We start from the raw sequence: 54,863 nt of genomic DNA, 5'->3' as shown, positions 1-54,863 counted from the left end.
GATGTCATCCTGTCCCGCTCCGACGCCCCTTCAAGCTATCATCTTTCCGTCGTGGTCGACGATGCACTGCAGGGCATTACCCACGTCGTGCGCGGCCTCGACCTCTATCACGCGACCTCGGTGCATCGGCTGCTGCAGGAACTGCTCGGCCTTACCGAACCAGTCTATCACCATCACCGCCTGATCCTTGGAGCGGATGGGCGCAAGCTCTCCAAGAGCGAGCAATCGACGGGGCTGGCAGCCCTGAGGCAGGCCGGCGCCTCACCCGCCGACATTCGCCGACGGATCGGGCTCTGAAGCATCCTTGATACGACCGCCATTGCGTACTCTGCGTGCTCTGGCGACCACGGAATAGACCCGGTATTTCATCAGCGCTGCGTTAATCTCAGCGCCCAGCATAAAGATCACGCCGACCATGTAGAGGAAAACGAGGACGATCATCACCGAAGCCAGCCCGGCATAGGTCGCCGCATAGTTGGCAAAAGTGGAGAGATAGGAGGCGAAGATAAGCGCTCCGATCGTCCAGAAAATGAGAGTGATCGCCACGCCCGGCAGCACGTCGATGATCCGCCGGCGACCGTCGGGCAACCATTTGTGCGACAGGATCAAACCTGCGATCAGCACCAGCACGGTGCCGTAGACACCCCATTCGGAGGCCGTCCTGAGGAGATCCTGCAGCCAGGGCAGGAAGCGCTCCGCATAACGGAGCGCCACTGGAACGGCGACGAGCAATGTGCTGATGACGGCGAAGATGATTACCGCCACGATCACATAGCCCAGACTTGCGAGGCGGGTTACGTACCAGGCGCGTGTTTCGGTGACGCGGTAGGCGCGGTTGAGCGAAATCCGCAATGCCTCGACGCCGTTGGAAGCAAAATAGGCAGCCGCCAGCACCGACACGGTAAGCAGCCCGCCGCGCGGGATGGTCAGTACCTGTCGGATCTCGGCTGCCAGCGGCGCGGCGATCTCCTCCGGCCATGTGTCGAAAAAGAGGTGGACGGCGGTTTCAGAAAAGCTGTCAGCGCCGAGGAAGCCGGCAAGCGCGGTTCCGAAGATCAGGAACGGGAAGAGCGCCAGCAGACCGGACAGCGCGACATGGCTCGCCATTGCCCAGCCGTCATCCTCGTTGAAATGGCAGTAGGCATCCCAGGCCACCTTGTAGGCGAGCCCTAGCCCGCGGATCCTGCTGAATTTATCGGCCAATATAGGCTCCGTTGTCACTGCCACCGAAATATGGGATGGACGGGCACCTTGTACAGGGACCATTGATGTCGCATCCGAAATCCATCATCGTCACAGGCTGTTCTTCCGGTATCGGCGCCCATTGCGCCCGAGCGCTGCAACGCGAAGGCTGGCGCGTCTTCGCGACCGTGCGCAAGCCTGCGGATATGGTTGCACTAGAAGCGGACGGAATCGAAGCACTGCTGATGGACTACACCAGGCCGGAGACGATTTCCGAACTGGTTGAAGCCGTGAAGGCGCGCACCGGCAACCGCATAGATGCACTGTTCAACAACGGCGCCTACGGGCAACCGGGTGCCGTGGAAGACATCACCACGGACGTGCTGCGCGAGCAGTTCGAGACGAACCTGTTCGGCTGGCACGAACTGACGCGCCAGATCATCCCGATCATGCGCGCGCAGGGCCACGGGCGGATCGTCAACTGCTCGTCGATCCTCGGACTGCTCCCCTATCGCTACCGGGGTGCCTACACCGCATCGAAATACGCGCTTGAAGGATTGACGCTCACACTGCGGATGGAACTGGAGGGTAGCGGCATCCATGTGAGCCTCATCGAGCCCGGTCCGATCGCCTCCCGCTTCACGGCCAATGCGCTGGCCAAGATCAACCAGCATATCGATCTTGAAAATTCGGCCCATGCCGAGGAGTACAAGCGGCAGCTTGCACGCCTTACCGGCACAGGGCGCGAGAACCGCCACAAGCTAGGCCCTGAAGCAGTCCATCATGTCCTGACCCATGCCTTGACCGCGGCACGGCCCAAACCCCATTATCTGGTTACGACACCCGCCAAGCAGGGGGCCTTCCTCAAGAGGCTCCTTCCGGCCGATCTCTTCTACCGATTGATGCGTCGGCTCGACTGACGAGACAAAGGCAAACACCCGAATGTCCACTTTCACTACCGTTCTCACCATGATCGTGATGGGCCTCGTGGTCCTCGTGCTGATCCGCGGCCTATTCAACATGATGAAGGGGACGGATGCGAACAAGTCGAACAAGCTGATGCAACTGCGTCTGGTGCTGCAGGCGGTCGCAATCGCGCTCATCATGCTCACGCTGTGGATAACTGGCGGGGGACGCTGAGATGGTCAGGCTCAACAAAATCTACACCCGCACGGGCGACGCCGGCACCACCGCACTGGTGAGCGGCCCGAGGCGCGACAAGCACGACTTGCGCGTCGAGGCCTACGGCACTGTCGACGAGACGAATTCGACCATCGGCATGGTGCGCCTGCATACGGCGGACATGCCGGAACTCGATGCCATGCTCGCCCGCATCCAGAACGACCTCTTCGACCTTGGCGCAGACCTCGCCAACCCGGAGGTGGTGGAAAACCCGGAGTATGAACCGCTTCGGATTGTCGAAGCGCAGGTTACCCGCCTCGAAAGCGAGATCGACGCGCTGAATGCAACGATCGAACCGCTGCGCTCCTTCGTGCTGCCAGGCGGTTCGCCGGCGGCTGCCGCGCTTCATCTTGGCCGTACCATTTCGCGACGTGCAGAACGCCTGATGGTCCAGCTGTCGCGCCAGGAAGACGTCGGGGCGCCGGCGCTCAAATATATAAACCGGCTTTCGGACTTCCTGTTCGTCGCGGCACGCCACACCAACGACGACGGAAAAACGGACGTTCTGTGGGTTCCCGGCAAGAACCGATGATTGGAAGCGGAAAAGAGTTGCATGTTCATCCCGCTCCATGATGCCAATGCGCTAAAATACATTCGCGTCCAGTACGTCACGATCGGGCTTATCGCTATAAACGTCGCTGTTTGGGCCTTTGCAGCCGTTGCTCCCGAGATGGTCGGCGAACTTGCCGCGCTCGGCCTCGGCTACATCCCGGCTGTCATTTCCGACCACGCTTATCTCGATCCCGACCTTGTGCTGGTTCCCGAGAGCGCCACCTACGTGACCTATTCCTTCGTTCACCTCGACGTCTGGCACTTGGCTTCGAACATGGTCTTCCTTTGGGTTTTCGGCGACAACGTCGAGGATGCGCTCGGCCACTTCCGCTTTCTGATCTTCTATTTGCTGTGTGCGGCAGCCGGCGCAGTCCTGCACGGCGTCATAGCACCCGGCTCGGAAGGACCGCTGATCGGCGCATCCGGCGCGATCTCGGGGATCGTCGCCGCATATTTCCTGCTGCATCCTCGCGTCCGCCTTTGGGTTCTCGTACTCTTCCGCATCCCCTTGCCCCTGCCGGCGTTCATTCCCCTCGCCCTGTGGCTGGTGCAGCAATTCGCAATGCTGGCCCTCGACCTGGACGGCATGATATCCTGGGGCGCTCATGTCGGCGGCATCATGGCTGGTGCCATTCTGGTGATTTTCATGCGCCGGAAAGGGGTCCCGCTTTTCGACCGCAAGGTCATCCTGCCGAAGGCGGTGGAGACGCGAACGGGCGTTCCGCAGATCATGCCGGCAAAGTCATAGATATATGACGAAACGGCCGCACATCCGGCTCAATACCACGTTGTGTTCGCGGAAAAAATGGGTATCCATGTCGCCCACTGACAACTAACGAACGGGAAAGGCCGCATCTTTCGGCCAGTAGAATCCCAAGGAAGGACCCCATGAAGATCCTGGTGCCTGTCAAGCGCGTGGTCGATTACAACGTGAAGATCCGCGTGAAGCCGGATGGTTCCGGCGTCGAGCTGGCCAACGTGAAGATGTCGATGAACCCGTTCGACGAGATCTCCGTGGAAGAGGCTCTGCGGCTGAAGGAAGCCGGCAAGGCGGAAGAGGTGGTCGTGGTGTCGATCGGCCCTGCAAAGGCGGAAGAGACGCTGCGCACCGCGCTGGCCATGGGTGCCGATCGTGCGATCCTCGTCGAGACCGAAGAGGCGCTCGAGCCGCTCACTGTGGCCAAGATCCTCAAGGGTGTCGCTGAAGCCGAAGCCCCGGGTCTGGTGATCCTCGGCAAGCAGGCGATCGACGACGACAGCAACCAGACCGGCCAGATGCTTGCCGCACTCCTGAAGTGGGGCCAGGCGACGTTCGCCTCCAAGGTGGAGATCGGCGACGGCTCTGCAACGGTAACCCGCGAAGTCGATGGCGGATTGCAGACCGTCGAGGTCAAGCTGCCGGCCATCGTCACCACCGACCTTCGCCTCAACGAGCCGCGCTACGCATCGCTGCCCAACATCATGAAGGCGAAGAAGAAGCCGCTCGACAAGACGTCGCCGGCCGATTTCGGCGTTGATACCGCGCCGCGCCTCAAGGTGCTGAAGACCGAGGAGCCGGGCGGCCGCAAGGCCGGCATCAAGGTCAAGACCGTTGCCGAGCTGGTCGAGAAGCTCAAGACCGAAGCCGGCGTGCTTTAAGTCGGAAGAACAGGGAGATTACGATATGGCCATTCTTCTTCTGGCAGAACACGACAACACCACCCTTTCCGATCAGACCGCCAAGGCGCTGACTGCGGCGAAGGCAATTGGCGACGATATCCACGTGCTGGTCGCCGGCTCGGGCGCCAAGGGTGCCGCCGATGCCGCCGCCAGGCTCGACGGTGTCTCCAAGGTCTTGGCTGCCGATAGCGCAGAGCTTGCCAACAACCTCGCCGAGCCGCTCGCCGACCTGGTCGTTTCGATCGCCGGCAGCTACGACACGATCATCGCGGCGGCCACGGCATCGGCCAAGAACGTCATGCCGCGCGTGGCGGCCCTGCTCGACGTCGCGCAGGTCTCGGAAATCATCGAGGTCTTGAGCCCCGATACGTTCAAGCGGCCGATCTATGCCGGCAATGCCATCCAGACGGTGCAGTCGACCGATGCGAAGAAGGTCATCACCGTTCGCACCGCCGCATTTGCTGCGGCAGGCGACGGTGGTTCGGCTTCGGTCGAGACTGTTTCGGCACCGGCAGGTTCCGGCCTGTCCAGCTTTGTTTCCGATGCGATCGCTTCGTCCGAGCGTCCGGAACTGACGTCGGCCAGGATCATCATCTCCGGTGGCCGTGCGCTGGGCTCGGCGGAGAAGTTCAACGCGGTGATCCTGCCGGTGGCCGACAAGCTGGGTGCCGCCGTCGGTGCAAGCCGTGCCGCCGTCGATGCGGGCTATGCGCCGAACGACTGGCAGGTCGGCCAGACCGGCAAGGTCGTCGCGCCTGCGCTCTACATCGCGGTCGGCATTTCCGGTGCCATCCAGCATCTCGCCGGCATGAAGGATTCCAAGGTCATCGTCGCGATCAACAAGGACGAGGAAGCGCCGATCTTCCAGGTCGCCGACTACGGCCTCGTCGGCGACCTCTTCGAGATCCTGCCCGAGCTCGAGAAGGCGCTTTAAGCGTTGCTTCGCACCTGCGAAAGACGCTAGAACTAAGCCAACTGGCTACGCAGCCGGCCCCAGCGAGGGGCCGGCGTACAATACGGGCGGCAAGACGCCCGCAGGGAGCTACCCATGAGTCTGGCGACAATTCAGAACATCGGCATCATCGGCGCCGGACAAATGGGATGCGGCATTGCCCATGTCAGCGCGATCGCTGGCTACAAGGTGCATATTTACGACCTGTCTCCCGACAGAGTCGAAGCAGGGCTCGCCACGATCAACGGCAATCTCGCCCGCCAAGCCAGTCACGGCAAGCTCTCGGATGACGACCGCAAGGCAGCGCTTTCGCGCATTTCCGCTTCGGCGGATCTCAACGACCTTGCGTCGATGGATCTTGTCATCGAAGCAGCAACGGAAGACGAGAGTGTCAAGCGCAAGATTTACGCGGCAGTCTGCCCGGTCCTGAAACCCGAAGCACTGCTTGCCACCAACACCTCGTCGCTTTCCATCACCCGTCTCGCCTCGGCAACGGATCGCCCCGAGCGGTTCATGGGCATCCATTTCATGAACCCCGTCCCGGTGATGAAACTCGTGGAACTGGTCCGCGGGATTGCCACCGGAGAAGCCACGTTCACCACGGCGAAGGAGTTCGTTGCAAGCCTCGACAAGACGATCACCGTTGCCGAGGACTTCCCCGCCTTCATCGTCAACCGCATCCTGCTGCCGATGATCAACGAGGCGATCTACACGCTCTACGAAGGCGTGGGCTCCGTCGATGCGATCGACACGGCGATGAAGCTTGGTGCGAACCACCCGATGGGCCCGCTGCAGCTCGCCGATTTCATCGGACTCGATACCTGTCTCTCGATCATGCAGGTCCTGCATGACGGGCTGGCGGACAGCAAGTACCGCCCGTGCCCGCTGCTGGTGAAGTATGTCGAAGCCGGTTGGCTTGGTCGCAAGTCCGGCCGCGGCTTCTACGATTATCGCGGCGAGACGCCGGTTCCGACCCGTTAAGGTCCTTTCGCCGCGGCGATCATCGCCTTGGCATCGGCACTGTCCCAGACCGCCGGGCCGTTCATGGCTGAGACGAGGCAACCCTGCTTGTCGAGGATGAGCGTCACCGGCAGGCCGAAGGCCAGCCCCTCCTTCTTCATGGTGTTGAACACACCCATGGTGCTGTCGCGATAGTAGCGAAGCGCATCGACCCCGGTCTCCGCCAAGAATTCCTTCGGCTTCTCGTCCGAACCCGTGTCGATGTTGACGGCGACGACCTCGAAATCCTCTCCGCCCATCTCCTTCTGCAGATTGTTGAGCGCCGGCATTTCCTCCCGGCACGGCCCGCACCAGGTCGCCCAGAGGTTCAGCAGAACCGTCTTGCCGGCAAAATCCGATGTCTCGAGGGCCTGACCTTCGGGTCCCTTGAACGCCAGGCTGATCGGCCGCGCCGTCGTGGCGGCCGCCATGGCGGCGACCTCGCCCCTGGCGAACTCGTCGACCTTCTTCGCCAGTTCCACCGTTCCTTCGCAGCTGCCGGCCACGGCGGCGACCTCGGCCGCCATGTCGGCATTGCCAGACCCCGTGTTCGTCACGTATACCGCGACGGCGCCGGCAAGCAGCCCGGCGACGCCAGCAATCACAATCAGTTTGGCGGACGGAAGGCCAAGCGGTCTTTTATTCGTCATCAGGAACTCCAGGACAGGCATCATGGCTGACGGCACGAAGGACGCGGTATCCTCCAACCAGATGTGGGGCGGTCGCTTTGCCTCAGGGCCGGATGCTATCATGGAGGAGATAAATGCCTCCATCGGGTTCGACAAGAAGCTTTTCGCCCAGGACATCCGCGGCTCAATGGCGCATGCGACCATGCTGGCGGAGAAAGGCATCATTTCCCACGAAGATAAAGACAAGATTGTCGAGGGACTGAACACGATCCTGTCAGAGATCGAGAGCGGCACATTCGAGTTCTCGCGCAAGCTTGAAGACATCCACATGAACATTGAAGCGCGCCTTGCTGCGCTGATCGGCCCTGCTGCCGGCCGTCTGCACACCGCCCGCTCGCGCAACGACCAGGTGGCGCTCGACTTCCGTCTCTGGGTCAAGGAAGAATTGGCCAAGACAGAGACGATGCTCACCGGCCTGATCGCAGCCTTCCTGGATCGGGCGGAAGAGCACGCCGACACTGTCATGCCAGGCTTCACACATCTTCAGACCGCACAGCCGGTGACGTTCGGCCATCACTGCATGGCCTATGTGGAAATGTTCGGCCGCGACCGACAGCGCGTGCGCCATGCGATCGATCACCTCGACGAATCTCCGATCGGCGCTGCGGCCCTTGCCGGTACCGGCTTTCCAATCGACCGCCACATGACCGCCAAGGCTCTCGGCTTCCGCGAGCCCACCCGCAACTCGATCGATACGGTGTCGGACCGGGATTTTGCGCTGGAATTCCTGTCGGTGGCCGCGATCTGCTCCATGCATCTTTCGCGCCTGGCGGAAGAGATCGTCATCTGGTCGACGCCGCAATTCGGCTTCATCCGGCTTTCTGATGCCTTCTCGACCGGTTCCTCCATCATGCCGCAGAAGAAGAACCCGGATGCAGCCGAACTGGTGCGCGCAAAGACCGGCCGCATCAACGGCTCGCTGATCGCGCTCCTGACCGTGATGAAGGGCCTGCCGCTGGCCTATTCGAAGGACATGCAGGAAGACAAGGAACAGGTTTTCGACGCCGCCGAAAGCCTGGAACTGGCAATCGCCGCCATGACCGGCATGGTACGCGACATGACTATACGCACCGACCGGATGCGCGCCGCCGCCGGCTCGGGCTATTCCACCGCGACAGACCTTGCCGACTGGCTGGTACGCGAGGCAGGACTACCGTTCCGCGATGCGCACCATGTGACCGGTCGCGCCGTCGCGCTCGCCGAGCAGAAGAGTTGCGACCTGGCCGAGCTTTCGCTCCAGGACCTCCAGGGCATTCACGCGGATATCACGGACAAGGTCTTCGACGTCCTTTCCGTTGACGCCTCGGTCGCCAGCCGCACGAGCTTCGGCGGAACGGCCCCATCGGAGGTGCGCAAGCAGATCGCCTGGTGGCGCGAACGCAACTAGTCTGTTCAAAAGCTCCGCCGTCATTGCACAAGCGGCGGAAACTTCGCTATGAACACAGTCGCTACCAGTCAATGAAGGAAGTGAAATGTCGATGCGCTCGCAGAAATTCGGCACCGCGGTCCTGATGCTCGCCGCAGCGGGGATAGTCCTTGCGGGATGCGGCCGAAAGGGTGATCTCGATCGTCCGAGCACACCGGTCGAGCAGCAGAACGTTCGCACGACGGGGGAAAGCCGGCAGGCACAACCGGTCGCCGAGAAGCCGTTTCTCCTCGACCCCCTCCTCTAAGCGGAATTTGACGTGAATCACTTTCATTATATCGACGGCGTGCTCCACGCCGAGAACGTGCCGATCCCGGAAATCGCCAAGGCGGTCGGCACTCCCTTCTACTGCTATTCGACGGCAACGCTGGAGCGGCACTACAAGGTGTTCTCCCAGGCCTTCGCGGACGTCGACGCCATGGTCTGCTACGCCATGAAGGCCAATTCCAACCAGGCGGTCCTGAAGACGCTCGGACGCCTCGGCGCCGGAGTGGACGTCGTGTCCGGCGGAGAACTGCGCCGTGCGCTCGCTGCCGGCATCCCGGCAAACCGCATCATGTTCTCGGGCGTCGGCAAGACGGCTTCCGAGATGGACCTCGCGCTCGAGACCGGAATCTACTGCTTCAACGTCGAATCCGAGCCCGAACTGGAAGTGCTGAACCAGCGCGCCCAGCGGATGGGCAAGCGCGCGCATGTCTCATTCCGCATCAATCCGGACGTGGACGCCCGGACGCATGCGAAGATCTCGACCGGCAAGAAGGAAAACAAGTTCGGCATTTCCTACGAGCGCGCCGAGGCCGTCTACGCCCATGCGGCTCAATTGCCCGGCATCGAGGTGACCGGCATCGATATGCATATCGGCAGCCAGATCACCGAACTGCAACCTTTCGAAGACGCCTTCCGCCTGCTTCGTGAGCTGGTGGACACCCTGCGTGCCAACGGCCATCGCATCGACCACGTGGATATCGGCGGAGGCCTCGGCATCCCCTACAAGGACGACAACAATCCGCCCCCGCTTCCCGATGCCTACGCGGAGACTGTCAAGCGCCAGCTGCGCTCACTCGATTGCAAGATCATCACCGAGCCGGGCCGGCTGATTGTCGGCAATGCCGGCATCATGGTGACCGAAGTCGTCTACGTGAAGGACGGTGGCGAAAAGGCCTTCGTGATCGTCGATGGCGCGATGAACGATCTCATCCGCCCGACGCTCTACGAGGCCTACCACGAGATCCGCCCGGTGGTCGCTGCCGCCGCCAGTACGCCACGCATCCGGGGGGACATTGTCGGCCCGGTCTGCGAAACAGGCGACTATCTGGCGCTCGACCGCGAAATGGCCGCACCGAAGCCCGGCGACCTGATCGCGGTAGGATCGGCCGGCGCCTACGGCGCAGTGCAGGCCGGGACCTACAACTCCCGCCTGCTGGTTCCCGAAGTGCTGGTCAAGGGCAGTGATTTTCACGTCGTCCGCCCGCGCGGCACCTACGAGGACCTGATCGCGCTGGACTCTCTTCCCGACTGGCTTGCGTAACAGCGCCTGCAAACGCGTTCACTTTTGCTGGAACTACGCCGGAAATATGAGGGCGGCCGGACAACCGCCCTCGTCTTCGCCATAAAGATTGCTATCTTGAAACTGGGGCTAAGCCGCCCGAGGCGTGGCTGGCATTTGCGCCGCCACAGGAGACGGTCCGCATGAGCATCACACGCAAAGGCGCCTTCCATGCCCTTCCAGCACTCGCACGTCGCGTGGCGCTGAAGCGTTCGCTGGCCCGTTGCGTGCTGTTTTTCGAGCGCCTTACACCGCGACTGTTACCTCTGCTCTGCATCACTGCGCTGTTTCTCGCCTTTACCTGGTTCGGGCTTTTCCGCATCGTCCCGGATATCGTTCGGTGGATTGTCCTCGCGGTATTTGGCCTCGGCTTTCTTGCTACCCTGATGCCGATCGCGAGAATTCGCTGGCCTGCGGCAGGCGAGGCCGACCGGCTTCTCGAAGAACGCAACAATCTCCAGCACCAGCCCGTGGCAGTGCAGGAAGACGTACCCGCATTCGAAACCCCGTTCGCGCGCGCACTCTGGACGGAGCACCAGATCCGCATGGCAGAGCGCATCGCCGGGCTTGATACGGGCCTCCCCCGGCCCGACATCGCACGCCACGACCGTTTCGCCCTGCGCGCAGTGCCGGCACTTCTGGTCGCCGCCGCCTTCGGTTTTTCCTTCTCGAACGGCGCAGGATCGATCGGCGACGCCTTCCGTCCCGCAGCCTTGCCCGTCAGCACAAACCCGGATCTTCGGATCGACGCCTGGCTGACGCCGCCATCCTATACCGGCCGTGCGCCGATTTTCCTGACTGGCCGCGATGCACAGGCCGCCAACACCATCTCGATCCCGCAAAATTCCGAACTTACGGTCCGCGTCACGGGTGGCGAGGGCGGCGAGGCCGTGACCTTTGCTTCGGCGACCAATGGGGATCCGACTCCGCTAGTCAGCGACGAGAGTGCTTATCAGCAGCAGCCCGGCCCGGAAGCAGCGACGACGCCAGCCCAACCGCCGTCAGTCGCGGCACAGGATCTGCCGCCTCCACCGCGCAGCTACCTGATGAAGATTGCCGAAAGCGGCGAGCTGAACGTGAATGGCGAAAGCTGGACCTTCGACGTCATCCCGGATCGGCCACCGGAAATCGCCTTCGACAACCAGCCGAAGCGGGCGGTGAACGGCGCCCTTGAGATCGGCTACACCGGCAAGGACGACTACGGCATCCGGGACGCTCACGCCATCATCGAAGCGGTCGAACCGCAGGAACCGGGCGCTACGCCGCTGTACCCCTTGCCGGAATACCGGCTCGATCTGCCCCGCCGGAACACGCGCGAGATCAAGGCTGTTTCCAGCCGCAACCTCACGGAGCATCCGCTGGCGGGCAAACGCGTTCGCATCACGCTGGTCGCGACAGACGGCGCCGGGCAGACCGCGCGGAGCCCTTCGCATGAGATGGTGCTGCCTGGGCGACCGTTCTCCGAACCTCTCGCCGCCGCGGTCGCTGAACAGCGACAGGTCTTCTCCCTCGACACCCGCCAGATGCCGCATGCGATCGAACTGAACGAAGTTCTGGCGCTGCGGCCGGACGAGACGATCCCGAACCTCAGCCACTTTCTGCTGATCCGTTCCGCGCTCGGACGCATGGAACTGGCGCGCGACAATGAACAGTTGAAGCAGACGGCCGACTATCTTTGGGAAATCGCGCTCGGCATTGAGGATGGTGACCTGTCGGCTGCCGAACGGCGCCTCCGGGATGCCCAGAACGCCTTGCAGGAGGCGCTGGAGAATGACGCCAGCGATGAGGAGATCGCCAAGCTGATGGATGAGCTTCGCGAGGCCATGCAGGAGTTCATGTCGGAGCTAGCACAGCGCCTGCAGAACAGCCCCCGAATGCAGCAGGACATGCAGGCCGAGAACTTCATCCGACAGCGCGACCTGCAGAACATGATGGACCAGATCGAAAACCTGGCCCGCTCCGGCAACCGCGATGCCGCCCAGCAGATGCTCTCCGAACTACAGCGGATGATGAACAATCTGCAGGCCGGGCGCATGCCTCAGGGTCAGCAGGGACAGCAGCAGAACAGCCCGATGCGCCAGCAGATCGACAAGCTCGGCGAGATCATGCAGGAACAGCAGCGGTTGATGGACGAAACCTTCCAGCTCGACCAGGCTCTGCGCGATCGCATGCAGCGCGGTGACCCAGGTCAGGAAGGCGAACAACCTTATGAGCAGGGACAGCGGCAACCCGGTGAGCAGGAGCAACAAGATCAGCAGGGACAGCAAGGCTCGCCCACCGACCAGATGACCGCGGAGCAGTTGCGCGAGGCGCTGAAGAACCTGCGCGCACAGCAGGAAGGGCTAGGCAAGCAGCTTCAGGAGCTTCAGCAGGGCCTGAAGGACCTCGGCATGCAGCCCGGCGAAGGCTTCGGCGAAGCAGAGAGCGAGATGGGCAAGGCCGGCAAGGCTCTCGGTGAAGGCGAAGGCGAGCAGGCCGTCCAGGGACAGGGCAATGCGCTCAATGCGCTGCGCAAGGGGGCGCAGGACATGATGCAGCAGATGATGCAGGCCATGCAGCAAGGTCAGGGCCAAGGCCAGGGTGAAGGCCCCGGCCAGCTTTCTCAAGGTAACCAGAATGGCCGCGACCCGCTAGGTCGGCCCCGTTCGACGGCAGGCCCGGATTTCGGTGACCAGGTCAAGGTTCCCGACGAGATCGACGTCCAGCGCGCCCGAGAGATTTTGGAAGCCATCCGCGAGCGGCTTGGCAATGCCTTGTCAGGGGAGTCCGAGCGCCGCTATCTGGAGCGGCTGCTCGAGATCCGCTAGGTCACGCGGCACGCGGGCTTTCGGCCAGAGCGCGGGCTACTGCCTTGCGGATATCGGGAAGCGCAAAAGGCTTCTCCACCACGTCGATGATCTTCTCAGCGAGATCGTCGGCGCGTTCGCGCTGATCGGCATAGCCGGTCATCAGCAGTATCTTGAGGCTGGGATGACGTGCCGCAGCCTGATGCGCCAGCTCGATACCATCCATTACCGGCATTCGAATATCCGACAGCAGCAGGTCGAACTGCGATTCATCGAGCTTCTCCAGCCCTTCCGCACCATCGCCCGCTTCATGGGTTTCGTGACCGTCGAGACGAAGTGCACGGGCAACGAACATGCGCAGGGAGTCTTCGTCCTCGGTTATCAGGATCTTGGCCATGACGATCGCTTTCTCCCTTTTGTGTTTCAGTTTGGGAGCAAATCACCAGACTTTCCTTGTCGAGGAGTAAACATGGAACCCCTAGCCGCCAGAGATGGTTAACGAGTTGCCGACGCCGGAGCGCTAGCTTTCGCTATCCGCATCTCCGGTGACAACACCCACGAACGGCAATTCGCGAAACGCATAGGCGACGTCCATGCCGTAGCCGACGACGAAGTAGTCGGGGCATTCGAAGCCGACGAAATCCGCCTCCAGCTCTTCCTTGCGCTTGACGCTCTTGTCCAGGAGGACGGCGATGGACACGTTGCGCGCGCCGCGCTCGTAGAGCAATTCTTTGGCAAACTTCAGTGTCCGGCCGGATTCCAGAATATCATCGATCAGGAGTACATCACGGCCATGCACGTCGCTGTCGATATCCTTGACGATACGTACGCCCTGGGAAACGGTGCCGGTGCCATAGCTGGAAAGCGTGATGAACTCCACTTCGGGCGCCAGGCCAACGTCGTGGAGCGCGCGGATGAGATCCGCAGCGAAAATGAACGAGCCCTTGAGGATGGCGATGACGAGCAGGTCCTGCGTCGGGCCTTTCGCGATCTCTGTAGCGATAGTGCGGTTTCGCTCCGCGATAGCCTCTGCGGTATAAAGCGGCTCAATATTCTTGCCGCGGACAACGGGCATGGGGCTCTCCTGGATGGTTCGGAAGGCCCGCCGATAGCACAATCAACGACCGGAAGCATCCTGCGACGCAAAGGAAAGCTTGAGCTCCGGGTTTTTTCCACCGGGATGCGGAATCCGAGCGGCAAAACCATGGCTTTGCCCGCCTTCGATTCCGGTAACCGGCGGATCGATGAACGTACTGGCGACAATGCTGCCATCCGACACCAGATGCGCCTGAATGCCTGGCAGTTCGAGACGATTCTCGCCGTTGTTCTCGACGATCCCGTTGATCATCAGAACACGCATGCCGTCAGCATCCTGGGCGGTAAGGTTGACATGCGTGAGGTCGAGACCGGGCTTCTCCCCGATACCGTCTGAATTGCCAAGAAGCAGCGTGAAACCGCCGCACATGCCGAATACAGCGATGAAGACGAGAGCAACCATGGCCGCAAAGAAATCCGCCGACAGGCGCATGAGTGCCTGCTCTGCTTTTCCGGCCAAAACCCGGACCGTGGAGGCCAAAGGACTGTCAGGTGTCGTGACCTGCCGCCTGCGGCTTTCAAAGCTGCCGTTACTACCGGCCGTTGCCCCTGGCCTGCGGGCTGCCGTTCGCCTGACAGTCACGAACGTGGCATCCACGACGTTTCCTGCGGCTTTGTGAATTGCCCGTCCACGGGCCGAAGCAGGCTCGGGAGGAAGGATGTCGATGGCGGTCATCGTTTCCCTTTCCGGGTCCCAAGCATGTCTCGAGACCCTTGTCTGCCGCGTTTTCGAACAACCGAAAATCTTGGCATTGAATCGAATCCTACCCAGTCGTAAATTCAACTGGTTAATGCTTCGGAAATGCGGCCCTTAAAACGACCTAATCCGGTAGCGATAGAAATCGCCGGCCCTTGGTTGGTTGGGCGGCACCAACATCGGGATTTGGGTTCTCCATTGATACATTTCGAGAATGTCGGCCTCCGCTATGGAATGGGACCGGAGATCCTCCGGGACATGACGTTCGACATTCCGAAGCGCTCGTTTCAGTTCCTGACGGGGCCATCGGGTGCGGGCAAGACGACACTGCTGCGTCTCCTGTTCATGTCGCTGCAGCCGACCCGTGGCCTGATTCGCATGTTCGGGCGCGACCTCTCGCAGATTCCGCGCGGCGAACTCCCGATGCTGCGACGGCGTGTGGGTATCGTCTTCCAGGACTTCCGCCTGCTCGACCACCTGACGACCTACGAGAACGTGGCGCTGCCCCTACGGGTACGCGGCAAGGAGGAAGGGACCTATCGCAACGACGTGATCGAGCTATTGAAGTGGGTGGGCCTGGGCGAGCGGATCAACGTTCTGCCGGCCGTGCTTTCGGGCGGCGAAAAGCAGCGCGCAGCCATCGCCCGCGCACTCATAGACCGCCCGGAAATCCTGCTGGCGGACGAACCCACCGGCAACGTCGACCCTCCCATGGCCCAGCGCCTGCTCAATCTCTTTCTCGAACTCAACCGCCTTGGCACGGCGGTGGTAATTGCCACACACGACCTGGGTCTGATGGACAAGATCGACGCGCGGCGGATGATCCTCACGGAAGGACGGCTCGATATCTATGAATGAGATGTCCCGGCCAGCGCAGGCACATGAAACGCAACAACGGCGGACCGAGATGCGTGTCCGGCCGACCGGGCCGATCTTGCCGCCCTCCAATATCCAGGGCAATGCGCTGATCGTCGTCATTGCCATCATGGCCTTCCTCGCCTGCTTGACGCTTGGCGCCGTCAGCATGGTGCGGGCGACCGCGGCCGGCTGGCAGAGCCAGATTTCGCGCGAGATCACCATCCAGATCAAGCCGGCCGAAGGCCTGGACATGGATAGGGCACTTCAGCAGGCGAAGGATCTCGCCCTCGGCTTCGTCGGCACCAAGGATGGCACCATCATGGACGATGGCGCCACGGCCCGCCTCCTCGAGCCGTGGCTCGGTACCGGACTGAATCTCGAGGACTTGCCGATTCCCCGCCTGGTAATCATCACCATCGACGAGCAGAACCCTCCGGACTTTGCCGCCATGCGAGATCTCCTGGCGCTGGAACTTCCCCAGGCATTCCTCGACGATCACCGCACATGGGTGGACAGGCTCATTTCCATGGCGAGCACGACCGTGATGATCGGGACCGGTGTTCTGGTCCTCGTCTTTATCGCCATGGTCCTGACTGTGGTCTTCGCCACCCGCGGCGTGATCTCCGGAAACAGGCATATCGTGGAGGTGCTGCATTTCGTCGGAGCCGAAAGCTCTTTCGTTGCCAGGGAATTCCAAAAGCATTTCCTGAAGATCAGCCTGAAGGGTTCGGCAGCCGGAAGCGCGGTGGCGGCAGTCCTGTTCGCGCTCCTGGGGGTATGGCAGGCCAATTCACGCGCCACCCCGGAAAGCGATCAGGCAACAGCGCTGTTCGGGACATTTTCCCTGGGGTTCGGAGGATATCTCGGTATCCTCACAACCATGATCATCATTGCCTTGCTGACCACTTTGACGGCACGCATCACTGTCATGCGCACGATTGACGAGATTGACCTGATCCGCTCCGACCCGGCAAAATCCGATGGCTTGCCCGCGTCGTGAGATGCAGCACCATGACGCAATATAAAGCCCTGTTCTCTACCTGTATCTCGGTCTATTGACGGACTCATGAGCACGACTCGGTCAACGAAGGGAAACGGATCGCCCAGCCCGCCGCGACGGCGCGTGTCACGCCAGCTGTTTTCTCGTCACAGCAGGTTGAGGCGCACGGCGCGCTGGCTCATCACCGGCGTGTTCGTGATGCTCGCAGCGATCTTTGGAGGGTTTCTGTGGTTCGCCGATTCCGTCGCCTCGATGCGACCGCCTGAGGGTGTCAAGGCCGATGCAATCGTCGTACTGACCGGCGGCTACCAGCGCATTGATCAGGCGATGGGCCTGTTGCGCGACGGCGCTGGAAAGCGATTGCTGATCTCGGGCGCCCATCCGTCGACCACGCCGGCGCAGATCCGCAAGATGACGCAGACGCCATCGGATCTGTTCACGTGCTGCGTGGACGTCGGCTATGACGCGCTCGACACGATCGGCAATGCCAGCGAGATTTCGACCTGGATCCACGACAACGGCTTCACCGTGGTGCTCGTCGTCACCCAGAACTATCACATGCCGCGCAGTCTGCATGAATTGCGGCGGGTCGATCCCGTCACCGAGTTCATCCCCTACCCTGTTGTCAATTCCGACCTGACCCGCAAGGCATGGTTCACCGAGCCGGACGTGGTGCGAATAATGATCCTGGAATATGCAAAGGTCGTCGTGGCAATCGCCCGCGACTGGATGGGACTGGGGCACACGAATGGCCTCAGACCTCGCGAGAAAACCGAGGCTGCCGGTTTCAGGCAGCTACTTTGACACATCCGGAGTTTTTCAAGCCAGCTTTCGTTACAGGCAGATCTCGTGTAGGCAGCCCTTGATTCAAAGGGGAAGTCCTACATGCTGATGGTGCGGTCCATCCTGTTCAACCTGGCGTTTTACGCCAACCTCATCCTCACGATGGTCGTGTTCACACCGATCTACTTCATCTTGCCACGCAAGAAGGCGTATCTCGTCCCGAAGAACTGGGCACGCTCCAGCCATTGGCTGATGGAGAAGATGGTCGGCACGACCTTCGAGATCGAGGGGCTCGAGAACATTCCGCAGGGCGGCTGCATATTCGCGCCGAAGCACCAGTCCTTCTGGGACACCTACGCGCTCCTGCCCTGGCAGGACGACCCGGTTTACATCCTGAAGCGCGAATTGCTGTGGATCCCGCTGTTCGGCTGGTACGCGATGAAGCAGCGGATGATCCCCGTCAACCGCGGCGCGCGCGGCAAGGCCATGGTCGCCGTCATGCAGCGTACAAAGCAGGAGATGGAGAGCGGCCGTCAGCTGGTCATCTACCCGGAAGGCACCCGCAGGCCGCCGGGTGCGGAGCCAGCCTATCGCTACGGAATCGCGCGGATTTATCGCGACGTTCAGGTGCCGGTCGTACCAATCGCGATGCACCCGGGACTTTTCTGGCCTCGCCGCAAATCGATCCGCTATCCGGGCCATTTCAAGGTCCGCATTCTGCCGCCGATCATGCCGGGCCTCGACCCGGACGAATTCTTTCAGACGCTGATGACTACACTGGAGAAGGCAAGCGACGATCTTCTGATTGAAACGGTGGAATCGAACCCGCACCTGCGCCTGCCGCCGACAGCAGTGACGCGGCTCGCAGAACTGCGCGCTGAGCGGAGCGAGATCTAGTCCTCGCCGATAAGGCGGCTCACCCCTTCCAGCCAGTGATCGCGGATACCCATCTCGCGCAGATGTGCGACGGTGTTGATCACATAGGCCGGATTGGGTCCGGATTGGCCGATGGCGCTGCGGACGATCTCCGCTGCATCGCGGGCTTCCAGTGCGCCGGCATACTGCAAATGTTCACGATCCACCACGTAACCCACCGCATGGACCTGTCGGCGGTCGTTCAACAGGACCGACAGCAACCGCTCCTTGTAGACATGCGTTACAAGCTCTCTCTCGCGAAGATAGGCGAGGACATCCGGCCCGTTCTCGGCGCTGACCCGGAAGGCGATGCCTCGGCAGGAACCACCTCGATCAAGACCTAGAACAAGCCCCGGCCGCTCCGGCGTGCCGCGATGCACGTGCGAGCGGACGCAGAGGGAACGACGATACCCGTACACATGTGCGCAAGCCTTTTCCTGGTACGGGAACCCAGGATTCCACATTAGCGACCCGTAGCCAAACACCCAAAAATCGTCCATATCCCGAGCCATTCGTTCCCGGCAGCCTGAGTTGCGCTGCATCACAGCCACCATTGGAGATCATCATGGCAGCGTCAAGCCGCTCCGGCGTCACCAGGAAAGTTTGGCTTCTCGCACTCGCCGTCGTGCTTGCCGTCGCCATCTATACCGGCGGCTGGTTCTATGCCGCTTCCGCACTCAAGGAAAAGACGCTCGCCTTGCTCGGCGGCCAGGAAGCCAACGGCATTTCCGTCGAATGCACCGATGCAGAATACCGCGGCTATCCTTTCCGGATAGGGCTGTTTTGCTCGAGAGTTGCCGTCGATGACAGCAAAAACGGGATCTCTGCAACCCTGGGCGCTCTGCGCTCAGCCGCGCAGGTTTATAATCCCGGTCACATCGTCTGGGAGGTCGATGCTCCGATCGAGGTGCGGACCAGCCACGGGCTGACCGTGTCGAGCACGTGGGACAGCCTGCAATCCAGCCTTATCGCCAAGCAAGCCGGCATCGAGCGAACCTCAACCGTGATCCAGGGTTCCACGACCAGCATCGTCTCCTCTGCTGCCGGCCAATCATTTTCCCTGGCCGCCGACAGGACAGAAATGCACCTGCGCCAGAACGGCCAGGACCTCGACGCTGCATTGAACCTGCAGAATGCCCGCATTAAAGCGGAAGGGTTGGCGGAACTGCTCCCATCGATAACGACGACCATGGACGTCACCTTGCTCGGCCGAGCCGGGATGATCGACGGGACGGATCCGGGCGGCCTGGCCCTCTACGGCACCGAAGGCGAAATGCGCAGGTTATCCGCCGACCTCGGCGAAGGACGGGTGGTGACCGTGACTGGCCCCTTCTCCATCGATCAGGACGGTTACCTTTCCGGCCGGTTGAAACTGCAGATCGAACAGATCGATGCCTGGCGCAACAGCCTGGCCCAGGCCTTCCCGGATATGGCACCCGTGCTAAAAACGGTTGCCGGCATGCTTTCTGCGCTGACCGGCGGCGGGCAGAGTGCGTCCATCGACCTCACCATCAACCGCGGTAAGGTATTTGCCGGCGGCTTCATCCAGATCGGCGAGATCCCGCCGATCTGACGAAGTTCTTCCCAGCCTATTTTTTCGCGTCGAGCGCGTGACGCCCGAAGTCGGGCGCATCGACGTCCTGGCCGGCTTCGATGATGGAGCGACGCACGGCACGGGTACGGGTGAAGAGTTCGAACAGCTTGTCGCCTTCACCCCAGCGGATCGCCCGCTGGAGATACGCAAGATCCTCGGAAAACCGAGCCAGCATCTCAAGGATCGCATCCCTGTTGTGGAGGCAGACGTCGCGCCACATCGTGGGGTCGGAAGCCGCCAGACGTGTGAAATCGCGGAAACCGGAGGCGGAGTACTTAATCACTTCCGATTCCGTCACCGTTTCCAGATCGTCTGCCGTGCCGACAATGTTGTAGGCGATGATGTGCGGCAGGTGAGAGACAATCGCCAGCACCTTGTCGTGATGCTCCGGGTCCATCTCATCGATACGTGAACCGAGCGCGGTCCAGAATGCCTTGAGCTTCGCAAGCGCATGGGGAGCCGTATCCGGCAGCGGCGTAAAGATGCACCAGCGTTCGCGGAACAGTCCAGCAAAGCCGGCGTCGGGACCTGACTTCTCCGTTCCGGCCAACGGGTGGCCGGGAATGAAATGGACGCCCGGCGGAATGTGGGGTGCCATCTGTGCGATCACAGAAGCCTTGGTGGAACCGACATCGGTTACGATGGCGCCTGGCTTGAGGGTCGATGCGATCTGTTTCGCCACCTCCTCCGAGGCCCCGACGGGGACGGAAACGATGACGAGATCGGCGTCCTTCACCGCATCCGCCGCAGACGCGACATAGTGCGTTCCCAACCCAAGCTCTTCAGCCCGGCGAAGGGTATCCGCGCTGCGCGTCGAGATCACCACCTCCTTGGCAAGCCCGAGTTCCTTGAGATCGCGGGCGATCGAGGAGCCGATGAGGCCTATGCCGATGAGGGCGATGCGGTCGAAGTGGCCGTCCGTCATGCGTCCCGGCCCATGAATTCGCCAAGCGTCTCGATCACGCCCCGGTTGGCTTCTTCCGAGCCCACGGTCATCCGCAGCGAATTCGGGAACCCATACCCCTTCACGGCGCGCAGGATATAGCCGCGGCTGGTGAGGAAGTTATCCGCGTCCTCGGCCCGCTTGCCATCCACATCGGGGAAGTGGATCAGCAGGAAGTTCGTGACAGAAGGCGTGACCTTCAGGCCGAGCGCATTGAATGCGTGCGTCAGCTTGTCGAGCCAGAGGTTGTTGTGCTCCACCGCCTTCTCGATGAAGGCCTGGTCGCGGATCGCGGCTGCACCCGCGGCGATCGCCGGCGCATTCATGTTGAACGGTCCACGGACACGGTTGAGCGCGTCGATGATGGCAGCCGGCGCATACATCCAGCCGATACGAAGAGCAGCAAGGCCGTAAGCCTTGGAGAAGGTGCGCGTCATCACGACATTGCGGTTGGCGGACACCAGCTCCAGCCCCGCCTCGTAATCGTTGCGACGGACATACTCCGCATAGGCCGCGTCAAGGACGAGGATGACATTCTTCGGCAGGCTCGCCTGCAGGCGGCGGATTTCCGGGACCGGAACAAAGGTCCCTGTCGGATTGCCGGGATTGGCGATGAAGACGAGTTTCGTCTTCTCGGTGACGGCTGCCAGGATGGCATCGACGTCAACCGTGCAGTCCTTTTCCTTGACCACAACCGGCTTGGCACCGGCGCCCATGATCTGGATCTTGTAGACGAGGAAGCCGTGCTCCGTGATGATGCCCTCGTCGCCAGTGCCGAGATATACATGGCAGAGAAGGCCGAGAAGTTCGTCGGACCCGTTGCCGCACATGATGTTGGCGGGGTTCAGCCCATGCACGGAGGCGATCGCCTCGCGCAGAGCGGTCGCCTGTCCATCCGGGTAGATCTCGAGATTGTCGACGGACTGCTTGAAGGCTTCCATCGCCTTCGGGCTTGCTCCAAGCGGCGTCTCATTGGAAGACAGCTTGAAGACGCGCGCGACGCCGGGCGCATGTTCCTTGCCGGGCACATAGGCGGCGATGTCCAGGATACCGGGACGCGGAACAGGCTCATTAACGACGATGCTCATGGGATCGACCTTCTGGAAGAATACCGGTAACGGCGGTTAATCCTGTGGCATTAATGCCGAAAACGGCCTTTGTCGAGGGCCGTGGAGTGATGGCTGGCATTCCCTTTTTTGAACCTGCCTGTCGGAACTGCAAGGCGTCAGACGTCTTTCAGATGATCTCAACGACGAGGAACAAACGCATGAGCACCGGAGACTTCGACGACATTCGCGACGTGCTGGAAACCTGGACAAAGGCTTTGCGGGCGAAAGATGCCGGCGGCATCATCGCCTGCCAGTCGGAAACCATCCGGAATTTCTCTCTTGCCCCGCCGCTGGAGCAGATCGGCAACGACAGGGCGGGTTTGCAAGCCTGGCTGGACACATGGGACGGCGGGCTGGAGTTCGAGATCCGCAACACGGACCTGCGGGTCGGCGGCGACACCGGCTGGTGCAGCGCGCTCGCCTTTCTCGCCGGCAGCAAAATCGGCAAGGAGAAAATCGGCTTCTGGTTTCGCCTCACCGTCGCCTTCGCCAGAGAGGGCGGGCGATGGGTGATCGTTCACGTCCATGAGTCCGTTCCGTTCGCGATGGAAGGTCAGCCGCTGGCAATTTTCGACCTTCAACCCTGATTGCTGCTGCGCGTCGTGGGCACGCCCCGCGGCGCCAGAACTGGAACGAAGACGCGGCGGGAGGCCCGCGCGGCAACCGGCAAGCCCTGGTAGAGGCGCTTCTGGGCTTCGACGACGATGACGCCGGAGAAAACCGGCCAGAAGCGGCGCCCCATCCGCTCGAACACGTTCCGGAACCTCAGAACCGTGCGGATGCGAGACGGCGGGAAAAACAATGCCTCAGCACTTGCTGCCGGAGTGAAGTTCGTCTCCCGCAGGAGCGACGTCAGCTGCCCGCGCGAATAGGGCCGTCCGGAACCGAAAGGCGTATGCTCCATCCGCGCCCAGACGCCGCGCCGGTTCGGAACGACGAGCACCAGCCGCCCACCCGGCGCCAGCACCCGCCACAGCTCTTTCAGAGTCTCGCGTGGATTTTCTGCGAACTCCAGCGAATGGACCATGAGTATCCGATCCACCGAAGCATCGGGCAGCGGCAATTCCTCGTCGAACACCAGCGCCGTCGCCGACAATTCTCCGACAGGCCAATTCACCGCCCCCTGCCCCGCCGGCATGAACGCGAAGGTGCGTTCCGTATCAGCCTTGAAGCGTTCGAGATAGGGAACGGTATATCCTATCCCGACCAGACGCTCGTCCGGCAGCCTGGCCCAAAGCGACGAAAGTGCCAACGTGATCGAGCGCTCAGCCAGAGCGCCCAGCGGAGAGTGATAGAACTCACGAAGATCGACAATATCAGTGTGCATCACAAAAATGCTAGCAGAGAGCGGTTGGACATCAAAGCGGGAGTCTCTACATTGCATTTCGATCCAATGTTGCAACGGGACAGCATATGAAAACTTTGGAAATTGAAGTCTTTCAATGCCGTAGTGATAATTATGGCGTGCTGGTCCATGATCCCGAGACGGGGCTGACGGCATCGATCGATGCTCCAGAGGAACAGCCGATCATTGATGCTGCCGCAAGGCGGGGCTGGAAACTCACTCACATTCTGACGACACACCACCATACGGACCATGTCGAAGCAAACCTTCCACTCAAGGAACGCTTCGGCCTAGAGATTATCGGCCCCATCAATGAGGCCGTCGCCATTCCCGGCCTGGACAAGTCGGTCGCCGACGGAGACGAGTTCCAGTTCGGCGAACACACAGTCTGCGTGATCGAGACGCCCGGCCACACGGCAGGGCACATCTGCTACCACTTCCTCGACGACAAGATCCTGTTTGCAGCCGACACGCTTTTCGCGCTCGGCTGCGGCCGACTGTTCGAACGCCCCGCAGCCGACATGTGGCACTCGCTCCAGAAGCTCGCCGTCCTTCCGGATGAGACGGCAGTCTATTTCGGCCATGAATATACCCTGTCCAATGCCCGCTTCGCGCTAAGCGTCGATCCCGACAATGGGCGGCTGCAGGATAGGGTGCAGGAGGTCGAGACTGCCCGGAAAGCCGGTAAGTTCACCATTCCCACCACAATCGGGCTGGAGAAGGAAACAAATCCCTTCCTGCGCGCAACCGATCCCGCGATCCGTCGCAACTTGCTGATGGAAAGCAGGACAAACGAGGAAGTCTTTGCTGAGATCCGCAAGCGCAAGGACAACTTCTGACATGACCGCGGCCGAAATCATCCGGACGTTCGGGATGCAGCGCCACCCCGAAGGCGGGTGGTACGTGGAGACTTTCCGCGACACCAACGGCAGTGCGCGCGGCCACTCGACAGCAATTTATTACCTGCTCGAGGCTGGGAGCCGCTCCCACTGGCACCGCGTCCGCGACGCGGTCGAGATCTGGCATTTCCATTCCGGATCACCTCTGCGACTGAGCATCTCCGATGACGGAAAGACCGCGACACACGTGACGCTTGGAACTGATCTTGAAAGAGGCGAGCGCCCGCAAGCGATTGTCCCGGCAAATGCCTGGCAAGCAGCCGAACCGCTGGGCGACTACACTCTGGTCGGCTGCACCGTCGCTCCGGGCTTCGAGTTTGCCGCATTCGAAATGGCTCCGCCTGAATGGGAGCCGGGGCAGGACTAACTTCGTTTATTCCGCAGGCGTGGGCTCTGGCGAAGCGCGGGGCTTCAGCATGTCACGAGCAGCGAGCAGCGCACCGCCGGCGATGAGAAGGCAGGCCAGCAGAATGCGCCAGTCAGGCTCGGCGAAGCCACTGAGAACAAGGATCAACGTCGAGAGAAGCGGTGCCGCGTAGCTTGCTGCGCCAATGATCTGGATATCACCGTTTTTGACGCCATAGTCCCAGGCATAGAAGGCAGCGCCGACCGGCAACAGTCCGAGACCGACCACCGCAATCCACTCACCCGCATTTTCGGGCCAGACAGTCGTTTCCAGAAAAAGATGACAGACGAGAGACAGCAGGGAGGTGGCCATGCAGAAGCCGGTCACGACATCCGTCGAGACGCGGTCGAAGCGGCGGGTCAGCAGCGAGTAACCGGACCAGGTGAAGGCACACAGGAAAGCGGCGCCATAGCCGAGCGCATAGCGGTCGTCGAACGAAATGCCGTTGCGTGAAACGATCGCAACGGTGCCCGCCAGACCGGCAAGCGCACCCGCGACGTGATACCAGCGCAGCCTTTCGCCCGGCAGAAGCGCCGATCCGACCACGATGAACAGAGGCCAGAGATAGGCGATCAGCCCCGCCTCGACGGCCGGCGCATTGCGCAATGCGGTGAAGTAAAGAAAATGGTAGCCGAACAGGCCGGCAATGCCGACGATCCAGACCTTCGGCGACTGCCTGAGGAACTTCAGGCGTTCGGGCTTCACCGCGAAAAGCAGGAGGCCGGGAAGACTGCCGATTGCAAACGCCACCGCTGAGAGCTGGAAAGGCGGCATCTTGCCCGATGCTGCCGTCATCAACGCGAGCAGCGACCACATCAGGATCGCCGTAAAGCCGATCAGCGTACCGCGAACTTTCACAATGCTCCCTCTATGGGCCCCTGCCCCTTACAGCGCGCGCCAAGAGCGCTGTAGTCCTTTGAACCTGCGCTAGCCGCCGTACCGTGCAGCCTTCACATAGACCTGCCCCATCCTGGTGGGAATGCGGGCGTAGACCGGAGCATATACATTGACCGATCGGGCCTTGGCAAACCAGACCTCCATCGGCGTTTTCCTGAGGTACTCGATATCGCTTCGGCCCCGGCGGAAACCGGACTTGGGTTCATAGCGGATCTCGCAGACGATGGCCTCGCCTTCGAAACCATCCGTGGAGAACGCCTTCGTTCCCTTTGGTGTCAGCACCAGATCCAACCGGGATTCGCCGTCATAGATCGGCACCCGCCGAGGGCATACCCTGGCATCGCCATCGAAGACGAGACCGCTGAGCGGATCAAGAACCGCGCGCAGATCTCCTTCGGTCACAGGTACCCAACTCTCCGGTCGCTGCTTCGGCTCCGGCCTCATGACCGTCCGCGTGACGTTTCCGTTACGGTAGGTAACGTCATAGACACGTGTACGTTTGCCGGTCTTGTAGACGAGGCTGTAGCGGTCAGCCTGAAGCTTGTCGCCCCGCTTGCGGCCGCTGACGGTCGTTTCGGCAGAGATCTTGGTGATGATCTCCGCAATACCCCAGGACCGGAAGCTGCCGCTGATGCGATAGCCGTTACCACCGAACTCGCTGGAGAACGACGCCTTGGCGATAGGGAGCACGCCGAGGGAGATGTCGTACTCGCTCACATGCTGCAAACCGGCGGTGCCGGCCGGGCTGGCCAGAAGCGCGATTGACAGTGCAAAGGCAAGGCGGGACAGACGACGCCCAATCATGAAAAGCCTCAAAAAGGAGAGATGGCTTCATACCATCCCGGTAACCTGATATAAGGCCCGCACTGTGGCAAGAAAATAGCCGCTTGAACGCTGTTCGAACGGAATCACGGTGGAAGGCCAAGGTTTGGCTTGACGTCCGCGGCCCCACTGACTATAGAACCGCAACTTTCCAATCAGACCAGTTGGATCGGCGCGCCGAGCATTGCCCGGAAGTACCATTCAATTGCATAAGAACAAAGGTGTACCATGTCCCGTATGTGCGAATTGACCGGCAAGGGCGTCCAGTCGGGCAACAATGTCAGCCACGCCAACAACAAGACGCGTCGCCGGTTCCTGCCGAACCTGTGCCACGTCACGCTGATCTCCGACGCTCTCGGCCAGCGCTTCCGTCTTCGTGTAACGGCTCACGCGCTTCGCTCTGTCGAGCATCGCGGCGGCCTCGACGCCTTCCTTCTGAAGGCTGACGAGAAGGAACTGTCGATGCGCGCCCGCCTTCTGCGTCGCCAGATCGCCAAGAAGACTGCCGCAGCCGCTTAAAGCGCTCGCAGTTACATCACCGGTTCCTGGAAGGGCTTGACGGAAATCCGGCAAGCCCTTTCTGTTGAACCAATCCCCAACTGGTGGCATCACCCAGGATAAAAAAATGCTAGCGATACGCTCTACCCTTATCTATTCCACACCGATGGCGGCCATCGTGGTCGCATCCAACATTCTCGTGCAGTTCCATCTGACTGGAACGCTGTGGGGCATCGCGCTTGGCGATCTCCTCACCTGGGGTGCCTTCACCTATCCGGTTGCATTCCTGGTCACCGATCTCACCAACCGCCAGTTCGGCCCCGCGATCGCACGCCGCGTGGTTTACGTCGGCTTCGTGGTCGGCGTGGCATTGTCCTTCTGGCTTTCCGAGCCGCGCATCGCGATTGCCTCCGGGACAGCCTTTCTGATAGGCCAGTTACTCGACATCTCCGTATTCAACGAACTTCGCCGCAAGACCTGGTGGAAAGCCCCGCTGGCTGCATCGATGGTCGGAACGGTGATCGATACGGCGCTGTTTTTCTCGCTGGCCTTCGCCCCCTTCTTCGCCTTCATCGGTCCGAACGTGGATTTTGCGGTCGCACCTGCACCGATCCTGGGTGTCCTTGCCACAGAGGCACCGCGCTGGATCTCGTGGGCGCTTGGCGACCTCGTCGTGAAAGTGATGGCCGGCGTTGTCCTGCTGCTGCCCTATGGCGCGCTGATGAACGTGCTGAAGCCGATGCCGACGGTAAAATCTGCCTGATTTTCAATCCGGCCGGTGGTCACTCCGTCAGCCGGAATTCCAGCATCAGGTTACGCTGAAGAAAGGATCGGTTGTCGTCGGAAACGACGATGATCCGGGGGACGCCATCGGGGCCTCGAACCACATCAAGTCCTTCCATATTGTCGATCTCGGCACCCATGTCAGCCTCGATCAGCACCTCGCCATCGATCAAAGCGCCCGGGCGGATCACGCCAGCCTCGATGCGGCGGATGCGCATACCGACGCCGCCGGTGTAGCTGAAGCGGCGCTCCAGCAGCAGAAGATCGCCGCCTTCCAGGAACGCACCGTCGGTCACGGCCCAGGGCTCGTTGCGCACGACTTTGAAGATCCCCTTCAGCGGGCCGTCGAGCACGGCGGCAAACAGGTTGCCGTCCTCGTCGATGCTCCGCTCGGCGACCACCACGACGGCGCCTTTCAAGGCGCTGTCCGCCGGGGCGGTGGCAAGCGTCTCTATTCCACCATTTGCGCGCAGTTCGCGGCGGGGGATCACCATATCGACTGATCGTGGCTGTGCTGTCTCGAACCCCGGATCGGGATAGGCATCTATCCGATGGCGGCGTTCGAAGCCGACAAGCAGCTCTCCTTCACGTACCGCGAGCCCCTCTGCATCCACATCGAACTTCGACGGGTTCTGCTCCTGCGCACGCATCGCGACCACGGAAAGCTGCGACAAGTCTGAAATGCGGCCGTCCGCGTCGCGGACGATCGAACCCGTCATCCAGTCGCCGGTATCGAGCACCGCGACAAAGTCACGGCCGTTCGGCCGAAAACGGATCGCCGACACGCCGCCGACCCTGCTGTCGGAGGACGAATACTGGATGCCCCCGATGAACTCTAGGGAGCCATAACGGGTCTGCGGAGAGCCCGGCTTGAACTGCTGGATGGATCGGGAAACGACCGGTACGAATTCGCTTGCAGGGGCAACGGGAAAAGCCAAGAGAGCAAACGCACATCCCCAGGCAGGCAGCCGCGCGCGCTTCAGATTTCCGACCTTCAACCGGCCCGCCGCGCTCTTCCGCCGGCAGCGGCACCATTCTCTGCAAAGAGCGCCGCAAGCTGTTCGGTCATCGCACCGGCAAGCTCGTCCGCATCGACGATCGTCACGGCCTTGCGATAATAGCGAGTGACATCATGGCCGATACCGATCGCCAGGAGTTCGACGGGCGAGCGCGTTTCAATCTGCTCGATTACCGCCCGCAGATGCCGTTCGAGATAGTTGCCAGGGTTCACCGATAGCGTCGAATCGTCGACCGGCGCACCATCGGAGATCATCATCAGGATCTTGCGCTGTTCCGGCCGGGCGATCAGGCGGTTATGCGCCCACATCAGCGCCTCGCCATCGATGTTTTCCTTCAGAAGCCCTTCGCGCATCATCAGACCAAGATTGCGGCGCGAACGGCGCCAAGGCGCGTCCGCCGACTTGTAGACGATGTGGCGCAGGTCGTTGAGACGGCCCGGATTAGCCGGCTTCCCGCCGGCAAGCCACTGTTCGCGCGCCTGCCCGCCCTTCCAGGCCTTGGTCGTGAAGCCGAGGATCTCTACCTTGACGCCGCAACGCTCCAGCGTCCGAGCAAGGATGTCAGCGCAGGTCGCCGCGACGGTGATCGGCCGGCCGCGCATCGAACCGGAATTGTCGATCACCAGCGAAACCACCGTATCCCTGAACTGCGTGTCCCGCTCCTTCTTGAAGGAGAGCGGCTGCATGGGATCGATGATGAGGCGCACGAGACGCGCAGGATCGAGGTAGCCTTCTTCGAGGTCGAAATCCCAGGAGCGGTTCTGCTGAGCCATCAATCGACGTTGCAGGCGATTGGCGAGGCGCCCGACCGCACCCTGCAGGTGCGCAAGCTGCTTGTCGAGGAAAGCTCGCAGCCGTTCGAGTTCCGCCTCGTCGCAAAGCTCCTCGGCGAGAATCTCCTCGTCGAACTCCTGCGTAAAGATGTGGTAGTCGACCTTCTCGTTGAAGTCGTCGAAGGGGCTGTTGGGGCGGCGGGTTTCGCCGGGTGTCTCGGAATGGTCGTCAGCCTCGTCCGACATGTCGTCATCGGACATTTCGGCGCCGTCCATTTCCCCTTCGTCAAGCTCGTCGTCCGCAGCCTCGCTCTGCTCGGCGGGAGCGGCATCGGAGCCGGCCTCTTCCTCGATTTCCTCGTTTTCCGCCTCGTTGCTGCGCTGCTGGTCGTCGTCGTTCGGGTTTTCCATCTCCTCGGGTTCGGAATCGTCGTCCCCGAGATCCTCGGCCATCTGCATGGAAGAGAGCATGTGCCTCACGAGCTTCGCGAAGGCCTGCTGGTCCTCGATCGCACCCTTGAGATTATCAAGGTCGGTACCGGCCTTTCCTTCGATGAAGGGCCTCCACAGATCGAGCACCTTGCCGGCGCTCGCAGGAGCCTTGGTGCCGGCAAGCTTCTCGCGCACCAGCATGGCCATGGCTTCGGCAATAGGCGCATCTTCCTGCCGTTCGATGCCCGAAAAATTCGCTTTCGCGTACTTCTCCGCATTCATCGAATCCAGGTTCGACGCCATGCCGCTCATGCGCGACGCGCCGATCGATTCCACACGGGCCTGCTCGACCGCATCGAAGATGCTGCGGGCGTCGCTTCCCTGTGGTGCCAGAGTGGCGTGGACGTTCGTGTCGTGGCAGGCGATCCTCAAGGCCATGGAATCGCCGAGGCCGCGCGTGACGGCAATCTCGTTAGCCGTAGGGCGCTTGGAGATTTCGGGTAGCCGGATACGGTCGCCCGCAAGTCCGGGGCGTTCGTTGGCGAACGAGACTTCTACCTCGCCATTGCCCGCGATCGAGCGCACACAGCCCGTGATCGCCCGGCGCATCGGCTCGGTATCCACCAGCCCGCCTGACTTGCCCTTCAGATTGTCTCCCGGTCCTGCCATGCCGATTGTTGCCTCAAGCTCCCAATACGATATTGGCAGCGCTCTCCTTCAGCTCTACGCCGAAGGACCGCTGATACTGTTCGGCAACCAGCGTGCGCTCCAGCTCGTCGCACTTGTTGAGGAAGGTGATGCGGAACGCGAAGGCGATATCGCCGAAGATCTCCGCATTTTCCGCCCAGGTGATGACGGTACGCGGGCTCATGACGGTCGAAAGGTCGCCGTTCATGAAAGCCGAACGGGTGAGATCTGCGACGCGCACCATCTTGGAAACGGTCTCGCGGCCCTCGGCGGTCTTTCCGAAGCTCTTCACCTTCGCAGCGACGATATCGACTTCCTGGTCATGCGGCAGATAGTTCAGGGTCGTAACGATCGACCAGCGGTCCATCTGCGCCTGGTTGATCTGCTGCGTGCCGTGATAGAGGCCGGTGGTATCGCCCAGGCCCACAGTGTTGGCGGTTGCAAAGATCCGGAAGGCCGGGTGTGGGCGGATGACGCGGCTCTGGTCGAGCAATGTCAGGCGACCTGACGATTCCAGCACGCGCTGAATGACGAACATGACGTCCGGGCGGCCCGCATCGTATTCGTCGAAGACGAGCGCAACGTTGTGCTGGTATGCCCAGGGCAGGATGCCGTCCTTGAATTCGGTGACCTGCTTGCCGTCCTTCAGGACGATGGCATCCTTGCCGACAAGGTCGATACGGCTGACGTGGCTGTCGAGGTTGATGCGCACGCACGGCCAGTTGAGGCGCGCGGCAACCTGCTCGATATGTGTCGACTTGCCGGTCCCGTGAAAGCCGGAGACCATGACGCGTCGGTTGTGTGCGAAGCCTGCGAGGATGGCGAGCGTCGTATCGCGGTCGAAAAGGTAATCCGGATCGAGATCTGGCACATAAGGGTCGCCGTTGCTGTAAGCGGGCACCCGAATGTCGGTGTCGATGCCGAAAACTTCCCGGACTGAAATCGTGGTGTCGGGAAGGTTTGAAATATCAAGATCGATCTTGCTCATTATCTCTCCAAGGCGCGGGCCACCGCCCGGCAGCCATTTCCTCTGCCGTTCGCGTTATCGCTTAGCAGAAACCGGCTTGCTTCAACAACTGATATGCTTGAATCACAGCGCGAAAACGTTCTTCCGAACCGCGATCCCCACCATTGGCATCCGGGTGGTGCTTTTTCACCAACTCCTTGTAACGGCTCTTGATCTCGGCGGATGTGGCGGCGGCACCAAGGCCCATCGTATCGAATGCCTTGGCTTCAAGCGTCTTCAGCTTGCGCCCTGCGGTCTGGTACCGCGGTCCCTTTGCCCGGCCTCCTGCCACGAAACTGAAGGGATCCTTGATTCGGTGCTGCGAAGCAGCCGACCCCGAGCGAAGCGTGGAATGAAGCGGCGCATCCTTCACCGACTTGTTGACCCCGACAGTCCAGGTCGGGCGGTGACCCGTAACGGCTTCCTTCTGATAGCGCGCGATCTCGCCGTCGGACAGGCCGGAGAAGTAGTTGTAGCCCTTGTTGTATTCCTTCACGTGCTCGAAGCAGAAGAGGAAGAACTGACCTTCGGCGTTGCGCCCGACAGGCGCCCGATGGCCCCCCGGCTTTTCGCACCCGTCCCATTGGCACGAAGGTGCCTCGACAGCAGTTTCCTGCTGAGTCTTCCGGCGCGTCCGAATGCGATCGAAATATTTGGAGTCCAGTTTCATACGACGACATTATGGGGTGCAGATGAACGTGCTACAAGAATTGACAAACCGCTTTCTTGCTGGTTTTTGGGACGCCCTTTTTATGACCCGCGGAGACCCAGGTGACGACCGTCAAAACCCGAATCGAAACCATTCTCCAGGAGAGCTTCACGCCCGAGAAGCTGGAGGTGATCAACGAGAGCCATCAACACGCCGGGCATCAGCCTGGCTTCGACGGCGAAGGCGAGACCCATATGCGCGTGCGTGTCGTATCGGCTAAATTCATCGACATGAGCCGCCTGCAACGACACCGCGCCGTCAACGATGCTCTCAAGCCAGTCCTGGATGCAGGCCTCCATGCGCTGGCGATCGAGGCAGCAGCACCCGGGGAACCGACGCGCTGGTAGGCGTCACTCCGCCGGCGAATCGACCGAATCGGCCGGCCGGATCCGCAGCTTCGTGATTCGGTTCTTCTCCCGCCTCATGACGATGAAGCGCTTGCCGAAGAAGGTAAATGCCTGGCGTTCCTGAGGGATGAGCTTCGATTCGTGGATGACGAGGCCCGCAATCGTCGTCGCTTCTTCGTCCGGCAGGCTCCAATCAAGCGCGCGGTTGAGGTCCCGAATCGGCACCGATCCATCGACGATGATGGAGCCGTCTGCCTCCTGCCGAACGCCCTGGATCTCGAGATCGTGCTCATCGGCGATATCACCGACGATCTCTTCGAGAATGTCTTCAAGGGTCACCAGACCCTGCACTTCCCCATATTCGTCGACAACGATCGCAAAATGCACCTTGCGCCGAAGGAAGGCATTGAGCTGATCCTTGAGGCTCGTGCTGTCAGGAACGAACCAAGGCTTCTGTGCGATCTTGACGATATCGAGGTTTTCAGGCTCGACATTCGGCTCCGCAAGCGCCCGCAGCAGATCCTTGGCATGGACGACGCCGATGATGTTTTCCGTCGAATTCCGCCACACCGGCATGCGCGTGAACGGGCTTTCCAACACGGCGCGGACAGCCACTTCCGGCGGATCGTCCGCGTTGACCGCTCGCATGACCATCCGATGCTTCATGACGTCGGAGACCTCGAGCTCCTCGAGGTCGAACAATCCACTCAGACGGTCCCGGTCCGCCTTGTCGTAGCTTCCGGTCTGATGCAGGAGGTCCAGCGCGGCATGCAGATCGTCGTGGCTCGAAAGAGCGAGCGTAGGCGACGAAAGAGTTGCACCCGTGCAGCGCAGGATGCCGCGTATCACCGCGTTTGCTGCGCGCGAAATCAGGCCCGGAGTTGCTGTCATTTCGTTCGCATGTCCTCTAGGAACGATAGGACCTCAGAGGAAGGGACGTCGTCCGCGACGAAAGACTGGCCTATGCCCCGCGTCAGGATGAAGGTGAGCTTCCCGCTCTTGACCTTCTTGTCCTGTGCAATGGCGTCCATGAGGACCTCGGTCGGCGGCAACTCGCCTTTGATGTCGCTGATCCCGGTCGGCAAGCCGACGTCCGAAAGGTGGGAGACAACGCGTTTCGCGTCATCGGGACTTGCGAGGTTGAGACGCGCGGAAAACTTGTGCGCCAGCACCATACCGATCGAAACGCCTTCGCCGTGCACGAGCCGGCTACTGTCATAGCCGGTTGCCGCCTCCAGCGCATGACCGAACGTATGCCCGAGATTGAGAAGCGCACGACGCCCCGTTTCCCGTTCATCCTCGACAACGACATCGGCCTTGGCCTGGCAGCTGACCGCAATAGCTTCCATCCGTTCCGGGCCGCCCTCGAAAACCTGCTTCCAGTGCTTTTCGAGCCAATCGAAGAAGTCGGGCTTGTCGATCAACCCGTATTTCACGACTTCGGCGTAGCCGGCACGGAATTCGCGAGGCGACAAGGTATCGAGAACGCCCGTGTCGGCAAGCACCAGATCCGGCTGATGGAAGACGCCGAGGAGGTTCTTGCCATGGCGCGTGTTGATGCCGGTCTTTCCCCCCACGGAGGAATCGACCTGCGCCAGGAGCGACGTCGGGATCTGCACGAAGCGCACGCCGCGCCGGACGATACCCGCCGCAAAGCCGGCCAGATCGCCTATGACGCCGCCGCCCAGAGCGATCACGGCATCGTTGCGCTCGATACGAGCCGATAGCACCATGTCCGTCACGGCAGCAAGGGATTCAAGGCTCTTCGTCTTTTCCCCCGCCGGCAGCGTCAGGGAAACGGCTTCAATTCCATCGGTCTGCAGGCTGTCCATCAGGGACGCGAGGTAGCGTGGTCCGACATGCTCGTCGGTGATGATCGCCGCACGACGGCCCTTCAGCCGCGCGCTGAATTCGCCACCGGCACGCGTAATCAGCCCGGGGCCGATGAGGATGTCGTAGGCCCGTTCTCCAAGCGGAACATGAACCAACCGCTCGCTGACTTTGAGAGAAGGAGCATTCATTGCACGTCGCCTTTCTGCGTCAGGCCGACAATTGCCGACAGGACGTTATTCACCATGACTTCCTTGCGAACATTGCCGGAATGCACCGTCAGGTCCGCCTCGGCATATACGGGATAACGCTGGTTCATCAGGTTCTCCAGCGTTGCCTTCGGGTTCTCCGTCTTTAGCAGCGGACGGTGGTCGCGCTTGTTGACCCGTTCCCAAAGAACATCGAGATCCGCGTTCAGCCAGACGGAAATACCACCTTCCTTGATAAGGCGGCGGGTATTCTCGTTGATGAAGGCACCGCCGCCTGTGGAGATGACGCGAGGACCGCCTTTCAGCAACCGCCCGATGACGCGTGTTTCAAGCGCACGGAACTCGTTCTCGCCATAGGCCGCAAAGAGTTCGGCAATCGTCATGCAGGAGACCCGTTCGATCTCCACGTCTGTGTCGATAAACGGGACCGAGAGCGCTTGAGCGACCATGCGACCGATCACGGACTTTCCCGCGCCCATCAGGCCCACGAAGATAAGGTTGCGGTTGTCGAGCGTGGCGCGAGCCTGATCAGCCACGGAAGGCGCGGCCACGGGTATGAGAAGGTCGGTCATCGTCCAAGATCCATTTGGAAAATGGTATCGACAAATGGACCCGCAGCGTCAAGTCGTTGCCGTGGCGAAAAGTCCCGCCTGTGCGCCTCCCGGCTTGTCGAAACCGCATTTCACATATAGTTGGCGAGCCGGGCAGCGGATTTCGCAAAAGGACAGTTCGACCCATGCCAACGCTCTTTCGTTTCCTGTTTGTCCTCGCAGCCATCGCCGGACTCATCTACGGAAGTATGTGGGGCTTGGTCATGCTGGTGGAACCGCGCGAACGGGATGTCACGGTACGGGTGCCATCCGAGCGCCTGAACCCGCCACCACAGCAGTGAGGCCCCGATGGCCGACCTGACACAAGCCCACATCGAAGCCTTTCTGGAAATGATGAGCGCCGAGCGCGGCGCGGCCGGGAACACGCTGGTGTCGTATCAGCGCGATCTCGATGATCTCCACGCTTTTCTCGGCTCCAGGAAAATCTCGGCCCTGAATGCTACCAGCACCGACCTGAGCGCCTACCTCTCGACCTTGGGAAAGAAGGGATTTGCAGCCAGCTCGCAAGCGCGCAGGTTGTCCGCCATGCGACAGTTCTACAAATTCCTGTATGCGGAGGGCCTGCGGGGCGACGACCCGACAGCTATCCTGGACAGCCCGAAGAAAGGAAGGTCACTGCCGAAGATCATGAGCGAGGACGACGTGACGCGTCTTCTCGATCGCGCAGCCTTGGAGGCAGCTGATCCCGATGCCGGCCAGCATTCCCGCCTGAGGATGCTCGCCTTGCTCGAACTGCTTTACGCGACCGGCATGCGTGTCAGCGAACTGGTATCCCTGCCGGTCAAGGTTCTGGATCAGGAGGGACGCTTCCTGATCATTCGCGGGAAAGGCAACAAGGAGCGCCTCGTTCCCTTGTCGCGATCGGCCATCGAGGCATTGGCGCTGTACGGCGAGGCCCGCGGCAAGGCCCTGGCGGATGGCGACGACAGCCCCTGGCTTTTTCCTTCCACCGGCAAGGATGGCTATCTGCCGCGGCAGGTCTTCGCACGCGACCTCAAGGTGCTTGCTGCACGCGCAGGACTTAGAGCCGCCGTAATTTCGCCGCACGTCATGCGACATGCATTTGCGAGCCATCTACTTCAGAACGGAGCGGACCTTCGCGTGGTCCAGGAACTGCTCGGTCATTCCGACATTTCCACTACTCAAATTTACACCCACGTCCTCGAAGAGAGGCTGAGGCAACTGGTGCAAACACACCACCCTCTTGCAAAACTGGCCAAAAACCGGGATTAGAGGGCCGCCGCCAGAGCCAAACGATCGGAAAACGGATTTCATGCAGACTTATCTCGATTTCGAAAAACCAATCTCGGACCTCGAGGGGAAGATCCACGAGCTGAAGAAGCTAGCCGCCGAAGACGAGAGCATCGACACGTCGGAAGAGATCGCGCGGCTTGAGGTACGGGTTCGCGAGGCGACCGAAGAAATCTACGGGCGGCTCAACGCATGGCAGAAAACGCAGGTCGCGCGTCATCCGCAGCGCCCGCATTTCGTCGACTATGCGGCCAATCTGTTCACTGAATTCACGCCGCTGGCCGGTGACCGGACCTTCGGTGAAGATGCGGCCATCCAGACCGGACTTGCGCGCTTCCGCGGCCAGCCTGTCGCCGTTATCGGCCAGGAAAAGGGTCACGACACGAAGAGCCGGTTGAAGCATAACTTCGGCAGCCCGCGACCGGAAGGTTACCGCAAGGCGATCCGCGTCATGGAAATGGCCGACCGCTTCGGCTTGCCGATCATTACTCTGGTTGACACCGCAGGCGCCTACCCTGGCGTCGGTGCCGAAGAGCGTGGCCAGGCGGAGGCAATCGCACGTTCCACAGAAATGTGCCTGGCGGTACGTGTACCCATGGTCTCGGTCGTCATCGGCGAAGGCGGCTCCGGCGGAGCGATCGCGATCGCCACCGGAAACCGCGTCTACATGCTCCAGCATGCCATCTACTCGGTGATTTCGCCGGAAGGTGCAGCTTCCATTCTGTGGCGTGATTCCGCGCGCGCAAAGGAAGCCGCCACCAACATGCGGATCACCTCGGACGACCTGAAGGAACTGGGGATCATCGACGGCATCATCCCGGAGCCAACCGGTGGAGCGCATCGCGACCCGCAGAAGGTGATTTCCGGCACCGGCGACGTCATCGCCTCGGCCTTGGCGGATCTCGGCAAATTGTCGGGTGACGAGGTTAGGGCCGCGCGCCGTCAGAAGTTCCTGCAGATCGGACGGAACCTGTAATTCTCGGAAATTCCCGGGACGCGCCAAATTTGGCCACATTGCTGACCAGAGTGACTTAACCGCTACGATGCTTTACAGACGGGGCGAAGCGGTTAAGAATATGTAAAGATTACCGCTTTATTTATCACTGTTGTTGTGCCGATTATGTCCGCCGTAAACAGTTACGTGGTCCATGCTTATGCGCCTGAAAAACATAGCCATCGCCCTGCTATTCGCTACTGCCCTTGCAGGCTGCAACGATACTCTCGATTCCGTGGACCTCTCCCACGTCAAGAACAAGGTGGAGCACCCGCTGCCATCCCGCGTCGTCGCGGAAATGAAGAAGAAGAACATGCCGCGCACCTCACCGATCATGGTGCGCATCTTCAAGGAAGAAGGCATTCTGGAAGTCTGGAAAGCAAAGGCTGATAACCGTTTCGACGTGATCGCCAGCTACCAGATCTGCGCCTGGTCGGGCAAACTGGGTCCAAAGAAGAAAGAGGGTGACCGTCAGGCGCCCGAAGGCTTCTACAATCTCACACCGGCGCACCTCAACCCGAATTCCAAATACTACCTCGCCATCAACACCGGCTTCCCGAACCGCTACGATCAAGCCAATGGCCACACCGGCTCCAACCTGATGATCCACGGCGCATGTTCTTCGTCCGGCTGCTATTCGATGAGCGACGAGCAGGTTCTGGAGATCTACGCCTTCGCCCGCGATGCTTTCAAGGGCGGCCAGACGTCCGTTCAGCTGCAGGCCTTCCCGTTCCGCATGACGGCCGAAAACATGGCTCGCCATCGCAATAGCGAACATTCCGACTTCTGGGATATGCTGAAGGTGGGTTACGACAACTTCGAGGTGACCAAGCGTCCCCCGGATGTTGCTATCTGTGACAGCAAGTACGTCTTCAACCAGCAACTGAGCGGCAGCCAGCAGTTCGGCAGCGGCGCAGCGGCTTGCCCCCCGATGTCCACGCCGCCGTCCCTCAATGTCGCCATGGCCTCCCACCAGAAAAGCTATGACCTTGCCTACCAGAAGGCTGTCAACAAGCTGGACGGAATGGTCTGGTATGAGCCCACGGAAGCGGAACGGAAGGCGATCGTCGCCGACAAGCGGAAAGGCCGCGATCTGGCCTATGCGCCGACCGGCTCATCGCTCGATGCCGGCAAGCTGATGAAACAGAACGAGTTCGAAGCTCTTGTGGCGAAGCGCTCCGCTCCGGAGAGCAAGCCTGCAGGCACCATGCTCGCTTCCACTTCCTCGCGGCCGCAAACCGCGGCAGAACGGATGAGGCAGGACCGACTTCCGCAGCAGGTCGAGACACCGGCCGCATCGCCTGCCGAACAAACCGCGACTGCGGACGCTTCGACGACGACCGTGCCGATCCCGACGCAGAACCCACTTGCTTATGCGGCTCCACCGGTGAGCGAGGGCGAGAACAGGAAAAAGCCATTCTGGAAGTTCTGGGGCGGGGAATGATGTCCGAGGTAGCGCACGAGGTCTATGACCTACGTGGCCTCAAATGCCCGCTGCCGGTCCTGAAAACTCGCCGTCGGCTCAAGACAATCAGAAGCGGCGAAGACCTCGTCATCGAAACGAGCGATCCGCTCGCGGGAATAGACATCCCGCATTTCTGCCGCGAAGAAGGGCACGAGCTTCTTCAATCCCAAAAAACCGCCGACGGCCATCGCTTCTGCATCCGCAAAGGCTGACTGCCCAAGGCTTCGCCTCACATCCGGAAGCCCGGAACGGCGAGCGGATTGTCTTCCAACGCGGCGCGGTCCGGTCTGTCGATCCGTGGCTGTCCGGTAAAAGCGGCAAAGAGATCGGACACGAATGCCTCTGGCAGGCCCTGCGTGATCAGCACCATGCGGGTGCGCCGATCCGATCCGGCAGGCCAGGCCTTCAAGCGATGCGGCGGGTGGAAGATGTTCTGCACTCCGTGCAGGACCAGCGGACGCTCCGGGTTGTCTGACAGCGCCACCACCGCCTTCATCCGCAGCAGCTTCTCGCCATGCGCCGAGCGAAGCAGATCGACGAACATCTCGATCGCTATCGGATCGATCGGCTTGTCGTGAATGATCGAGAACGACCTGATATCGTCGCCGTGACGGTTGACGTCGTGCTGGTGGTGATGATCGTGGCCCTCGTGATGATCATGGTGGTGATGGCCATGATGATGCGCATGCGCAGCGCCCGAGATTTCGTCCCGCAGCCAACGATCGACATCGGCGATTTTCGTCGCCGGATCATAGATCCCGTTCACGAGGATTGACGCAGTACCCGCCTCCGGGGCATCGCCATCCAGCCTCGGCGCTCGCGGATTCAGTTCTGCAAGCCGCGCTTGAAGCGCCTCCACCTGAGCAGCATCTGCCATCGTCGCTTTCGAGACAATAAGTCGATCTGCGACGGCAACCTGCTTGACCGCCTCCTTATGGCGTTCCAGCGTCGAAAGACCGTTGACCGCATCGACCAGCGTGATGACACCGTCGAGTTCGAAGTTCTGCGCAATGACGGGATGCCCCATGACGGACTGCATGACCGGGGTCGGGTCCGCCAATCCCGTCGTTTCGATGACCACGCGCCGCACCGGCTTCAACCGACCTGTCTGGATGTTGTCCATCATCGTCGCCAGCGTATCGACCAGCTCACCGCGCACCGTGCAGCACAGGCAGCCGTTGGCAAGCTGAACCAGCGTATCGCCTGACGATTCCACCAGCAGATTGTCTATGCCCACCTCGCCAAATTCATTGATGATGACGGCGGTGTCAGTGGTTGCGGGATCCTGGAGTATCCGGTTGAGAAGCGTCGATTTTCCCGCGCCGAGAAAGCCCGTGAGGATCGAAACTGGAATGCGATTGACGGATGTAGACATCAGTGACCGGACTAGAAAGTTGGGCGCGGAAGCGGGATCGGAACGTTGGCGATCTCGTTCTTTCCGGTCTTGGCAGCAACGGCCTCCGAGCCCGGAATGAGACCAGCGAAGCTGTATTCCGGCGGCCGGCTCCGTTCCTTGATATAGGGCGACTTCACGATCATGCGACCGGCATCGTCACGCCCTTCGCTACGCACCTTGGCGGCCTTCGGGTTGCAGATTTCCGCGCTGATATCATTCAGCGTGGCCGTATCGCCATAGGGCGCCAATGAGCCCAGCGGAACGCCCTGCCCCAGCGGAGCACGCAATCCCTGTTGCAGGAGGTCGGCAGAATCATCCGCACGCCCTGCAAGGCTGTCGGAACCGAGTACGATAGAGACGACAGTGCGGCCGCCGCGCGTGGCCGAGGACACCTGATTGAAGCCAGAGGCGCAAATGAAGCCGGTCTTCATGCCGTCGGCACCGTCGAACCGGCCGACGAGCATGTTGAAGTTCCCATAGTTCTTCTTGCCGGTGCTGACGCCCTCAAGCGAGAAGTAGCCGGCATATTCAGGAAACTCGCGCTTCAAGTGAAGCGCCAGGACGGCCAGGTCGCGCGCTGTGGTGTACTGCCCCTTGCCCGGAAGGCCATGAGGATTGATGAACCGCGTGGATCCCATCCCGAGGCGCCCCGCTTCCGCATTCATCATGACGATGAACTCGTCGAGCGAGCCACCGACGGTTTCCGCGATGGCAACCGCAACGTCATTGGCAGACTTCACAAGCAGCAACTTGAGTGCGCTGTCCATCGTCAGCTTCGAGCCGGGCTTGAAATACATCTTGCTGGCCGGCTGATCGGCAGCCTTCTTGCTCATGGTCACCGGCGTGTCCAGCCCCAGCCTTCCGGCCTTCATCGCCTTGAAGGTCACATAGGCGGTCATCAGCTTCGTGAGTGACGCGGGATACCATTTCCGGAAGGCGTCCTGATGCGCAATGACACGGCCGGTGCGGACGTCAACCACCATCTGCGGATTTGCAAGCGCGCTGTTCGCCGAGATGAAGACGGCGGCGGCCGCAAAAGACGCAATCAGTCGTGTAGAGCGCGGCATCATGGAGCGGACGTTCAGCAAGGCGGGTTCCTCGTTGTTCTGGAAACGAGCGTGGCCATAGTAGGCCTATATGGCCAAGCAATGGCAAAGAACGTTGATTGCGTCAATCGCAGGGGGCAATATGGCGGGGGAGGAAGATTCACGATTGCGTGGACACAAGCTCCAGGGGAACGAATGCCAATCATAAACCGAGCCGCCGAGCTTCAGGCCGAAGCGACCGCGTGGCGCAGATATCTTCATCAAAATCCCGAAATTCTTTACGAGGTCCAGAACACCGCGGCATTCGTCGAAGACAAGCTGCGCGCATTCGGCGTCGATGAGATCGCGACCTGCATCGGTCGCACGGGCGTGGTCGGCATCATCCATGGCCGAGGTCCCGGCGGGCGTACGATCGGACTTCGTGCGGACATGGACGCCTTGCCGCTGGAGGAGATGACGGAGAAACCCTGGGCATCAACGATACCAGGCCGCATGCATGCCTGCGGCCACGACGGTCACACGTCCATGCTTCTCGGCGCGGCAAAGCATCTTGCCGAGACCCGCAACTTCAACGGCACGGTTGCCGTCATCTTCCAGCCGGCCGAGGAAGGCGGTGCAGGCGCATTGGCCATGATCGAGGATGGGCTGATGGATCGCTTCCGCATCGACGAGGTCTACGGCATGCACAACATGCCGGGCATCCCGGTCGGAGCGTTTGCAATCCGCCGCGGCGGCATCATGGCCGCGCCCGACAAGTTCACCATCACAGTCAGAGGACGGGGCGGACATGCCGCGCAGCCTCACCGCACGGTGGATCCGATCCTGATCGGTTCGCAGCTCGTCGGCAGCCTCCAGACGATCGCCGCACGCAATGCCGACCCGCTCTGCTCCGTGGTCGTATCCGTCACGCGCTTCGACGCAGGCACGACACACAACATCATTCCCGACAGCGCCATGCTGGGCGGCACAGTTCGCAGCCTCAACGAGGAGGTCCGCGACCTCGCCGAAAGCCGTATCCGGCAGATTGTCGAGGGTGTCACCCTCGCCCATGGTGCAACGGCGGAAATCGAGTACGAGCGCAATTGCCCCGTTACCGTCAACCATGACCGTGAGACGCAGCATTCCATCACCGCCGCTACCGACATCGTGGGACCGACAAACGTGGACATCGATGTCGATCCGTCTATGGCGGGAGAGGATTTTGCCTACATGCTGAAAAGCAGGCCGGGCGCATTCATCTTCATCGGCAATGGCGACAGTGCGCCACTGCACAACCCGGCCTATGACTTCAGCGACGAAGCGCTAGCCTACGGCATCTCCTATTGGGTGCAGCTGGCCGAGCAACGACTGGGGGAATAGTACCAACAAACGTTGCCCCGCTTGCCAAGGAAAGGACTTGGCTTCGGCGGGCGGCTTTTGTATGGATGCAGTTAGTGGTCCCGTAGCTCAGCAGGATAGAGCACCAGATTCCTAATCTGGGGGTCACGCGTTCGAATCGCGTCGGGATCACCATTTAACTGCCTGATTTCCTTGTGCTTTTAGCATCCCCTCATTTCATCCCCATGCTTCAGAAATTGCCTGGGACCATCGCGGGACCATCCTTCTGTGTCCCTTCGCGCCTGGAATCCCTTGAAATCAGGTGTTTTAAGTCGCCTACGACTCATCACGACTCAGAATAAATTGAGTTTGACACCTTTCGGTGTCACCCACGGGAAGCCCTTTTTCTTCTCAACAGGCTCCTCGCCGGGGGCTGTCGGTCCCGCCTTTTCAAGGCTCCTACGGCAACCACAATAACGCGGTCTCTGAGTCGCGAATTCCCGAAGTCCGCCCTTCGGTCGCCGCTATGCATGACTTCTCCGATATGCTGCATTGCCTCTTGGAAGGGCCGTTTTTCCCGTGGGTACAAACAAGGCGGACATCCGGAGTCATCAAGCCGCGTCTGCAAGTCCGATAAGCGGCTGCGCGGTGGCCTGTTGTGGCTTCTTTTGAAGCCGACCGCTGCTGGTCTGATACTCGGCTAGGATCCGCAATGCCTGACGAAGATCGGATTGCGTCGGCTTCCTCATTTCGTGAAACTCCTGATGGCTTTCGAGGGTGGCGATTTCCAGCGCCAGATTGTCGAATGTTCTTCCGCCGAGGATTCGACGTGCTCGACCAGCGGATGCCTTCACATTGCGGGCGGATGCCTTTGAGCGTCCACGCTTCACCAGCCATTGCAGGAAACCGCCCGCAATCTCAGGGGTAGTTTTACCGGATTCGCGGTCAAGGATGACGCGACCGAGCGCGGTAGCAACGGGCGCGGGCACGGCATTCGCAATCATCTGCAAGATATCCTGCTTAGCGCTGGCTCGCCATTCCCACGAGGCCGGGAACCCCTGAATTCGAGAAATCTGATGGACCTTTAGAACGGCTGTTTCGGCCGCCGCTACAGGATCGTCAGGATGGGGTGAAGACAGATAGCGGGAGGTCGGTCGCTCCCATACCGTCCGCGTCACTGTCGGAAAAGGTTCATCGATGGAGCGAACTCCTCGGCCTGCCCGAAAAGGGCGCGAGTAGACGAACCCATTCAGGATCAGCGCCGAGTCATCGGGATGAGGCTGGTATGACGCGGGAATTGGTCTGATGGACCGCTCGCGAATTGTCGGAGCTGGCTCGTCTGGCCCCCATATCGAGCGCCGCGCCTCGGAGGTCGCGGGGAAATAGATTGCGGCTGGCGTAACTACCCCGAACAGATCTCGGAGCGTCATGCTGGGTTGCGCTGCCGCCGCGATCGAGGAGGCGAGGAAGTCGTCGCGCTCGCCGATCCTGCCGATGACAAATAGACGCCGTCGCGATTGAGGAACCCCGTAATGGCTCGCATTAATCCTACTTTCGGTGAACCCATACCCCGCTCGCTTCAATAACATCCGCGCTTCGCGCCATGTCGCGGACTTCGCGCAGCCTATTACATTCTCCATCATGAACCATTGCGGCTTGACGATCGAGACTATCATGGCAAACGCCATTGTCAGACGCGCATTATCGGCTTCCTTGCGGTTCCCTGCGCTGGAATAATCCTGACAGGGTGGGCCACCGCATATCAAATCAGGGGTAAGGCTCAAAATTTCCGGGACAATCGACAGCAGATCCTTCAAATCCGCGATCACAGCATGATTGCCAATATTTCGATTGTAGTTCTCAACCGCGACTGGCCATGCGTCATAGGCTCGCAATATCTCAAAACCCGCCTGTTGGAGCCCGAGGGACATTCCTCCTGCTCCCGAAAATAGTTCAACTACTCGCACAACACCGACCACCAACGTCACGTAATTTTACGTGACGGGGATATGAAGCGTGGGGTCCTACCAAATCGCAAAGAAGGGAATGGCAGAATTGGCAATGCGTGACTGACCGCTTCCTGCGATCCCATAACAAACTTGTTAATGTTCCCTTTATGTTCTATGGATAGATTCTTGCCGGGATGTCAGAAAGATTCCCAGATCAATACGAGGTGATTCATGTCTGATTTTTCCATCCTCCGTCAGAAAGCTGGTCTAAGCGTACCCGATGCCGCAAAGCTGTTGGGCTACAACGAGCGCCAGGTTTACCGATGGGAGTCCGGAGAGAACGTTCCTCGCAAGGTCGTCATCGACAAGCTTGAAGCCTTGCGTCTCGAACGCTGTGCGGATGCTGGGACACACTCCTTCACCTTCATCGATCTCTTTGCGGGTATCGGAGGCCTGCGTCGCGGCTTCGACTCGATTGGCGGCAAGTGCGTGTTTACTTGCGAGTGGGACAAACATTCCCAGACAACCTATCGTGCGAATTACCCTGACGACGAGCACGAGATCTGGGATGACATACGGGACCTCAGGGCTGAGGATGTGCCTGATCACGATGTCCTTTTAGCAGGGTTCCCCTGCCAGCCCTTCTCACTGGCGGGCGTCTCGAAAAAGAATGCTCTGGGTCGTGCGCACGGGTTCGCCTGTGAGACACAGGGTACGCTGTTCTTCGACATCCAGCGGATTATCGAGGAGAAGAAACCAAAGGCGTTTTTACTCGAAAATGTAAAAAACCTCGTGAACCATGATAAAGGACGCACCTTCGCGGTCATTAAGGATGTTCTCGAAAATCAGCTCGGCTATTCGATCCAATGCAAGATCGTCGATGCCAAGTCTTGGTTGCCGCAGCATCGTGAGCGCATCTTCATCGTCGGATTTCGCGAAAACCAGGGCTTCTCGTTTGAAGATCTTCAGATCCCGGATGTTTTGAAGGGACCGAAACTTAAGACGATCCTTCATCCAGAAACCGGTGATGAGGCTCCCGAGAAGCCATTCACCGATGGCAACATCGGTCGCGTGTCGGATAAATACACCCTGTCCGACAAACTATGGGCCTACCTCCAAGCCTATGCTCAGAAGCATAAAGCAGCGGGTAATGGATTCGGTTTCGGGCTGTTCACCCCTGAAGGCATCGCCCGCACGCTGTCGGCGCGGTATCACAAGGATGGTTCGGAGATCCTGATCTCAAGAGGCGATGGTCGAAATCCCCGTCGCCTGACGCCGCGAGAGTGTGCCCGTCTCATGGGCTTTGACGGGTCGGGCGAGAGCAACTTCAGGATTCCCGTCTCGGATACTCAGGCCTATCGCCAGTTTGGCAACTCCGTCGCCGTTCCAGCAGTAAAAGCCGTTGCAGAGCTGATGAAACCTTACATCCTTGACTATCAAGAATACGAGGAAGTCATCAGAAAGCGGGCCTGATGGTCGATATCGTCAGCGCCGAGAAGCGTAGCGTCATGATGGCGGGCATCCGGGGCAAGGACACGAAGCCCGAGATCGCGATCCGCAAAGCTCTCTTCGCTTTGGGTTGGCGCTATCGCATCCATGACAAAAGGCTACCCGGAAAGCCCGATCTGGTGTTCCCCAAGCGCAAGGCCGTGATCTTCGTCGAAGGTTGCTTCTGGCATGGACACGACTGCCACCTGTTCAGGATGCCATCCTCCCGTCAGGAATTCTGGCAGGCAAAGATCGACGGAAATCGGCAGCGCGATATCCGTGTGCGAGCCGAGCTCCACATATTGGGCTGGCGATATCTCACCGTTTGGGAATGTGCCCTCAAAGGTAGAACCCGATTGCCATTTCCCGACCTCATCGCCACGATCAGCGAATGGCTCGAATCAACGGAGCCTACGGGGGAAATAGAAGGGGTTAAGGATGGCGCTGGCTGATCTGACGGACTGGATGAACGAATTTGGCCGACCAGGTTATGTCTGGTATGCGAAGCGCCTATCGGGCAACGATACCCTTGCGAACGGGTCGCACCAAGCTGGTCCTTACATCCCCAAAGCGTTCCTGTTCGAGGTGCTACCGAGCATCCACCTACCGGAGGTGGAAAGGCCAGATACCTTTTTCGAATTATATGTGGACTCCCACCCGGACGTGAAAACGATCAGGGCGGTCTGGTATAACGGTAAGCTACACGGCGGCACTCGTAATGAAACCAGATTGACTGGTTTTGGAGGTGCCCAGTCCGCACTTCTGGATCCCGACAATACCGGAGCACTTGCCGTTTTCGCATTCCGCCCAGAGACAGAGACGACAGCAGCCGAATGTCATGTTTGGGTTTGCGGCGGTGAAGGCACTGAGGCGGACCTTGTAGAGGAACGACTTGGCCCTGTGGAACCCAAAGTTCCTGTCATTTGGCGTCCGGGTGTGTCGGAGCCTCAGGCGGAACTGTTCAACCGTGTTCCTCCAGCAAGGGCTTCATGCTGGCTACAGCCAGACGAGATCCCTGCTGACTGGTTGATCACATTCCCGACAGGTCGCGAGATTATTGCAAAGACGATCGAGCTACGTTCAACCACCGGAATGAATCCTGATGTCCGATTGCTACGTCGGCGAACTTGCGAATTCGAGATTTTCAAGTCCATCGAGGAGGCGAGCTGGCTCCCAAAGATCAAGGAGGGTTTCCATTCGATCGACGGCTTTCTCGGACTTGCCAATACGATATTACAGAGCCGGAAGTCCCGAGCTGGCAAGTCTCTGGAGTATCACACCGCCTCTATCCTGGAGGAGGAAGGCCTCGCACCGGGAGAAGCCTTCGTTCACAATCCGCTGATCGAGGTGAACAAGCGTCCAGACTTCCTGTTCCCTAACCTTGCCGCTTACAAGGACCCATCGTTTCCCGCACATCGGCTACGCATGCTTGCCGCGAAAACGACGTGCAAGGACAGGTGGAGGCAGATCATAAACGAGGCGGATCGAATTCCGACGAAACATCTCCTGACGCTCCAAGAAGGCGTGTCCGAAGCACAATTCCGAGAGATGACCGAGGCAGGCGTCCGTCTCGTAGTTCCATCGGGAATTCACGATGCCTATCCGGAACCGGTGCGCCCTCATCTGATTACGCTCGAAGAGTTCATCGGAGACGTTCGCGCGGCCTGACAAGTACACACCCTCTTGCGTCCAGACATGAAAAAACCCGCCTTCACATCGAAAACGGGCTTTCCCTTTCACGGTCATCGCGTCCCCGCTGTACCGTAATTTAATCGTCACTCATCGGCATGAGTGCGTCAAGCGCCGATAGAAATCAGCCCGAGCTTTCCCTTTCATTCGTATCCCGGGGGCCAAGCCGTAGGCGCGGCGGGCCGAGCCCTTGAGTCTTTCGAAGGTCTATGAAAGACTCGCATCAAGGGCGCGGTTCAATCCGTTTTATGTAAGATACATTTGGAAGAGTAGCCTCGCGGACCTCCGCGTGGTTGGCATTGGCTTCGCCGCATAACAAGTTTTCACTGTGCTACCTTAGATACCAATGATAGGTCTTTCACATGGGGGATATCATATCGACAGCACGTGCCGCTTTGATAAACGCCGTTATTGCGGCTCTACCTGTAGCGATAGTCTACTTCGGTGGATGGGCCTATTTATCGAGCTACCTGGGTGAATTCAGTATCGATGCCACCCAAGTAGAGGTCGCATTTTCCACTGTACTAGTGTATGCGTTCATCCCACTGCAGCATTGGGCCGTCATCGCTCTCGCATTCATGATTGCCGCGCTGCTCCTAGGTTTGGTGTCGGTCGAAAAATCTACTTTGGTTAGTCGCCTGCTTGCAACAATACTAGCGTTCTTTGCCGTGAGCATTCTGTTTGTCGTCCACTGGGCGGCCAAAGTTGAGGCCAGAGAGATGGCTGGCCATGTCTGGCACGGCCGGAAATCCCATTCTGTTCCCGTACTGGATCCCGTAGCAAAAAGTGAGCCAAGCTATAGGCAGTTTCAAAGATGTGTAGATCGTAGCGCGGTCAGGCAAATCATCGGACTACCAGACCGGATGTTTTTGCTGTGCCGAACCGAATTGTCGCCTTGCGTCTACGGGACAATGTTCTTGATCACTGATGACGGCAAGATCGTTTACACCGCCGATAGGGTTAGGAATGGAGTCGACGATGGCCTTGAAGATTGTTCACATTAACTGCCTTGTCGCGTTAGCGGTGCTTTGCAGCGCGGTATCCGGTTCTGCGGAGGACCGAGTGGCGAAGCTTTTGTTAGGCGATGGTCCGTTCGAGGTCGTGGGCGACAACGGCATCTTCGGTTTTGTTGTCACTCGCTCTGAGACAACGACGACTGTCAAATTCAAGCCGTGCTACGGCCCCCCGTTCGATATTGAGACTCAAAGACTCAAACGGACAACGATTGATTGCGCCCAAGGACCTTCGCCGGATACTTATCCTCTGCAAGTCCGTTGCGGAGACATGAATGAGTTACGGTCGGCACAGACTAAGGCGAGCAGTGACGACATCGCTATCGGGACGATATATGAGGTGCATGATGATGTCATATCCGCGATAAACAAGGCTTCCTCTAAAGAGATAAATGCTGCTTTCGCTGATGTTTCGGAGTTTAGGGCTTGCGGTGATTGGACCGTCGGCTACACAGCGACAGGTGCCGCCGCTGTTACTATTGTGCCAGTACCACTAGAGAACCAGATCAATATCGATGAGTTGTACCGGGGGGCAAACTGACGGTGGCATTCGGATGCAGCTTCCTGTCTCCAGATTCCCGAAGCTCTTTTCCGTCAACTTTTTGGGCTGTTTTGGCTCCCTACCGTCCATCGGGAGGGCCATCATCGGGAGATTTCTCCCCCGAGTGAGGCCCAACGGGCCGATAACTTGGGTCGGTAGGACTAAATGAAAGACCTACTTTAGAGACCTCAAAATACGAAAGAACTAAGGCTTTTTCTGACAACGGGATCGTATCCCAAATTTCCCTCTGAGCGACCGCATATGCGGCCTTTCGAGCATCACCCTTCAGATTTTCATCGATCTTCACGTCTCGCAGATTATTGATCCAGCCATCAATCTTCTTGGATTCTTCCACTCGAGCCTCAGCGGTCTCCTCATCAACAATCTCCCATTCATCCAGCACTCTCATAAGAATTTCACCCATGGGATCGAAGCCCGAAATTTTTCCATCCGGACGCTTGCTGAATCCAATCCCCGCCCCTCGCATTGCCTTTACGACGTGTCGAATTTTCAACTTCCCGACTTTTGGCGCTTCGACCTTAACCTGTTGTTCCTCAGCCATTTCTAGCCACACATCGAGAGCCGCAGAGGCCTCAAGATCGAACCTCCTCACCGCCCCGACCACACCAGTCGTCTTTTTGTATTCTTCATCGAAAACCGAGGTTTTTACCTCTCGCAGTGGCATCGGCGGCAGGGGATCAAGCTCCGTTTCGCCATGTTCCTTATTCCACTCGCTCACCGCATCCCGCAGCCATTCGATTTCATCCGTATCCAGATCTGTGTCGGGCCACAGCCCGAGCGCCACGGCTGCATGCCATGCGCTATAGGCTGCATCTTCATTTGCGATCCTGACTGTCTCTTCAAAACTGGTTTTGTCCTCGCCTTCGCCAAGACCTTCCGCCGCTTTACGTGCTTCCACCGCGAGATGGACGGAGGTCTGCACGTCCCTCATCTCGCGCATAGCGATAGCCATCCGAGCATCCGCGGGGTCATAGTCCGACCGCTGAGAATTCACCCATAGCGTGTCCCAAAGCCCGCCAGGCGCACGTGGCGCATCTAAACCGAGCCATGCATGCGTCCGGCATCCATGGAGATTTTTCCATGCTTTATACCGCTCAAATTCGCTGGCCGGGCGATCGAGGTCATCTAGATCGACCTCTTCGCCGTCCATGACCTCCATTCTTGTGGAATATCGCGCAGCATATCTTGCGATACTTTCCGCCGTCTCTTCATTTCCGTCCTTGCCCTTGCGTGGCGCATATTCTGAATCTTCATCACCGATCACGAAAGCGGCGCATCCTCGATCCTCACCCTCACCGATGCGCGTCGAAAAGCTTTCGCGGAAGCCATCGCAGACGGCACGCGCATCCTCAATCGTGGAACACGCGAGGACATAATGACGGTGCGGAGTGCCGCTTTGCTGTGGCTGGGCATTCCACCATCCTGTCGGTCGTACACCTCTTTCGCGAAGGCGGGCCAGCACGCGATGATGATCGATTTGTATCGCGGCAAAGGCCTCTTCCGGCCCCTTTTCGATGTCCCATTCCGAGGCTCTATTTCCCTCATTTGTCGAGTGTGGCACATACTCGCCGGGGAGTGAGACAGTGATCCAGCAGACATGCCAACCGAGTTCGCGCCAGCGCGTAAGCATCATATCGACCAGTAGGCGTCTCTTTGTTGTGTCCGCAATTTGCGCTTTCCGGTTTAGCTCCGACATCGGGATCTGTGTCTTCGGATCGTCCTTTTTGATAAGTCGCAGCTTTTCCAGAATCTTCGCCGTCCGCCGCTCCTGCTGCCGATAGCACTTCAGTGCATAGTTACTAATATAGAGCGGACGAAGCGGGTGGTCTGGGCCACCGACCGCCTTTATTATTGCCTGAGTACATCCCAACGCCTTCTTCTGAATCTTCCGCAGTCGCCTCGCTTGTATTTTTTCGCAACGACCACGCTTGTGATCTGAAGTCTGAAAATCGTCATCGTCTTTCGGATGAGCGGCAGCATATCGAGCCGCAACTTTTTTTGCCTCGTCCGCTAGTTCCTCGGCGTCCAGTTTCAAAAGCTCTAGCCCTTCCCAGCCTATCTTTCGTAAAAGGGCATCCTTTCGCTCGCTTGCACGAATGGGATTCTCATGCTCGATCACCTCGAGACAGATGCGGAAATCATCAGGTAGATACTGCCAAATGTCTCGCTTGCTACGCTCTCCGCGTTCTTCGAGATCTCCCGCCGCCAGCCTTGCAAAGAATTTCTTTTGGTCCGGCGTGAGAATCTTGTCGGCGGATTTCTCCCCCACCGCCTGCATTTTCAGAATATTTTTTTGAAGATACTGCCGCCCAAATGGCGAAGCCATTGCACCTCCTGAGAGCGCACGACCCCAATCAAAACCCTGCTTCTGCAAGGCTTCGTCAACAAATTTTGCTTTGGAAGGTAGAGGGGGGCTGATGCCAGAAACCGAGGTTTCCAGCAGGGCGGTCACCGTAGACGGTGAAGGGTCTTTACAATTTCAGTGACATGAATCAGCATGATTTCAGTTCCTAAGCGCTGAGTAGGGTTCCCGCCCTGAGACCTCAGCGCTTTTATTTTGCCCGGACTTTTCTGCTTATTGCAAATCGCGCAAATCCGCCGATATCATACAATATGTATGTATCTTTAAAATGAGTAGCAGCGGGGTAGCCTCGCGCCTCTCCATGTCGATTCTCCAGACTTTTCAGACGGGTCACTCGCCCCGTCTTCATGCGCATGCGCACCAGTCTTCCCGATTAGACATGGAGCCTCCGCACTCGGTGACACCAGCCAGTCCGACGCCTCCCTTCGGTCGCAGACCGCTCCCGCCGATGCGGGGCAGTCTGTTTAGAGCGTATGTCGGCCTGCCCGCTATCAACCCATCTCGCTGCCGGTGCCAATGCAAACAATTTTAGTAAACTCAAGCATATCTCATCTGAGATACCACAAAAGAAAGACTTGCCAGATTCAAAACATTGCAAATTGCAATATAGACTTACTGATTAGTAATTCATTCCTTATTTATACCAACTCTAGAAAGGTATTTCACCAAATTTCGCATTATTTTGAATTCTACCTGTTGACACTGACAACGCCTGCTATGACAATATTAATAGAAGATGAAATTGGTTCAACTTCAATGACTTAGGAGAATACTATGACAAAGCAGATTATTCCATTCACCTTTACCGACAGCGACGGCGACACCTTCACAATGACGAATATCCACCGCGAAACGCACGATTCCGGCGTTGAATGCGTAACGTTCACAGTAACGATGAACGGCGATCCAGTCGAAACTCTCGAATGGCTCGGGGCTGATGGTTCTACCACGGACACTGACAGTCATTTGGGCTGCAATCATTCTTTTGGTTGGGAGGCCACACAGGCAATTCACCAAGCTCTCGACAGCTGGTTGGACGCCTCCCGTGGGGTGGCTGCTTAAGCAGCCACTACCTCCCCCATCATTTTTCAACGAACAAACAATTCAGGAGATCAACAATGACTAAGCATGAAATCGCCGATGCCTTGGAAGCCGAATTCCTTACCCTTCAAGCCTCCCTGGATCGCTGTCTCATCATCCTTGGCGGCGATGCCTTCTACGCAAGCGAATGGGCGAAGGGCATCAAATACAATTTGTATGGCAGTGGCGATGATGCGCTTTACGGCACCATCAAAAACCTTCGCGCCGATGAGGCTCAAAAGGCTGCTTAAGCAGCCACCACCTCTCACCCACCATTTTTCAACGATCGAACAATTTAGGAGATCAACAATGACACAAGCTACCACTCTCAAAACCCAGACTTTCACCGTCGAAGACCTCAAGGCCATGAAGCCCAAGGACCTCTTTCCCGACGCCACCCTTTTTAGTTCTCATGTAAAGGCTGGCGAGATCGTCAAAGAATCGATCAAGAAGATCAAAAGTCGCGCCAGCATAGTCTCTGATGTCGCGTCTTTCAGCCTTCGTCAGACCTCTGAAAACGATATCGGCGGCGTGACCGTCTGGATCGATGACAAGAACGCGGCTTTCGTCTCTCGTATCAGCGATACGGCCTACGTCCTGCTCGACGGCGCTGCTTTCCCCTTCGACATGGAAATCACCTCGCAAGAGTGCTCTCGTCGCCTGGAAGCAGAAGGCCAGATCCGAGAAAACCGCTGGCACGAAGTGCAGCGCGACATCGACAGGATCGCATCGGAAAAGCGCTCCTACCAGCGCGATATGGCAATCGAGGCCCTTCGCGGCGTCCAGAGCCGCATCGGTTAATCGGAGGCTGCTTAAGCAGCCTCTCACCCACTTTCATCAAATTAGGGAAAACTAAAATGTCTAATCAACCGACCGAGACGGTTCTTCGAGCGCTGGCAGTTATTCAATGGGATGTTAGGTTTTTTGAGCTGCCTGTTGCTACTCAAAAGGATCTTGTCACTAGAGTTATGGCTACTGCCGAGGCATTTGCCCAATCTACTAGAGAGTCAGTGATTCAATGGGGTCAAGATGCTTATTGGGACAGGAAATTCGAAGAATTCGATAGCTCATATCTCAATAACAGTATCGACCACGTGATTGCAGCAAATGCCCGTATCGAGGCTTTGAAGACTATAGGGGAGGCAATCCAATGACCCCTAGAAACCCCTCCTCCTTGCGTTTTGCTACCACCTTGAACGCCCTGAACGGTATCGGCGTCCGAGACCATGAGATCGCAAAAGAGCTCGGTTATACTCGCCAATATATTAGCCTGTTGAGATCTTCACGCCCGCCACCCGCCCGTCTCATCGAGCAGGTTCAGGCACTTCTGGTTTCAAAACTGGCTGAAATCCAAGCGATCCACCAGCGCGAGGCCGACAAACTGGCAGCACAACGCAAACAGTTCGAATCCGAGGTAGCAGCGTAATGACGATACCACCCTGACATGTCGGGAAATCCCTCTCGGCACGTCGAAAATACGCTCTCTTTGTCGCCTCCAAGCGACGTTTTTCAAGGGCCCGTGTTGGCTAAAGCCTGCCCGCGCCAAACCCTTGCAAAACCGCATTTTCCGGCACTTTGAGGCTCAAGATTTTCAACAAACCGAAGGAATACAGACATGAACGGTATCACTCTCACCATCCTCACTCTCACCGCTGGCAACGTCGTCTTTTGGGGCGCTGTCGCAGTCTACGCAAGCTTGGCCTACCTCGGCGTTGTCCCTTCTGTCCGCTAATCCCAGCGGACAGCTTTTCAGGCATCCATATTTTACGAAAGGATTTCAAAAATGGATTTCATGTTTATCGCTATTTCTCTTGTCGTCATCGGCGTCATTCTTTGTATCGTCGGCCACCAATTTCCACGCTTCTGGCCTCATCTACAGACGTTTTTCAGGGGCGTCTGGTACTCGGGCATCGCTTGCTGGGCCGTGGCCTTTTCGATCTCGTTTCTCGACTTCAAAGGCTGGATCTAAAACCCACCATCCAGACATCATAAAGCCCGCAATTGCGGGCTT

The 54,863-nt window shown here is 59.4% G+C and carries 59 protein-coding genes, 1 tRNA gene and 3 pseudogenes (1 of these 63 running past the window's edge); 40 read left to right on the top strand and 23 right to left on the bottom strand.

From position 1 onward, the window contains the following. Window positions 1–297, top strand: the 3' end of a protein-coding gene (gene gluQRS, locus LH464_RS18620; protein ID WP_226787905.1) for a tRNA glutamyl-Q(34) synthetase GluQRS. Its footprint begins 585 nt before the window's first position; only the last 297 of its 882 coding nucleotides appear in the window; its start codon lies beyond the left edge, outside the window; its stop codon occupies window positions 295–297. On the opposite strand, the gene LH464_RS18615 is transcribed toward gluQRS, so the two are convergent. Next, complete coding sequence (locus LH464_RS18615; protein WP_390625009.1) at window positions 262–1,266, bottom strand: YihY/virulence factor BrkB family protein; 1,005 nt, start codon at window positions 1,264–1,266, stop codon at window positions 262–264. The two genes, gluQRS and LH464_RS18615, sit on opposite strands and share 36 nt — an antisense overlap. 2 nt (window positions 1,267–1,268) lie before the next feature. On the opposite strand from LH464_RS18615, the gene LH464_RS18610 reads away from it, so the two are divergent. From LH464_RS18610 to LH464_RS18580, 7 genes are all read left to right on the top strand, one after another. Then, complete coding sequence (locus LH464_RS18610; RefSeq protein ID WP_226787903.1) at window positions 1,269–2,102, top strand: SDR family oxidoreductase; 834 nt, start codon at window positions 1,269–1,271, stop codon at window positions 2,100–2,102. Between the two features lie 22 nt (window positions 2,103–2,124). Next, window positions 2,125–2,322, top strand: coding sequence for a twin transmembrane helix small protein (locus tag LH464_RS18605; protein WP_226787902.1), 198 nt, complete (start codon window positions 2,125–2,127; stop codon window positions 2,320–2,322). Between the two features lies 1 nt (window position 2,323). Then, on the top strand, window positions 2,324–2,896 hold the full coding sequence (locus LH464_RS18600; RefSeq protein WP_226787901.1) for a cob(I)yrinic acid a,c-diamide adenosyltransferase: 573 nt from the start codon (window positions 2,324–2,326) through the stop codon (window positions 2,894–2,896). Between the two features lie 21 nt (window positions 2,897–2,917). Further along, window positions 2,918–3,664, top strand: coding sequence for a rhomboid family intramembrane serine protease (locus LH464_RS18595; protein WP_226787900.1), 747 nt, complete (start codon window positions 2,918–2,920; stop codon window positions 3,662–3,664). A gap of 140 nt (window positions 3,665–3,804) precedes the next feature. Beyond that, window positions 3,805–4,554: an electron transfer flavoprotein subunit beta/FixA family protein gene (locus LH464_RS18590; RefSeq protein WP_226787899.1), complete on the top strand. Its 750-nt coding sequence runs from the start codon at window positions 3,805–3,807 to the stop codon at window positions 4,552–4,554. Between the two features lie 25 nt (window positions 4,555–4,579). Next, complete coding sequence (locus tag LH464_RS18585) at window positions 4,580–5,509, top strand: electron transfer flavoprotein subunit alpha/FixB family protein (protein WP_226787898.1); 930 nt, start codon at window positions 4,580–4,582, stop codon at window positions 5,507–5,509. Between the two features lie 114 nt (window positions 5,510–5,623). Next, window positions 5,624–6,508 carry a 3-hydroxybutyryl-CoA dehydrogenase gene (locus tag LH464_RS18580; protein WP_226787897.1) on the top strand — a complete coding sequence of 295 codons (885 nt, stop codon included), beginning with the start codon at window positions 5,624–5,626 and terminating at the stop codon, window positions 6,506–6,508. Here the strand turns inward: LH464_RS18580 and tlpA are convergent. Then, window positions 6,505–7,176 (bottom strand): thiol:disulfide interchange protein TlpA, encoded by a 672-nt coding sequence (gene tlpA, locus LH464_RS18575; protein WP_226787896.1) that lies wholly within the window; start codon window positions 7,174–7,176, stop codon window positions 6,505–6,507. The two genes, LH464_RS18580 and tlpA, sit on opposite strands and share 4 nt — an antisense overlap. 22 nt (window positions 7,177–7,198) lie before the next feature. On the opposite strand from tlpA, the gene argH reads away from it, so the two are divergent. From argH to LH464_RS18555, 4 genes are all read left to right on the top strand, one after another. After that, window positions 7,199–8,602, top strand: a complete 1,404-nt coding sequence (argH, locus tag LH464_RS18570; RefSeq protein ID WP_226787895.1) for an argininosuccinate lyase — start codon at window positions 7,199–7,201, stop codon at window positions 8,600–8,602. A gap of 85 nt (window positions 8,603–8,687) precedes the next feature. After that, a complete protein-coding gene (gene lptM, locus LH464_RS18565) occupies window positions 8,688–8,888 on the top strand; it encodes an LPS translocon maturation chaperone LptM (protein ID WP_390625008.1) in 201 nt (66 codons plus the stop codon). A 12-nt stretch (window positions 8,889–8,900) separates the two neighbouring features. Next, entirely contained in the window at window positions 8,901–10,169 is a 1,269-nt protein-coding gene (gene lysA, locus LH464_RS18560) for a diaminopimelate decarboxylase (protein ID WP_226787894.1), read from the top strand. 161 nt (window positions 10,170–10,330) lie between these two features. Next, window positions 10,331–12,994, top strand: coding sequence for a TIGR02302 family protein (locus tag LH464_RS18555; RefSeq protein ID WP_226787893.1), 2,664 nt, complete (start codon window positions 10,331–10,333; stop codon window positions 12,992–12,994). Between the two features lies 1 nt (window position 12,995). Here the strand turns inward: LH464_RS18555 and LH464_RS18550 are convergent, their stop codons facing one another. From LH464_RS18550 to LH464_RS18540, 3 genes are all read right to left on the bottom strand, one after another. After that, window positions 12,996–13,370, bottom strand: a complete 375-nt coding sequence (locus LH464_RS18550; RefSeq protein ID WP_226787892.1) for a response regulator — start codon at window positions 13,368–13,370, stop codon at window positions 12,996–12,998. A 123-nt stretch (window positions 13,371–13,493) separates the two neighbouring features. Beyond that, the gene (hpt, locus tag LH464_RS18545) at window positions 13,494–14,048 is read right to left on the bottom strand and encodes a hypoxanthine phosphoribosyltransferase (RefSeq protein WP_226787891.1); all 555 of its coding nucleotides are present in this window, start codon (window positions 14,046–14,048) and stop codon (window positions 13,494–13,496) included. A 42-nt stretch (window positions 14,049–14,090) separates the two neighbouring features. Next, the gene (locus tag LH464_RS18540; RefSeq protein WP_226787890.1) at window positions 14,091–14,744 is read right to left on the bottom strand and encodes a hypothetical protein; all 654 of its coding nucleotides are present in this window, start codon (window positions 14,742–14,744) and stop codon (window positions 14,091–14,093) included. Window positions 14,745–14,963: 219 nt separating this feature from the next. Here LH464_RS18540 and ftsE point away from each other — a divergent pair, with 219 nt between their 5' ends. The 4 genes from ftsE (at window position 14,964) to LH464_RS18520 (ending at window position 18,303) form a co-directional block, all read left to right on the top strand. Then, a complete protein-coding gene (gene ftsE / locus LH464_RS18535) occupies window positions 14,964–15,623 on the top strand; it encodes a cell division ATP-binding protein FtsE (protein WP_226787889.1) in 660 nt (219 codons plus the stop codon). Beyond that, window positions 15,616–16,623: a cell division protein FtsX gene (locus LH464_RS18530; RefSeq protein ID WP_226787888.1), complete on the top strand. Its 1,008-nt coding sequence runs from the start codon at window positions 15,616–15,618 to the stop codon at window positions 16,621–16,623. The genes ftsE and LH464_RS18530 overlap by 8 nt, the downstream gene beginning before the upstream one ends. A gap of 66 nt (window positions 16,624–16,689) precedes the next feature. Then, on the top strand, window positions 16,690–17,427 hold the full coding sequence (locus tag LH464_RS18525; protein WP_226787887.1) for a YdcF family protein: 738 nt from the start codon (window positions 16,690–16,692) through the stop codon (window positions 17,425–17,427). Between the two features lie 81 nt (window positions 17,428–17,508). Beyond that, on the top strand, window positions 17,509–18,303 hold the full coding sequence (locus LH464_RS18520; RefSeq protein ID WP_226787886.1) for a lysophospholipid acyltransferase family protein: 795 nt from the start codon (window positions 17,509–17,511) through the stop codon (window positions 18,301–18,303). Here the strand turns inward: LH464_RS18520 and LH464_RS18515 are convergent. Beyond that, complete coding sequence (locus LH464_RS18515) at window positions 18,300–18,833, bottom strand: gamma-glutamylcyclotransferase (protein ID WP_226787934.1); 534 nt, start codon at window positions 18,831–18,833, stop codon at window positions 18,300–18,302. The genes LH464_RS18520 and LH464_RS18515 overlap by 4 nt on opposite strands. A gap of 53 nt (window positions 18,834–18,886) precedes the next feature. Here LH464_RS18515 and LH464_RS18510 point away from each other — a divergent pair, with 53 nt between their 5' ends. Next, a complete protein-coding gene (locus LH464_RS18510; protein WP_226787885.1) occupies window positions 18,887–19,894 on the top strand; it encodes a DUF2125 domain-containing protein in 1,008 nt (335 codons plus the stop codon). A gap of 16 nt (window positions 19,895–19,910) precedes the next feature. On the opposite strand, the gene LH464_RS18505 is transcribed toward LH464_RS18510, so the two are convergent. Together LH464_RS18505 and hisC are read right to left on the bottom strand one after the other, a co-directional pair. Further along, complete coding sequence (locus LH464_RS18505; RefSeq protein WP_226787884.1) at window positions 19,911–20,840, bottom strand: prephenate/arogenate dehydrogenase family protein; 930 nt, start codon at window positions 20,838–20,840, stop codon at window positions 19,911–19,913. Beyond that, window positions 20,837–21,946 (bottom strand): histidinol-phosphate transaminase, encoded by a 1,110-nt coding sequence (hisC, locus tag LH464_RS18500; RefSeq protein ID WP_226787883.1) that lies wholly within the window; start codon window positions 21,944–21,946, stop codon window positions 20,837–20,839. The genes LH464_RS18505 and hisC overlap by 4 nt, the downstream gene beginning before the upstream one ends. Before the next feature lie 179 nt (window positions 21,947–22,125). Here hisC and LH464_RS18495 point away from each other — a divergent pair, with 179 nt between their 5' ends. Continuing rightward, entirely contained in the window at window positions 22,126–22,554 is a 429-nt protein-coding gene (locus LH464_RS18495) for a nuclear transport factor 2 family protein (RefSeq protein WP_226787882.1), read from the top strand. On the opposite strand, the gene LH464_RS18490 is transcribed toward LH464_RS18495, so the two are convergent. Further along, window positions 22,545–23,294, bottom strand: coding sequence for a class I SAM-dependent methyltransferase (locus LH464_RS18490; RefSeq protein ID WP_226787881.1), 750 nt, complete (start codon window positions 23,292–23,294; stop codon window positions 22,545–22,547). The genes LH464_RS18495 and LH464_RS18490 overlap by 10 nt on opposite strands. Before the next feature lie 86 nt (window positions 23,295–23,380). Here LH464_RS18490 and gloB point away from each other — a divergent pair, with 86 nt between their 5' ends. Together gloB and LH464_RS18480 are read left to right on the top strand one after the other, a co-directional pair. Then, complete coding sequence (gene gloB, locus LH464_RS18485) at window positions 23,381–24,151, top strand: hydroxyacylglutathione hydrolase (RefSeq protein WP_226787880.1); 771 nt, start codon at window positions 23,381–23,383, stop codon at window positions 24,149–24,151. A gap of 1 nt (window position 24,152) precedes the next feature. Continuing rightward, complete coding sequence (locus tag LH464_RS18480) at window positions 24,153–24,578, top strand: cupin domain-containing protein (protein ID WP_226787879.1); 426 nt, start codon at window positions 24,153–24,155, stop codon at window positions 24,576–24,578. 6 nt (window positions 24,579–24,584) lie between these two features. Here the strand turns inward: LH464_RS18480 and yddG are convergent, their stop codons facing one another. Together yddG and LH464_RS18470 are read right to left on the bottom strand one after the other, a co-directional pair. Then, window positions 24,585–25,475: an aromatic amino acid exporter YddG gene (gene yddG, locus LH464_RS18475; RefSeq protein ID WP_226787878.1), complete on the bottom strand. Its 891-nt coding sequence runs from the start codon at window positions 25,473–25,475 to the stop codon at window positions 24,585–24,587. A 69-nt stretch (window positions 25,476–25,544) separates the two neighbouring features. Continuing rightward, window positions 25,545–26,318: a DUF3108 domain-containing protein gene (locus tag LH464_RS18470; protein ID WP_226787877.1), complete on the bottom strand. Its 774-nt coding sequence runs from the start codon at window positions 26,316–26,318 to the stop codon at window positions 25,545–25,547. A 246-nt stretch (window positions 26,319–26,564) separates the two neighbouring features. Between LH464_RS18470 and rpmB the strand changes: the two genes are divergently transcribed. Both rpmB and LH464_RS18460 read left to right on the top strand, forming a co-directional pair. Then, window positions 26,565–26,855 (top strand): 50S ribosomal protein L28, encoded by a 291-nt coding sequence (gene rpmB, locus LH464_RS18465; RefSeq protein ID WP_226787876.1) that lies wholly within the window; start codon window positions 26,565–26,567, stop codon window positions 26,853–26,855. 106 nt (window positions 26,856–26,961) lie between these two features. Beyond that, entirely contained in the window at window positions 26,962–27,597 is a 636-nt protein-coding gene (locus LH464_RS18460; RefSeq protein WP_226787875.1) for a queuosine precursor transporter, read from the top strand. A gap of 19 nt (window positions 27,598–27,616) precedes the next feature. On the opposite strand, the gene LH464_RS18455 is transcribed toward LH464_RS18460, so the two are convergent. From LH464_RS18455 to LH464_RS18440, 4 genes are all read right to left on the bottom strand, one after another. Further along, window positions 27,617–28,585: an esterase-like activity of phytase family protein gene (locus tag LH464_RS18455; protein WP_390625011.1), complete on the bottom strand. Its 969-nt coding sequence runs from the start codon at window positions 28,583–28,585 to the stop codon at window positions 27,617–27,619. A gap of 26 nt (window positions 28,586–28,611) precedes the next feature. Beyond that, complete coding sequence (gene cobT, locus LH464_RS18450) at window positions 28,612–30,510, bottom strand: cobaltochelatase subunit CobT (protein ID WP_226787873.1); 1,899 nt, start codon at window positions 30,508–30,510, stop codon at window positions 28,612–28,614. Between the two features lie 13 nt (window positions 30,511–30,523). Then, on the bottom strand, window positions 30,524–31,516 hold the full coding sequence (cobS, locus tag LH464_RS18445; RefSeq protein ID WP_226787872.1) for a cobaltochelatase subunit CobS: 993 nt from the start codon (window positions 31,514–31,516) through the stop codon (window positions 30,524–30,526). A 61-nt stretch (window positions 31,517–31,577) separates the two neighbouring features. Next, entirely contained in the window at window positions 31,578–32,204 is a 627-nt protein-coding gene (locus LH464_RS18440; RefSeq protein ID WP_226787871.1) for a J domain-containing protein, read from the bottom strand. Window positions 32,205–32,305: 101 nt separating this feature from the next. Here LH464_RS18440 and LH464_RS18435 point away from each other — a divergent pair, with 101 nt between their 5' ends. After that, complete coding sequence (locus LH464_RS18435; RefSeq protein WP_226787870.1) at window positions 32,306–32,590, top strand: BolA family protein; 285 nt, start codon at window positions 32,306–32,308, stop codon at window positions 32,588–32,590. A gap of 3 nt (window positions 32,591–32,593) precedes the next feature. Here LH464_RS18435 and LH464_RS18430 read toward each other — a convergent pair. The 3 genes and pseudogenes from LH464_RS18430 to LH464_RS18420 form a co-directional block, all read right to left on the bottom strand. Next, window positions 32,594–33,445 (bottom strand): annotated as a pseudogene (locus tag LH464_RS18430) (HlyC/CorC family transporter); the annotation flags it as partial. A gap of 32 nt (window positions 33,446–33,477) precedes the next feature. Next, window positions 33,478–34,611 carry a 3-dehydroquinate synthase gene (gene aroB, locus LH464_RS18425; protein ID WP_226787869.1) on the bottom strand — a complete coding sequence of 378 codons (1,134 nt, stop codon included), beginning with the start codon at window positions 34,609–34,611 and terminating at the stop codon, window positions 33,478–33,480. Next, complete coding sequence (locus tag LH464_RS18420; RefSeq protein ID WP_226787868.1) at window positions 34,608–35,201, bottom strand: shikimate kinase; 594 nt, start codon at window positions 35,199–35,201, stop codon at window positions 34,608–34,610. Before LH464_RS18420 ends, aroB begins: the two co-directional genes overlap by 4 nt. Window positions 35,202–35,365: 164 nt before the next feature. Between LH464_RS18420 and LH464_RS18415 the strand changes: the two genes are divergently transcribed. From LH464_RS18415 to LH464_RS18395, 5 genes are all read left to right on the top strand, one after another. Continuing rightward, a complete protein-coding gene (locus LH464_RS18415) occupies window positions 35,366–35,521 on the top strand; it encodes a hypothetical protein (protein WP_226787867.1) in 156 nt (51 codons plus the stop codon). Window positions 35,522–35,528: 7 nt separating this feature from the next. Then, complete coding sequence (xerD, locus tag LH464_RS18410) at window positions 35,529–36,473, top strand: site-specific tyrosine recombinase XerD (RefSeq protein ID WP_226787866.1); 945 nt, start codon at window positions 35,529–35,531, stop codon at window positions 36,471–36,473. Window positions 36,474–36,513: 40 nt separating this feature from the next. Next, complete coding sequence (locus LH464_RS18405; protein WP_226787865.1) at window positions 36,514–37,467, top strand: acetyl-CoA carboxylase carboxyltransferase subunit alpha; 954 nt, start codon at window positions 36,514–36,516, stop codon at window positions 37,465–37,467. Between the two features lie 178 nt (window positions 37,468–37,645). Further along, window positions 37,646–38,929, top strand: a complete 1,284-nt coding sequence (locus LH464_RS18400; protein WP_226787864.1) for a L,D-transpeptidase family protein — start codon at window positions 37,646–37,648, stop codon at window positions 38,927–38,929. Beyond that, complete coding sequence (locus tag LH464_RS18395; protein WP_226787933.1) at window positions 38,929–39,162, top strand: sulfurtransferase TusA family protein; 234 nt, start codon at window positions 38,929–38,931, stop codon at window positions 39,160–39,162. Before LH464_RS18400 ends, LH464_RS18395 begins: the two co-directional genes overlap by 1 nt. 17 nt (window positions 39,163–39,179) lie before the next feature. Here LH464_RS18395 and LH464_RS18390 read toward each other — a convergent pair whose 3' ends face one another. After that, entirely contained in the window at window positions 39,180–40,325 is a 1,146-nt protein-coding gene (locus LH464_RS18390; RefSeq protein WP_226787863.1) for a CobW family GTP-binding protein, read from the bottom strand. 11 nt (window positions 40,326–40,336) lie between these two features. Beyond that, on the bottom strand, window positions 40,337–41,416 hold the full coding sequence (locus LH464_RS18385) for a D-alanyl-D-alanine carboxypeptidase family protein (RefSeq protein ID WP_390625010.1): 1,080 nt from the start codon (window positions 41,414–41,416) through the stop codon (window positions 40,337–40,339). 171 nt (window positions 41,417–41,587) lie between these two features. On the opposite strand from LH464_RS18385, the gene LH464_RS18380 reads away from it, so the two are divergent. Together LH464_RS18380 and LH464_RS18375 are read left to right on the top strand one after the other, a co-directional pair. Continuing rightward, on the top strand, window positions 41,588–42,751 hold the full coding sequence (locus tag LH464_RS18380; RefSeq protein WP_226787862.1) for a M20 aminoacylase family protein: 1,164 nt from the start codon (window positions 41,588–41,590) through the stop codon (window positions 42,749–42,751). A gap of 76 nt (window positions 42,752–42,827) precedes the next feature. Then, window positions 42,828–42,904: transfer RNA gene (locus LH464_RS18375), tRNA-Arg, on the top strand. Window positions 42,905–43,320: 416 nt separating this feature from the next. Here the strand turns inward: LH464_RS18375 and LH464_RS18370 are convergent. Further along, on the bottom strand, window positions 43,321–44,676 hold the full coding sequence (locus LH464_RS18370; protein WP_226787931.1) for a DNA cytosine methyltransferase: 1,356 nt from the start codon (window positions 44,674–44,676) through the stop codon (window positions 43,321–43,323). A gap of 213 nt (window positions 44,677–44,889) precedes the next feature. Between LH464_RS18370 and dcm the strand changes: the two genes are divergently transcribed. The 5 genes from dcm to LH464_RS18345 all read left to right on the top strand — a co-directional run bounded on the left by dcm (window position 44,890) and on the right by LH464_RS18345 (window position 49,389). Further along, window positions 44,890–46,131, top strand: a complete 1,242-nt coding sequence (gene dcm, locus LH464_RS18365) for a DNA (cytosine-5-)-methyltransferase (RefSeq protein ID WP_226787861.1) — start codon at window positions 44,890–44,892, stop codon at window positions 46,129–46,131. Further along, on the top strand, window positions 46,131–46,598 hold the full coding sequence (locus LH464_RS18360) for a very short patch repair endonuclease (protein WP_226787860.1): 468 nt from the start codon (window positions 46,131–46,133) through the stop codon (window positions 46,596–46,598). Before dcm ends, LH464_RS18360 begins: the two co-directional genes overlap by 1 nt. Window positions 46,599–46,611: 13 nt before the next feature. Continuing rightward, on the top strand, window positions 46,612–47,814 hold the full coding sequence (locus LH464_RS18355) for a type II restriction endonuclease (protein WP_226787859.1): 1,203 nt from the start codon (window positions 46,612–46,614) through the stop codon (window positions 47,812–47,814). A 383-nt stretch (window positions 47,815–48,197) separates the two neighbouring features. Continuing rightward, window positions 48,198–48,839 (top strand): hypothetical protein, encoded by a 642-nt coding sequence (locus LH464_RS18350; protein ID WP_226787858.1) that lies wholly within the window; start codon window positions 48,198–48,200, stop codon window positions 48,837–48,839. After that, window positions 48,814–49,389: a hypothetical protein gene (locus tag LH464_RS18345; RefSeq protein ID WP_226787857.1), complete on the top strand. Its 576-nt coding sequence runs from the start codon at window positions 48,814–48,816 to the stop codon at window positions 49,387–49,389. Before LH464_RS18350 ends, LH464_RS18345 begins: the two co-directional genes overlap by 26 nt. A 616-nt stretch (window positions 49,390–50,005) precedes the next feature. On the opposite strand, the pseudogene LH464_RS18340 reads toward LH464_RS18345, so the two are convergent. Together LH464_RS18340 and LH464_RS18335 are read right to left on the bottom strand one after the other, a co-directional pair. Next, window positions 50,006–50,362 (bottom strand): annotated as a pseudogene (locus tag LH464_RS18340) (hypothetical protein); the annotation flags it as partial. Window positions 50,363–50,734: 372 nt separating this feature from the next. Next, window positions 50,735–51,688 (bottom strand): annotated as a pseudogene (locus tag LH464_RS18335) (replication endonuclease); the annotation flags it as partial. Between the two features lie 858 nt (window positions 51,689–52,546). Here LH464_RS18335 and LH464_RS18330 point away from each other — a divergent pair. The 5 genes from LH464_RS18330 to LH464_RS18310 are packed head-to-tail and all read left to right on the top strand — an operon-like array spanning window position 52,547 to window position 54,278. After that, entirely contained in the window at window positions 52,547–52,834 is a 288-nt protein-coding gene (locus LH464_RS18330) for a hypothetical protein (protein ID WP_226787856.1), read from the top strand. Window positions 52,835–52,890: 56 nt separating this feature from the next. Further along, on the top strand, window positions 52,891–53,103 hold the full coding sequence (locus LH464_RS18325; RefSeq protein ID WP_226787855.1) for a hypothetical protein: 213 nt from the start codon (window positions 52,891–52,893) through the stop codon (window positions 53,101–53,103). A gap of 58 nt (window positions 53,104–53,161) precedes the next feature. Further along, on the top strand, window positions 53,162–53,653 hold the full coding sequence (locus LH464_RS18320) for a hypothetical protein (RefSeq protein ID WP_226787854.1): 492 nt from the start codon (window positions 53,162–53,164) through the stop codon (window positions 53,651–53,653). Between the two features lie 56 nt (window positions 53,654–53,709). After that, a complete protein-coding gene (locus LH464_RS18315) occupies window positions 53,710–54,006 on the top strand; it encodes a hypothetical protein (RefSeq protein ID WP_226787853.1) in 297 nt (98 codons plus the stop codon). Next, on the top strand, window positions 54,003–54,278 hold the full coding sequence (locus LH464_RS18310) for a hypothetical protein (RefSeq protein ID WP_226787852.1): 276 nt from the start codon (window positions 54,003–54,005) through the stop codon (window positions 54,276–54,278). The genes LH464_RS18315 and LH464_RS18310 overlap by 4 nt, the downstream gene beginning before the upstream one ends. The last annotated feature ends 585 nt before the right edge of the window (window positions 54,279–54,863 follow it).

This window comes from Pseudorhizobium xiangyangii (genome assembly GCF_020531965.1).
Lineage (GTDB): Bacteria > Pseudomonadota > Alphaproteobacteria > Rhizobiales > Rhizobiaceae > Neorhizobium > Neorhizobium xiangyangii.
This window is presented reverse-complemented; position numbering and strand designations above follow the sequence as displayed.

Excerpts from the sequence above, each read along its gene's own strand:
- LH464_RS18520 (WP_226787886.1), top strand. The coding sequence starts at position 17,509 with ATGCTGATGGTGCGGTCCATCCTGTTCAACCTGGCGTTTTACGCCAAC.
- LH464_RS18415 (WP_226787867.1), top strand. The coding sequence starts at position 35,366 with ATGCCAACGCTCTTTCGTTTCCTGTTTGTCCTCGCAGCCATCGCCGGA.
- LH464_RS18595 (WP_226787900.1), top strand. The coding sequence starts at position 2,918 with ATGTTCATCCCGCTCCATGATGCCAATGCGCTAAAATACATTCGCGTC.
- aroB (WP_226787869.1), bottom strand. The coding sequence starts at position 34,611 with ATGAATGCTCCTTCTCTCAAAGTCAGCGAGCGGTTGGTTCATGTTCCG.
- LH464_RS18470 (WP_226787877.1), bottom strand. The coding sequence starts at position 26,318 with ATGATTGGGCGTCGTCTGTCCCGCCTTGCCTTTGCACTGTCAATCGCG.
- LH464_RS18515 (WP_226787934.1), bottom strand. The coding sequence starts at position 18,833 with ATGGCTCGGGATATGGACGATTTTTGGGTGTTTGGCTACGGGTCGCTA.
- LH464_RS18405 (WP_226787865.1), top strand. The coding sequence starts at position 36,514 with ATGCAGACTTATCTCGATTTCGAAAAACCAATCTCGGACCTCGAGGGG.
- LH464_RS18460 (WP_226787875.1), top strand. The coding sequence starts at position 26,962 with ATGCTAGCGATACGCTCTACCCTTATCTATTCCACACCGATGGCGGCC.
- LH464_RS18325 (WP_226787855.1), top strand. The coding sequence starts at position 52,891 with ATGACTAAGCATGAAATCGCCGATGCCTTGGAAGCCGAATTCCTTACC.
- LH464_RS18600 (WP_226787901.1), top strand. The coding sequence starts at position 2,324 with ATGGTCAGGCTCAACAAAATCTACACCCGCACGGGCGACGCCGGCACC.
- LH464_RS18385 (WP_390625010.1), bottom strand. The coding sequence starts at position 41,416 with ATGATGCCGCGCTCTACACGACTGATTGCGTCTTTTGCGGCCGCCGCC.
- LH464_RS18530 (WP_226787888.1), top strand. The coding sequence starts at position 15,616 with ATGAATGAGATGTCCCGGCCAGCGCAGGCACATGAAACGCAACAACGG.
- LH464_RS18610 (WP_226787903.1), top strand. The coding sequence starts at position 1,269 with ATGTCGCATCCGAAATCCATCATCGTCACAGGCTGTTCTTCCGGTATC.
- LH464_RS18555 (WP_226787893.1), top strand. The coding sequence starts at position 10,331 with ATGAGCATCACACGCAAAGGCGCCTTCCATGCCCTTCCAGCACTCGCA.
- cobT (WP_226787873.1), bottom strand. The coding sequence starts at position 30,510 with ATGGCAGGACCGGGAGACAATCTGAAGGGCAAGTCAGGCGGGCTGGTG.
- tlpA (WP_226787896.1), bottom strand. The coding sequence starts at position 7,176 with ATGACGAATAAAAGACCGCTTGGCCTTCCGTCCGCCAAACTGATTGTG.
- LH464_RS18310 (WP_226787852.1), top strand. The coding sequence starts at position 54,003 with ATGACCCCTAGAAACCCCTCCTCCTTGCGTTTTGCTACCACCTTGAAC.
- LH464_RS18550 (WP_226787892.1), bottom strand. The coding sequence starts at position 13,370 with ATGGCCAAGATCCTGATAACCGAGGACGAAGACTCCCTGCGCATGTTC.
- dcm (WP_226787861.1), top strand. The coding sequence starts at position 44,890 with ATGTCTGATTTTTCCATCCTCCGTCAGAAAGCTGGTCTAAGCGTACCC.
- LH464_RS18330 (WP_226787856.1), top strand. The coding sequence starts at position 52,547 with ATGACAAAGCAGATTATTCCATTCACCTTTACCGACAGCGACGGCGAC.
- LH464_RS18615 (WP_390625009.1), bottom strand. The coding sequence starts at position 1,266 with ATGGTCCCTGTACAAGGTGCCCGTCCATCCCATATTTCGGTGGCAGTG.
- LH464_RS18395 (WP_226787933.1), top strand. The coding sequence starts at position 38,929 with ATGTCCGAGGTAGCGCACGAGGTCTATGACCTACGTGGCCTCAAATGC.
- xerD (WP_226787866.1), top strand. The coding sequence starts at position 35,529 with ATGGCCGACCTGACACAAGCCCACATCGAAGCCTTTCTGGAAATGATG.
- LH464_RS18390 (WP_226787863.1), bottom strand. The coding sequence starts at position 40,325 with ATGTCTACATCCGTCAATCGCATTCCAGTTTCGATCCTCACGGGCTTT.
- gloB (WP_226787880.1), top strand. The coding sequence starts at position 23,381 with ATGAAAACTTTGGAAATTGAAGTCTTTCAATGCCGTAGTGATAATTAT.
- argH (WP_226787895.1), top strand. The coding sequence starts at position 7,199 with ATGGCTGACGGCACGAAGGACGCGGTATCCTCCAACCAGATGTGGGGC.
- LH464_RS18360 (WP_226787860.1), top strand. The coding sequence starts at position 46,131 with ATGGTCGATATCGTCAGCGCCGAGAAGCGTAGCGTCATGATGGCGGGC.
- LH464_RS18540 (WP_226787890.1), bottom strand. The coding sequence starts at position 14,744 with ATGACCGCCATCGACATCCTTCCTCCCGAGCCTGCTTCGGCCCGTGGA.
- LH464_RS18345 (WP_226787857.1), top strand. The coding sequence starts at position 48,814 with ATGGCCTTGAAGATTGTTCACATTAACTGCCTTGTCGCGTTAGCGGTG.
- hisC (WP_226787883.1), bottom strand. The coding sequence starts at position 21,946 with ATGAGCATCGTCGTTAATGAGCCTGTTCCGCGTCCCGGTATCCTGGAC.
- LH464_RS18580 (WP_226787897.1), top strand. The coding sequence starts at position 5,624 with ATGAGTCTGGCGACAATTCAGAACATCGGCATCATCGGCGCCGGACAA.
- LH464_RS18590 (WP_226787899.1), top strand. The coding sequence starts at position 3,805 with ATGAAGATCCTGGTGCCTGTCAAGCGCGTGGTCGATTACAACGTGAAG.
- LH464_RS18380 (WP_226787862.1), top strand. The coding sequence starts at position 41,588 with ATGCCAATCATAAACCGAGCCGCCGAGCTTCAGGCCGAAGCGACCGCG.
- LH464_RS18525 (WP_226787887.1), top strand. The coding sequence starts at position 16,690 with ATGAGCACGACTCGGTCAACGAAGGGAAACGGATCGCCCAGCCCGCCG.
- LH464_RS18585 (WP_226787898.1), top strand. The coding sequence starts at position 4,580 with ATGGCCATTCTTCTTCTGGCAGAACACGACAACACCACCCTTTCCGAT.
- LH464_RS18480 (WP_226787879.1), top strand. The coding sequence starts at position 24,153 with ATGACCGCGGCCGAAATCATCCGGACGTTCGGGATGCAGCGCCACCCC.
- LH464_RS18315 (WP_226787853.1), top strand. The coding sequence starts at position 53,710 with ATGTCTAATCAACCGACCGAGACGGTTCTTCGAGCGCTGGCAGTTATT.
- LH464_RS18355 (WP_226787859.1), top strand. The coding sequence starts at position 46,612 with ATGAACGAATTTGGCCGACCAGGTTATGTCTGGTATGCGAAGCGCCTA.
- LH464_RS18400 (WP_226787864.1), top strand. The coding sequence starts at position 37,646 with ATGCGCCTGAAAAACATAGCCATCGCCCTGCTATTCGCTACTGCCCTT.
- LH464_RS18320 (WP_226787854.1), top strand. The coding sequence starts at position 53,162 with ATGACACAAGCTACCACTCTCAAAACCCAGACTTTCACCGTCGAAGAC.
- lptM (WP_390625008.1), top strand. The coding sequence starts at position 8,688 with ATGTCGATGCGCTCGCAGAAATTCGGCACCGCGGTCCTGATGCTCGCC.
- LH464_RS18505 (WP_226787884.1), bottom strand. The coding sequence starts at position 20,840 with ATGACGGACGGCCACTTCGACCGCATCGCCCTCATCGGCATAGGCCTC.
- rpmB (WP_226787876.1), top strand. The coding sequence starts at position 26,565 with ATGTCCCGTATGTGCGAATTGACCGGCAAGGGCGTCCAGTCGGGCAAC.
- LH464_RS18350 (WP_226787858.1), top strand. The coding sequence starts at position 48,198 with ATGGGGGATATCATATCGACAGCACGTGCCGCTTTGATAAACGCCGTT.
- LH464_RS18510 (WP_226787885.1), top strand. The coding sequence starts at position 18,887 with ATGGCAGCGTCAAGCCGCTCCGGCGTCACCAGGAAAGTTTGGCTTCTC.
- LH464_RS18420 (WP_226787868.1), bottom strand. The coding sequence starts at position 35,201 with ATGACCGACCTTCTCATACCCGTGGCCGCGCCTTCCGTGGCTGATCAG.
- LH464_RS18605 (WP_226787902.1), top strand. The coding sequence starts at position 2,125 with ATGTCCACTTTCACTACCGTTCTCACCATGATCGTGATGGGCCTCGTG.
- LH464_RS18495 (WP_226787882.1), top strand. The coding sequence starts at position 22,126 with ATGAGCACCGGAGACTTCGACGACATTCGCGACGTGCTGGAAACCTGG.
- hpt (WP_226787891.1), bottom strand. The coding sequence starts at position 14,048 with ATGCCCGTTGTCCGCGGCAAGAATATTGAGCCGCTTTATACCGCAGAG.
- cobS (WP_226787872.1), bottom strand. The coding sequence starts at position 31,516 with ATGAGCAAGATCGATCTTGATATTTCAAACCTTCCCGACACCACGATT.
- LH464_RS18440 (WP_226787871.1), bottom strand. The coding sequence starts at position 32,204 with ATGAAACTGGACTCCAAATATTTCGATCGCATTCGGACGCGCCGGAAG.
- LH464_RS18490 (WP_226787881.1), bottom strand. The coding sequence starts at position 23,294 with ATGCACACTGATATTGTCGATCTTCGTGAGTTCTATCACTCTCCGCTG.